Annotated in this window: 52 protein-coding genes and 1 pseudogene (2 of these 53 running past the window's edge); 30 read left to right on the top strand and 23 right to left on the bottom strand. The window is 74.1% G+C overall.

Annotation, left to right across the window (positions count from 1 at the left end; genetic code table 11):
* On the bottom strand, positions 1–1,579 hold the 5' portion of the coding sequence (locus tag ACFC0B_RS00945) for an AAA family ATPase (protein ID WP_376082320.1). 1,415 nt of this gene lie to the left of the window's left edge; the window shows 1,579 of its 2,994 coding nt (coding positions 1–1,579); the start codon lies at positions 1,577–1,579; the stop codon falls past the left edge of the window.
* 58 nt (positions 1,580–1,637) lie between these two features.
* Here ACFC0B_RS00945 and ACFC0B_RS00950 point away from each other — a divergent pair, with 58 nt between their 5' ends.
* The 9 genes from ACFC0B_RS00950 (at position 1,638) to ACFC0B_RS00990 (ending at position 9,643) form a co-directional block, all read left to right on the top strand.
* The gene (locus ACFC0B_RS00950; protein ID WP_376080301.1) at positions 1,638–1,907 is read left to right on the top strand and encodes a hypothetical protein; all 270 of its coding nucleotides are present in this window, start codon (positions 1,638–1,640) and stop codon (positions 1,905–1,907) included.
* Between the two features lie 414 nt (positions 1,908–2,321).
* A complete protein-coding gene (gene ccrA, locus ACFC0B_RS00955) occupies positions 2,322–3,674 on the top strand; it encodes a crotonyl-CoA carboxylase/reductase (RefSeq protein ID WP_376080303.1) in 1,353 nt (450 codons plus the stop codon).
* A gap of 108 nt (positions 3,675–3,782) precedes the next feature.
* Positions 3,783–4,475 (top strand): methyltransferase, encoded by a 693-nt coding sequence (locus ACFC0B_RS00960; RefSeq protein WP_376080306.1) that lies wholly within the window; start codon positions 3,783–3,785, stop codon positions 4,473–4,475.
* A 33-nt stretch (positions 4,476–4,508) separates the two neighbouring features.
* Positions 4,509–5,084, top strand: a complete 576-nt coding sequence (locus ACFC0B_RS00965; RefSeq protein WP_376080308.1) for a TetR/AcrR family transcriptional regulator — start codon at positions 4,509–4,511, stop codon at positions 5,082–5,084.
* An 85-nt stretch (positions 5,085–5,169) separates the two neighbouring features.
* The gene (locus tag ACFC0B_RS00970; protein WP_376082322.1) at positions 5,170–5,958 is read left to right on the top strand and encodes an SDR family oxidoreductase; all 789 of its coding nucleotides are present in this window, start codon (positions 5,170–5,172) and stop codon (positions 5,956–5,958) included.
* Between the two features lie 166 nt (positions 5,959–6,124).
* On the top strand, positions 6,125–6,592 hold the full coding sequence (locus ACFC0B_RS00975) for a hypothetical protein (RefSeq protein WP_376080311.1): 468 nt from the start codon (positions 6,125–6,127) through the stop codon (positions 6,590–6,592).
* A 112-nt stretch (positions 6,593–6,704) separates the two neighbouring features.
* The gene (locus ACFC0B_RS00980; protein ID WP_376080314.1) at positions 6,705–8,129 is read left to right on the top strand and encodes an aminotransferase class I/II-fold pyridoxal phosphate-dependent enzyme; all 1,425 of its coding nucleotides are present in this window, start codon (positions 6,705–6,707) and stop codon (positions 8,127–8,129) included.
* Between the two features lie 134 nt (positions 8,130–8,263).
* A complete protein-coding gene (locus tag ACFC0B_RS00985; RefSeq protein ID WP_376080317.1) occupies positions 8,264–8,854 on the top strand; it encodes a hypothetical protein in 591 nt (196 codons plus the stop codon).
* A gap of 9 nt (positions 8,855–8,863) precedes the next feature.
* Complete coding sequence (locus ACFC0B_RS00990) at positions 8,864–9,643, top strand: class I SAM-dependent methyltransferase (protein ID WP_376080320.1); 780 nt, start codon at positions 8,864–8,866, stop codon at positions 9,641–9,643.
* A 103-nt stretch (positions 9,644–9,746) separates the two neighbouring features.
* Here ACFC0B_RS00990 and ACFC0B_RS00995 read toward each other — a convergent pair whose 3' ends face one another.
* Positions 9,747–11,033 (bottom strand): hypothetical protein, encoded by a 1,287-nt coding sequence (locus ACFC0B_RS00995; RefSeq protein WP_376080322.1) that lies wholly within the window; start codon positions 11,031–11,033, stop codon positions 9,747–9,749.
* Complete coding sequence (locus tag ACFC0B_RS01000; RefSeq protein ID WP_376080325.1) at positions 11,030–11,422, bottom strand: winged helix-turn-helix transcriptional regulator; 393 nt, start codon at positions 11,420–11,422, stop codon at positions 11,030–11,032. Before ACFC0B_RS01000 ends, ACFC0B_RS00995 begins: the two co-directional genes overlap by 4 nt.
* 86 nt (positions 11,423–11,508) lie before the next feature.
* Between ACFC0B_RS01000 and ACFC0B_RS01005 the strand changes: the two genes are divergently transcribed.
* Positions 11,509–12,231, top strand: a complete 723-nt coding sequence (locus ACFC0B_RS01005; RefSeq protein ID WP_376082325.1) for an NADPH-dependent F420 reductase — start codon at positions 11,509–11,511, stop codon at positions 12,229–12,231.
* Here the strand turns inward: ACFC0B_RS01005 and ACFC0B_RS01010 are convergent.
* Positions 12,206–13,006 carry a thioesterase family protein gene (locus tag ACFC0B_RS01010; protein ID WP_376080328.1) on the bottom strand — a complete coding sequence of 267 codons (801 nt, stop codon included), beginning with the start codon at positions 13,004–13,006 and terminating at the stop codon, positions 12,206–12,208. The genes ACFC0B_RS01005 and ACFC0B_RS01010 overlap by 26 nt on opposite strands.
* A 312-nt stretch (positions 13,007–13,318) precedes the next feature.
* On the opposite strand from ACFC0B_RS01010, the gene ACFC0B_RS01015 reads away from it, so the two are divergent.
* On the top strand, positions 13,319–14,224 hold the full coding sequence (locus ACFC0B_RS01015) for a helix-turn-helix domain-containing protein (protein ID WP_376080331.1): 906 nt from the start codon (positions 13,319–13,321) through the stop codon (positions 14,222–14,224).
* 70 nt (positions 14,225–14,294) lie between these two features.
* Here ACFC0B_RS01015 and ACFC0B_RS01020 read toward each other — a convergent pair whose 3' ends face one another.
* Complete coding sequence (locus ACFC0B_RS01020; RefSeq protein WP_376080334.1) at positions 14,295–14,963, bottom strand: DUF4386 domain-containing protein; 669 nt, start codon at positions 14,961–14,963, stop codon at positions 14,295–14,297.
* Positions 14,964–15,071: 108 nt separating this feature from the next.
* Here ACFC0B_RS01020 and ACFC0B_RS01025 point away from each other — a divergent pair, with 108 nt between their 5' ends.
* From ACFC0B_RS01025 to ACFC0B_RS01040, 4 genes are all read left to right on the top strand, one after another.
* Positions 15,072–15,782 (top strand): TetR/AcrR family transcriptional regulator, encoded by a 711-nt coding sequence (locus tag ACFC0B_RS01025; RefSeq protein ID WP_376080336.1) that lies wholly within the window; start codon positions 15,072–15,074, stop codon positions 15,780–15,782.
* Positions 15,783–15,940: 158 nt separating this feature from the next.
* Entirely contained in the window at positions 15,941–16,879 is a 939-nt protein-coding gene (locus ACFC0B_RS01030; RefSeq protein ID WP_376080339.1) for a hypothetical protein, read from the top strand.
* Positions 16,876–17,073 carry a hypothetical protein gene (locus tag ACFC0B_RS01035; protein WP_376080342.1) on the top strand — a complete coding sequence of 66 codons (198 nt, stop codon included), beginning with the start codon at positions 16,876–16,878 and terminating at the stop codon, positions 17,071–17,073. Before ACFC0B_RS01030 ends, ACFC0B_RS01035 begins: the two co-directional genes overlap by 4 nt.
* Before the next feature lie 88 nt (positions 17,074–17,161).
* A complete protein-coding gene (locus ACFC0B_RS01040) occupies positions 17,162–18,100 on the top strand; it encodes an aldo/keto reductase (protein WP_376080345.1) in 939 nt (312 codons plus the stop codon).
* A 40-nt stretch (positions 18,101–18,140) separates the two neighbouring features.
* Here the strand turns inward: ACFC0B_RS01040 and ACFC0B_RS01045 are convergent, their stop codons facing one another.
* The 5 genes and pseudogenes from ACFC0B_RS01045 to ACFC0B_RS01065 all read right to left on the bottom strand — a co-directional run bounded on the left by ACFC0B_RS01045 (position 18,141) and on the right by ACFC0B_RS01065 (position 24,092).
* The gene (locus ACFC0B_RS01045; protein ID WP_376080348.1) at positions 18,141–18,764 is read right to left on the bottom strand and encodes a hypothetical protein; all 624 of its coding nucleotides are present in this window, start codon (positions 18,762–18,764) and stop codon (positions 18,141–18,143) included.
* A 33-nt stretch (positions 18,765–18,797) separates the two neighbouring features.
* Positions 18,798–19,508, bottom strand: a complete 711-nt coding sequence (locus ACFC0B_RS01050) for a WD40 repeat domain-containing protein (protein WP_376082326.1) — start codon at positions 19,506–19,508, stop codon at positions 18,798–18,800.
* Positions 19,495–22,536, bottom strand: a pseudogene (locus tag ACFC0B_RS01055) (hypothetical protein); the annotation flags it as partial. The pseudogene ACFC0B_RS01055 and the gene ACFC0B_RS01050, both read right to left, overlap by 14 nt.
* Position 22,537: 1 nt before the next feature.
* Positions 22,538–22,966, bottom strand: a complete 429-nt coding sequence (locus ACFC0B_RS01060; RefSeq protein ID WP_376080351.1) for a hypothetical protein — start codon at positions 22,964–22,966, stop codon at positions 22,538–22,540.
* A 43-nt stretch (positions 22,967–23,009) separates the two neighbouring features.
* Complete coding sequence (locus ACFC0B_RS01065) at positions 23,010–24,092, bottom strand: endonuclease/exonuclease/phosphatase family protein (RefSeq protein ID WP_376080354.1); 1,083 nt, start codon at positions 24,090–24,092, stop codon at positions 23,010–23,012.
* 112 nt (positions 24,093–24,204) lie between these two features.
* Here ACFC0B_RS01065 and ACFC0B_RS01070 point away from each other — a divergent pair, with 112 nt between their 5' ends.
* From ACFC0B_RS01070 to ACFC0B_RS01100, 7 genes are read left to right on the top strand one after another with little or no spacing between them, the layout of a single operon-like run.
* Positions 24,205–25,266, top strand: coding sequence for a glycosyltransferase family 2 protein (locus ACFC0B_RS01070; protein ID WP_376080357.1), 1,062 nt, complete (start codon positions 24,205–24,207; stop codon positions 25,264–25,266).
* Entirely contained in the window at positions 25,266–26,357 is a 1,092-nt protein-coding gene (locus ACFC0B_RS01075) for a lysylphosphatidylglycerol synthase domain-containing protein (RefSeq protein WP_376080360.1), read from the top strand. Before ACFC0B_RS01070 ends, ACFC0B_RS01075 begins: the two co-directional genes overlap by 1 nt.
* Positions 26,344–27,744 carry an aspartate aminotransferase family protein gene (locus tag ACFC0B_RS01080; RefSeq protein ID WP_376080362.1) on the top strand — a complete coding sequence of 467 codons (1,401 nt, stop codon included), beginning with the start codon at positions 26,344–26,346 and terminating at the stop codon, positions 27,742–27,744. The genes ACFC0B_RS01075 and ACFC0B_RS01080 overlap by 14 nt, the downstream gene beginning before the upstream one ends.
* On the top strand, positions 27,741–28,823 hold the full coding sequence (locus tag ACFC0B_RS01085; protein ID WP_376080364.1) for an NAD-dependent epimerase/dehydratase family protein: 1,083 nt from the start codon (positions 27,741–27,743) through the stop codon (positions 28,821–28,823). The genes ACFC0B_RS01080 and ACFC0B_RS01085 overlap by 4 nt, the downstream gene beginning before the upstream one ends.
* A 13-nt stretch (positions 28,824–28,836) precedes the next feature.
* Entirely contained in the window at positions 28,837–29,817 is a 981-nt protein-coding gene (locus ACFC0B_RS01090; RefSeq protein WP_376080367.1) for a UbiA prenyltransferase family protein, read from the top strand.
* Positions 29,818–29,858: 41 nt separating this feature from the next.
* Positions 29,859–32,042 (top strand): glycosyltransferase, encoded by a 2,184-nt coding sequence (locus tag ACFC0B_RS01095; protein ID WP_376080370.1) that lies wholly within the window; start codon positions 29,859–29,861, stop codon positions 32,040–32,042.
* A gap of 23 nt (positions 32,043–32,065) precedes the next feature.
* Positions 32,066–33,001: a class I SAM-dependent methyltransferase gene (locus ACFC0B_RS01100; RefSeq protein WP_376080372.1), complete on the top strand. Its 936-nt coding sequence runs from the start codon at positions 32,066–32,068 to the stop codon at positions 32,999–33,001.
* An 86-nt stretch (positions 33,002–33,087) separates the two neighbouring features.
* Here the strand turns inward: ACFC0B_RS01100 and ACFC0B_RS01105 are convergent, their stop codons facing one another.
* From ACFC0B_RS01105 to bioB, 5 genes are all read right to left on the bottom strand, one after another.
* Entirely contained in the window at positions 33,088–33,786 is a 699-nt protein-coding gene (locus tag ACFC0B_RS01105) for a BTAD domain-containing putative transcriptional regulator (protein ID WP_376080374.1), read from the bottom strand.
* A 272-nt stretch (positions 33,787–34,058) separates the two neighbouring features.
* Positions 34,059–34,505: a hypothetical protein gene (locus tag ACFC0B_RS01110; RefSeq protein WP_376080376.1), complete on the bottom strand. Its 447-nt coding sequence runs from the start codon at positions 34,503–34,505 to the stop codon at positions 34,059–34,061.
* Positions 34,506–34,643: 138 nt separating this feature from the next.
* Positions 34,644–35,432, bottom strand: a complete 789-nt coding sequence (bioD, locus tag ACFC0B_RS01115; RefSeq protein WP_376082328.1) for a dethiobiotin synthase — start codon at positions 35,430–35,432, stop codon at positions 34,644–34,646.
* A gap of 50 nt (positions 35,433–35,482) precedes the next feature.
* Positions 35,483–36,787, bottom strand: a complete 1,305-nt coding sequence (locus ACFC0B_RS01120) for an adenosylmethionine--8-amino-7-oxononanoate transaminase (RefSeq protein ID WP_376080378.1) — start codon at positions 36,785–36,787, stop codon at positions 35,483–35,485.
* A gap of 122 nt (positions 36,788–36,909) precedes the next feature.
* Positions 36,910–38,142 carry a biotin synthase BioB gene (gene bioB, locus ACFC0B_RS01125; protein WP_376080381.1) on the bottom strand — a complete coding sequence of 411 codons (1,233 nt, stop codon included), beginning with the start codon at positions 38,140–38,142 and terminating at the stop codon, positions 36,910–36,912.
* A 308-nt stretch (positions 38,143–38,450) separates the two neighbouring features.
* On the opposite strand from bioB, the gene ACFC0B_RS01130 reads away from it, so the two are divergent.
* Positions 38,451–39,200, top strand: a complete 750-nt coding sequence (locus tag ACFC0B_RS01130; RefSeq protein WP_376080384.1) for a hypothetical protein — start codon at positions 38,451–38,453, stop codon at positions 39,198–39,200.
* A 69-nt stretch (positions 39,201–39,269) separates the two neighbouring features.
* Here ACFC0B_RS01130 and ACFC0B_RS01135 read toward each other — a convergent pair whose 3' ends face one another.
* From ACFC0B_RS01135 to ACFC0B_RS01150, 4 genes are read right to left on the bottom strand one after another with little or no spacing between them, the layout of a single operon-like run.
* A complete protein-coding gene (locus ACFC0B_RS01135) occupies positions 39,270–41,762 on the bottom strand; it encodes a DEAD/DEAH box helicase (RefSeq protein WP_376082330.1) in 2,493 nt (830 codons plus the stop codon).
* Positions 41,763–41,818: 56 nt separating this feature from the next.
* Positions 41,819–42,454 carry a hypothetical protein gene (locus ACFC0B_RS01140; protein WP_376080386.1) on the bottom strand — a complete coding sequence of 212 codons (636 nt, stop codon included), beginning with the start codon at positions 42,452–42,454 and terminating at the stop codon, positions 41,819–41,821.
* 4 nt (positions 42,455–42,458) lie between these two features.
* Positions 42,459–44,729, bottom strand: a complete 2,271-nt coding sequence (locus tag ACFC0B_RS01145) for a hypothetical protein (protein WP_376080389.1) — start codon at positions 44,727–44,729, stop codon at positions 42,459–42,461.
* A 28-nt stretch (positions 44,730–44,757) separates the two neighbouring features.
* Positions 44,758–45,210: a WXG100 family type VII secretion target gene (locus ACFC0B_RS01150; RefSeq protein WP_376080392.1), complete on the bottom strand. Its 453-nt coding sequence runs from the start codon at positions 45,208–45,210 to the stop codon at positions 44,758–44,760.
* Positions 45,211–45,435: 225 nt separating this feature from the next.
* On the opposite strand from ACFC0B_RS01150, the gene ACFC0B_RS01155 reads away from it, so the two are divergent.
* Entirely contained in the window at positions 45,436–46,653 is a 1,218-nt protein-coding gene (locus ACFC0B_RS01155) for an 8-amino-7-oxononanoate synthase (protein ID WP_376080394.1), read from the top strand.
* Complete coding sequence (locus tag ACFC0B_RS01160) at positions 46,650–47,162, top strand: hypothetical protein (protein ID WP_376080396.1); 513 nt, start codon at positions 46,650–46,652, stop codon at positions 47,160–47,162. The genes ACFC0B_RS01155 and ACFC0B_RS01160 overlap by 4 nt, the downstream gene beginning before the upstream one ends.
* A gap of 22 nt (positions 47,163–47,184) precedes the next feature.
* Here the strand turns inward: ACFC0B_RS01160 and ACFC0B_RS01165 are convergent, their stop codons facing one another.
* From ACFC0B_RS01165 to ligD, 3 genes are all read right to left on the bottom strand, one after another.
* Complete coding sequence (locus ACFC0B_RS01165; RefSeq protein WP_376080399.1) at positions 47,185–48,051, bottom strand: aminoglycoside phosphotransferase family protein; 867 nt, start codon at positions 48,049–48,051, stop codon at positions 47,185–47,187.
* Entirely contained in the window at positions 48,048–48,695 is a 648-nt protein-coding gene (locus ACFC0B_RS01170; protein WP_376082333.1) for a GNAT family N-acetyltransferase, read from the bottom strand. Before ACFC0B_RS01170 ends, ACFC0B_RS01165 begins: the two co-directional genes overlap by 4 nt.
* 248 nt (positions 48,696–48,943) lie before the next feature.
* Positions 48,944–49,954: a non-homologous end-joining DNA ligase gene (gene ligD, locus ACFC0B_RS01175; RefSeq protein WP_376080401.1), complete on the bottom strand. Its 1,011-nt coding sequence runs from the start codon at positions 49,952–49,954 to the stop codon at positions 48,944–48,946.
* 258 nt (positions 49,955–50,212) lie between these two features.
* Here ligD and ACFC0B_RS01180 point away from each other — a divergent pair, with 258 nt between their 5' ends.
* Positions 50,213–51,274, top strand: a complete 1,062-nt coding sequence (locus ACFC0B_RS01180) for an ATP-dependent DNA ligase (RefSeq protein ID WP_376080404.1) — start codon at positions 50,213–50,215, stop codon at positions 51,272–51,274.
* A 6-nt stretch (positions 51,275–51,280) separates the two neighbouring features.
* Here ACFC0B_RS01180 and ACFC0B_RS01185 read toward each other — a convergent pair whose 3' ends face one another.
* Positions 51,281–52,723, bottom strand: coding sequence for a serine hydrolase domain-containing protein (locus tag ACFC0B_RS01185; protein ID WP_376080406.1), 1,443 nt, complete (start codon positions 52,721–52,723; stop codon positions 51,281–51,283).
* Positions 52,724–52,976: 253 nt separating this feature from the next.
* On the opposite strand from ACFC0B_RS01185, the gene ACFC0B_RS01190 reads away from it, so the two are divergent.
* From ACFC0B_RS01190 to ACFC0B_RS01205, 4 genes are all read left to right on the top strand, one after another.
* Positions 52,977–53,876, top strand: a complete 900-nt coding sequence (locus ACFC0B_RS01190; RefSeq protein ID WP_376082336.1) for an ATP-binding cassette domain-containing protein — start codon at positions 52,977–52,979, stop codon at positions 53,874–53,876.
* The gene (locus ACFC0B_RS01195; protein ID WP_376080408.1) at positions 53,873–54,529 is read left to right on the top strand and encodes a hypothetical protein; all 657 of its coding nucleotides are present in this window, start codon (positions 53,873–53,875) and stop codon (positions 54,527–54,529) included. The genes ACFC0B_RS01190 and ACFC0B_RS01195 overlap by 4 nt, the downstream gene beginning before the upstream one ends.
* A gap of 344 nt (positions 54,530–54,873) precedes the next feature.
* Entirely contained in the window at positions 54,874–55,902 is a 1,029-nt protein-coding gene (gene tdh, locus ACFC0B_RS01200) for an L-threonine 3-dehydrogenase (RefSeq protein WP_376080411.1), read from the top strand.
* A gap of 55 nt (positions 55,903–55,957) precedes the next feature.
* Positions 55,958–56,366, top strand: partial view of a glycine C-acetyltransferase gene (locus ACFC0B_RS01205; RefSeq protein ID WP_376080412.1) — the 5' end (the start) only. Its footprint extends 785 nt past the window's final position; 409 of the gene's 1,194 nt are visible here — the first part of the coding sequence; its start codon is at positions 55,958–55,960; its stop codon lies beyond the right edge, outside the window.

The following is a 56,366-nucleotide window of genomic DNA, read 5'->3' on the forward strand; positions in this document are numbered from 1 at the left end:
GCAGGGTCAGCGGCTCCACCAGGTGCGTCTCGACCGCCGAGGGGTCCAGGCGCAGTAGGACGGCCGCGAGTCTGAGCCGGATCTCGGTGCGCTGCGCCGGCCCGGTGCAGGCTTCGCAGGCGAGTTCCAGGTACCGCACCGCCAGCGGCACGTCGCCGGCCAGCACCTGCTCGGCCGCGGAGCGCAGCGCGTCGACGGCCCATGGCTGGAACGGGACGGTGGTGGCGGCGGCCAGCAGGTGTTCGGCCACCTTCGGGTTGCCGGCGCCGGCGCGGTGCAGCACCTCGGCCGCCCGCCGGTGCAGGGTGGCGCGGGACTGCGGCGCCATCTCGTCGAGCAGCGTCGTCTGCACCAGCGGGTGGCGCAGGGTGCAGCGGTCCATCAGCCCGACCGCGTTCAGTGCCTGGAGGCCGCGGGTCACGGTGCCGCGGCTGACGTCCAGCATGAGGCTGAGCAGGTCGGGCAGGGCCGCGCGGCCGAGCACCGACAGACCCGTCACCAGTTCCTCGGCGATCGGGCCGGAGCGCCGCAGGATGCTGCGCACCGTGGAGATGAAGGCCTCGCCGACCAGGGGCTCGCCGGTGGTGGGGGCGTGTCCCTGGGCGGCGGCGGTGTGGTGGTCCTCCAGCAGGGCCCGGAGCAGGAGCGGGTTGCCGCCGCTGACGGCGTGCCAGGACGGCGCTCGGCGGTGCGCCTCGGCCGCGCCGAAGGTCCTGCCGAGCGCCTCGGCCACGTCCTCCGGGCGCAACGGGGGCAGGATGAGCCGGAGCCGGTTCGGGTGCTGGAGGAGGAGGGTGCGCAAGGTCGGGTCGCCACAGCGTTCGTGGACGGCCGACTCGGCGAGGACCAGCAGCATCGGGGCGCCGTGCAGGGAGCGGGTGGCGGCCAGCAGGTGGCGCAGCGTCGGCGCGTCGACGTGCTGGACGTCGTCGACCAGGACCACCACCGGCGCGTGGGAGGCGAGGTTGTGCAGGGCCAGGCAGAAGCCCTGCTGGCCGGGCGGCGTTTCGGCCGCCGCGGCGGTGTCGGGGGCGGTGGAGGCCGCGCCGGCGGGGTTGCGTACGCCCAGGGCCGCCCGCAGCGGCGCCTGCGCCGGGGCCGGCAGGGCCGGGTCGTGGAGCAGCTGGCGCAGGGCGGCCAGCGGAACGTCGCGCTCCCCGGGGTTCCCGACGATACGGAGAACGGCGGCCCGAGTGTGCGCCAACTGTCGTGCGAATTCCGTTAAGATTGCTGTCTTTCCAAATCCAGCTGGCCCTTGGAGAACGACGACACCTGCATTGCGGGAGAGGCACCGGGAGAATTCATCCGCCAGCTTGGTGAGTTGCTCGCCTCTGCCCGTCAGCATCCCCAACACTCCGATCGTGGTCAGCTCGCCGCCAGCCGGTCCCCGTATCGCCGGCGACAGTTGGGGGGATGCTACCCGAGCGATAGGGGTGGCGATCAATAGATCGACCTCCTTGGCTTTCTTCGTACACGGGAACCGGGCGTTCGGGAGCTGACGGTGAGTCGCATCGCGCTCGCCGGCGCAGCGGCTTCGCGGGAGGTAGGGGGGCCGTGGGCTGGGGTTAGGGGTGTACATGATCACCTCTGCCGGGATAAACTACTGTCGGTGACATATTTTCAGCCAGTTTTGCGGGGTGATCGCCGGGGCGACTGCCGCCCCCGCGCTGTTCGCCGCGGCGGCCGATGAACGACCGTCGATGAACGGCCGCCGACGGCCGGGTATCGGCGATCTGCACGTCGGCTATCCGGAAAGCCGGGCGATTGTTGAAGATTTGCCTCCGGAATCCGGCCCCGACCGGTTGCCGGCGGTCCGCGGCGTCGGCGAGATCTTTGCGGACGCGGAGTGGGCGCCGGGCGTTCTGCGCTCGCGCTTCGCCGCCGTTCGCCGCGGTTCGCCGCCGTGATCCGGGCGTCGGGAAAGCGCGCGTTGTGGACCGTGCGGGACGACCCGGTCCGGGGCCGCGGCGAGCGGCGCCACCGTCGGCCGGTCGGGATGTGCCGCCCCCCGGACGCCCACGAGAGCCCGTACGCGGTCCGGCCGCCGGGCCCGGACGGCCCGGTCACCGTCCCGCGCCGGATCCTGCCGGCGCCCGCGGGCGCCGCGGCGAAGGTGCCCGCGACAGGAGTTAGGGGAGGTGAGGCGGCCTGGTAGGGGGGGCTTGCCTCCTACGATGGCCGCCGGTGCGCCCCCGCGATCCGGTCGGCGAATCGTTCAGCGAATCGTTCGGCGACCCCTTCGACGAATCGTTCAGCGCGGACCCGACCGCCCTCACCGCCTCCCATCTGTTGCAGTAGCCAGCCGCCTTGAGGTGAATGACGTGGAATCCATCCTGAGCGCCGTCGTGTCCGGCGAAGCCACCCGGCAGGACTTCGCCGCCCTGCCGCTTCCCGAGTCGTACCGGGCCGTGACGGTCCGCAAGCAGGACGCCGAGATGTTCGACGGCATGGCGAGCCGGGACAAGGACCCGCGCAAGTCCCTCCACGTCGAGCAGGTGCCGGTCCCCGAACTCGGCCCCGGCGAGGCCCTGGTCGCGGTCATGGCCAGCTCGGTGAACTACAACTCCGTCTGGAGCGCGATCTTCGAGCCGCTGCCCACCTTCGGCTTCCTGGAGCGCTACGGGAGGCACTCCCCCCTGGGCAAGCGCCACGACCTGCCCTACCACGTCATCGGCAGCGACCTGGCCGGCGTGGTGCTGCGCACCGGCGCCGGGGTCAACGCCTGGCACCCCGGGGACGAGGTGGTCGCGCACTGCCTGTCCGTCGAGCTGGAGTCCGCCGACGGCCACGACGACACCATGCTCGACCCCGCGCAGCGGATCTGGGGCTTCGAGACCAACTTCGGCGGCCTCGCCCAGCTGGCCCTGGTGAAGTCCAACCAGCTGATGCCCAAGCCCGCCCACCTGACCTGGGAGGAGGCCGCCGCCTCCGGCCTGGTCAACTCCACCGCCTACCGCCAGCTGGTCTCGCGCAACGGCGCGGGCATGAAGCAGGGCGACAACGTGCTGATCTGGGGCGCCAGCGGCGGCCTCGGCTCCTACGCCACCCAACTCGCCCTCGCCGGCGGCGCCAACCCCGTGTGCGTGGTGTCCAGCCCGCAGAAGGCCGAGATCTGCCGGGCGATGGGCGCCGAGGCGATCATCGACCGCTCCGCCGAGGGCTACCGGTTCTGGAAGGACGAGCAGACCCAGGACCCGCGCGAGTGGAAGCGGCTCGGCGGGCGGATCCGCGAGCTGACCGGCGGCGAGGACGTCGACATCGTCTTCGAGCACCCCGGCCGGGAGACCTTCGGCGCGAGCGTCTTCGTCACCCGCAAGGGCGGCACCATCGTCACCTGTGCCTCCACCTCCGGCTACACCCACCAGTACGACAATCGCTACCTGTGGATGTCGCTCAAGCGGATCGTCGGCTCGCACTTCGCCAACTACCGCGAGGCCTGGGAGGCCAACCGCCTGGTGGCCAAGGGAAAGATCCACCCGACCGTCTCCAAGGTGTACCCGCTGGAGCAGACCGGCCAGGCCGCCTTCGACGTCCACCGCAACCTCCACCAGGGCAAGGTCGGCGTGCTCTGCCTCGCCCCGGAGGAGGGCCTGGGCGTGCGCGACCACGAGCTGCGCGCCAAGCACGCCGACGCGATCAACCGGTTCCGCACGGCCGGGACGCCCGCCGGCTGACCGGCCCCGCCCCCGGGCTGATCGGGCGTCAGGGAGGAGGTGGCCGGCGACCGTGCCCGGGCGACGGCGTGTCCGGAGCGGCCGCCCGGGGGCCTTATGCTGCTGCGCATGCTGAGCGAGACACGCCCGGTCGGTTCGGGGGCGGCCATCTTGTCGGACCAGGAGTTCGTTCGGGCGCAGACCCGGATCGGCCCGGTGCCGTTCGTGCCCGAGGTGCGGCTGCACATGGCCGAGGACGCCATCGAGCTGTGGGAGACCACCGAGTCCGCGCGAGGCGAGGAGGGGATGCCGCCGCCGTTCTGGGCGTTCGCCTGGGCCGGCGGCGTCGGCGTCGCCCGGTACGTGCTGGACCACCCGGAGCTGGTCGCCGGACGGACCGTGCTGGACCTCGCGGCCGGCTCCGGCCTGGTCGGCATCGCGGCGGCCCTGCGCGGCGCCCGCTCGGTGCGGGCCGCCGAGATCGACGCGTACGCCGTCGCCGCCATCGAGGTCAACGCGGCCGCCAACGGCGTCGAGGTGGCCGCCGCCGTCGAGGACCTGCTGGACGGCGACGGCGCCCCGGCGGAGGTCGTGCTCGCCGGGGACGTCTTCTACGAGCGCACGATGGCCGCTCGCTTCCTGCCCTTCCTGCAACGCGCCCGGGCCCGCGGCGCGGTGGTGATCGTCGGCGACCCGGGCCGCGCCTACCTGCCGCGCGAGCGGTTCACGGCGCTGGCGGCGTACGACGTCCCGGTGATCGCGGACCTGGAGGACGCGGCGCTGAAGACGACGACGGTGTGGGAGCTGGCCGAGAGTATTTGACCCGAGGGTCAAATACTCTCTACGGTTGGCCGCATGGGCAGGCCGAAGAGCTTCGAACCGGACGTGGTCGTCGCGCGGGCGATGGAGGTGTTCTGGACCAAGGGCTACGCCGACACCTCGCCCGCCGACCTCGCCGAGGCGACCGGAGTGGCCAAGGGCAGCCTGTACCACTCCTTCGGCTCCAAGCGGGAGTTGTTCGGCAAGGCGCTGGACCTCTACGGCCGGACCGGCACGGCCTCGGCCGAGGAGTTCCTCGCCCGGCCGGGCACCGCCAAGGAGCGCATCCGCGCGCACGTCGTGCTGCTCGTGGACGCGGACCTGGACGGGCCGGTCCGGCGCGGATGCCTGGCCCAGAACACGGTCGAGGAGCTCGGCGGGCGGGACGAGGAGGCCGCCCGCGCGGTGCACCGCATCGAGGAGCGGATGATCGAGCTGTTCGCCGCCCGCATCGAGCAGGGGCAGCGGGCCGGCGACGTCGACCCGGGCGTCGACGCCCGGGCGCAGGCGCTGCTGCTCCAGGCGACCGTCTCGGGGCTCCGGGTGATGGCCAAGACCTTCGACCGCCCGGTCCTCCTCCGGATCATCGACACGGCCCTCGCGGGCCTCTGACGCGCGCCGCCCCGGGCGGCGGCCTTTTTGCGCCCTGATTTTTGACCTTCAGTTCAAAAACATGTCAGCCAAGAATGGGGAGACCATGGACCTCGGCATCAGTGGGAAGACCGCGCTGGTCACCGGAGCGAGTCGCGGCATCGGCCTCGCGATCGCCCGGGCCCTGGCCGCGGAGGGCGTCCGGGTGGTGGGCGCCGCCCGCACCGTCACGCCCGAGCTGGAGGAGGCCGCCGCGGCCGCGGTGCCGGTCGACCTGAGCACCCGCGAGGGCGCGCGCTCGGTCGTCGACCGGGCGTGCGCGGCGGTCGGCGGGATCGACTTCCTGGTCAACAACGTCGGCGCGGGCGACCCGGACGTGATGTCCGTCGGCGGGTTCCTGGACACCGACGACGAGCAGTGGCGGGGGATCTTCGACCTCAACCTGTTCAGCGCGATGTGGACCACCAAGGCGGCCCTGCCGGGCATCCTGGAACGCCGGGGCGCGATCGTGAACATCTCCTCGATCAACGCCCGGATGCCCGCCGGCGCGCCGGTCGGCTACGCGGAGGCCAAGGCCGCGCTGAACCTGTTCGGGAAGCGGCTCAGCGAGGAACTGGCGCCGCACGGCGTCCGGGTGAACACCGTCTCCCCGGGCCCCACGACCAGCCCGCAGTGGACCGACCCGCACCGCCTCGGCGGCAAGGTCGCCGCCGCCTTCGGCGTGGAGCACGCCGACCTGCTCGCCGGCCTGCCCGGGAAGTTCGGCATCGCCTCGGGCCGCCTCACCGACCCGGCGGAGGTGGCGGCGCTGGTCGCCTTCCTCCTGTCCGACCGCGCCGCCAACGTCCACGGCGCCGACTACGTCATCGACGGCGGCACCCTCAAAACCGCCTGACGGACGATGCCCCGGACCCCGACCGGCGTGTCCGGCGGGTGGGGGAGGGGGTGGGCGGGAGGCTGGGTGCTCCGGAGCGGGCGGGTGGTCGGGAGGTCGTGTGGGCGGTCGGGGTGGTGCGGCGGTCGGGGGCAGTGACGCCGGTGTCCTGAGTACGGCGCTGGGGGTGGTGCTCGCGTTCTCGCTGGCGTCGGGTTCGTGGGAGTGGTTCTCCACGTATCTCGGGGTGACGCTGCTGACCGTCGTACTGGCCTTCGGGCGCGTTCCGGTGCGGACGGCCGCCGGCTACGCGTGGAACCTGGCGGCGTACTCGCTGGTGGTCGGCCTGTGCGTGGCGCTGGCGCTGGCGCCCGCGATGCAGCGGTGGGACTGGCTGTTCCCGATGGAAGGGAGCAGGACGGGGTGTGTCCTGGCGGGGCGGTACGAGGGCCTGCACGCGCAGGCCGCGCTGGGGAACCTGGCGGGGCAGGACGCGGAGGCGCTGGCGTTCGCGCAGGAGCAGCAGAGCCGGGTGGCGGTGAACGACTGCCTGGCGGCGACGACCACGCGGTGGCTCCCGGCGTACGCGCTGGGCGTGGCGCTGGTGGTGAGCGGGGGCGCGTGGGCGTGGGGGAGGGCGCGGAGGTCGGAGTGAGCTCCTGGTGCGCCGCCGGATGGGCGTGAACGGCTGGCGGTGGTTGCGGGGTCGTGGTGCGCTGGAGCCCGTATGCGAACCGTTCGCAACCCCGGAAGTGAGCCACACCGCCATGACCGTTTCGACCGGCCCGATCGAGCCCGCCGAGCTGCTCGCCCGGATTCCCGACTTCGAGCAGGCCCTCGCGATCTACCGCCGCGACCTCGCTTCGGACAACCTCATCGACCTGTCCGTCGCGGAGAACGTCCTCGTCTACGAGGACTCGATGCAGAAGATGGTGTTCGACGACACCCGTCTGCTGCCGGAGAAGTACATCCACTACGTCAGTCCGTACGGTGACCTGAAGCTGCGCGAGAAGGTCGCGGTGCTGCTGACCAAGGCCTTCGAGGCACCGGTCGCGCCGGGCGACCTGTTCGGCACGGGCGGCGTCGGCTCGGCGCTGGAGTGTCTCGCGTTCGCGCTCCAGGGGCCGTTGCTGCCGGGGGAGGCCGGCCCGCCGCCGTTGAAGGAGGGGGACGCGGTCCTGCTGCCGGCGCCGTACTGGCAGGGGTTCAACTGGTCGTTCGAGCAGCGGCCGAAGCTGAAGTGCGTCCCGGTGCCGCTGTCCACCGAGGGGCCGGACCGGTTCAAGCTCACGCTGGACGCGATCAAGCAGGCGTACTTCAAGCACAACCGGCTGTTCGGCGAGTTCCCCCGGCTGCTGGCGCTGACCAATCCGCACAACCCGCTGGGCGTCAACTACGGTCAGCCCTTGCTGGACGAGATCTACGCGTGGGTGCTCGGCGAGACCGACATGCACATCATCTCCGATGAGATCTACTGCCATTCGCAGGTCGACGGTGCGCGGGTCCCGTTCACGAGCGCGCTGGCGCTCGACGCGTACGACCGGGCGCCGGAGCGGATCCACGTGGTGTGGGGGTTCGCGAAGGACTTCGGCCTCTCGGGGTTCCGGACGGGCTTCGTGGTGTCGAAGTCCGGGCCGGTGCAGCGGGCGATGCTGGGGACGAAGGGCATCGAGGAGAAGAAGCACCCGATGTCGTGGTTCACCCCGGTCGACTCGCTGAAGCACTTCGTGCTCCGCGCGATCCTGGACACGACGGTGAACGGGGGCGGCGCGGAGCTGTACACCGACTTCGCGATGCGGCGGTACCGGGAGTTGCTGAGCGAGAGCTTCGAGAAGGTCCGGGACCGGCTGGTCGCCCGGAACATCGAGTTCGTCCATACGGAGGGCGATAACCCGGCCCAGTTCTTCTGGGTGGACCTGACGGCGTACCTGGGCAAGCGCCCGCCCGAGGGCGCCGCCGCTGTGACGCCGCTGCCGTTCACCCTGGACACCGACGTGAACGACGACGAGCTGTGGCTCTTCAACTACCTGGCCGGCCCGGCCGCCGAGGTCGCCCTGCTGCCGGGCGAGACGATGCACAGCCCCGCCCCCGGATACTTCCGCCTGTGCTTCACCGCCTACCAGCCCGAGGTCGTCTGCACGGCGATCGACCGCGTGGCGGACGCGTTGAGCAAGCTGGTGATCCTCGGATAGAGGGTGGAGGAACGGCCGGCCCCGGGGGACTCGCCCTCCGGGGCCGATCGCCGCGTGGAACAGTGGTGCGCAGGAAGTCGGCCCGTCCGACTTCCTGCGCCATAACCGCTTGACCAGTGCCGGACGATGGGAGCGTGATCGACAAGGAACGCGCCATCGGGCTGGTCGAGTCCTACCTGGCGGGCGACCGGCCGGCGGAGCAGTGGCACGGGCCGGTACCGGAACTGGCCGTCCACGCGGTGGAGGAGTACGAGGTCGGGTGGCTCGTGTTCTGGGGCCCGGCGGCGGCCGCCCGTGCCGGGGACGGGAACGGGGACGGGAACGGGAACGGGGACGGGATCGGCAGGCCCGTCGGCGGGAACAGCCACGTGCTCGTGGACCGGCACGACGGGAGCCTGCACTACGTCCCGGACGCCTGGTGGCAGGCCGAGGAGTGGGAGGACCACTACCTGCTCCAGACCAAGGGCGCCCGACGCCCCGATCCGCTCGCCGCCGAGGTCCGCGAACTGCTGCGCTCCGCCGGGACCGTGGCCGCGATGCGCCACCTGCGCCGGAAGGCCCCGGGGCTGGGCCTTCCCGAGGCCAAGGCCTACCTCGCCTCCGTACGGGACGGCGCCGAACCGCCCGAGGAACTGGCCGCCCTCACCCGCAAGGAGCGGACCCGACCGCTCTGGCCCGTCGAGACGCTGGCCGGTCCCGTCGACGGGTGCGGACCGCCGAGGTAGCGTGCCCGTATGGATCATGACGAGCAGTTACCGCACGCCTCGTCCTTCGGGGCCGCCGCCGTCGCCTACGCAGAGCACCGGCCGGACTACGCGCGGGCCGCGGTGCGGTGGGCGCTCGAAGCGGCGCCGGGCCCGCGGGTGCTCGACCTGGGCGCCGGGACCGGCAAGCTGACCGCCACGCTGGTGGCGCTCGGCGCCGAGGTCGTCGCCGTCGAGCCCGACCCGGCGATGCTGGCCGAGTTGCAGCGTTCGCTGCCCGCCGTGCGCGCCCTGTCGGGCAGCGCGGAGCGGATCCCGTTGGAGGACGCCTCCGTCGACGCCGTGGTCGCGGGCAACGCGATGCACTGGTTCGACCTGGCCGTCGCGGGACCCGAGATCGCCCGCGTCCTCGCCCCCGGCGGCGTCCTGGCCGGCCTGTGGAACCTCCTGGACGACGAGGTCGACTGGGTCGCCGGACTCGCCCGGGTCGGCGGGACCGAGGCCGTCGGCGTGCGCGACACCCCCGCCGGCTGGGGCGCCGAGACGGCGGACATGCACCTCCCGAAGAACGGTGACGCCCCCCGGTTCGGCTCGCCGGAGCAGTCCGCCTTCCCGCACGGGCAGCGCCGCACCGCCGACTCCCTCGTCGAGACCCTCGCGACGCGCGCCGGGATGCTCCTGATGCCGGAACAGGAGCGCGCGACCAGACGCAGCGAGATCCGTGCCTTCCTCGCCGGCCGCCCCGAGCTCGCCGACGGCGAGTTCACCCTCCCCATGCTGACCGGCGTGCTGCGCACCCGGCGGCTCTGACCCCACCCTCGCCGACGGGGCGGAAGGCGGTCCGCCGGCTTCCAGCAGCAGCCCCCACCGGCGCAGGAAGTCGGCCGGGCCGACCTTCCACTCCCCGCAGGGCCTACTCGACCGCGCATTCCAGGACCCGGCCGTCGGACGTGCCGACGAGCAGGCGGCCGGGTGCGGTGAGGGTGAGCGCCGTCGGGACGGCGGGGACGCCGGCGACGGTGAGGCGGTGGCGGCGGCGGAGGGTGCCGTCGTGGAGGTCGAGGGTCACGAGGTCGCCGTTGCGGTAGGCGAGATACACGGTGTCGCCGTCGAGGTCGAGGTCGAGGTCGGTCGCGACGTGGTCGGTGCGGAAGACCCAGCGCGGCGCGCCGTCGGCCGCCGCGCGGCGTACGACGAAGGAGCCGCCCGGCTGCAGCCCGTGGCCGTGGTGGACGGTGCCGGCGTGCACCAGGTCGCCGTCGTCGGTCTCGGCCCCCGGGCCGGGGAAGTGGATCTCCCCGGGCTCCCAGGAGAGCGGGAACAGGGGCTGGACGCCGTCCCCCTCGGGGGAGCGCACCGAGAGCCGGGGCTGCTCCGGCCCCCGGTGCTTGCGCGGGACCTCGTTGACGTAGTCCCGGCTGCCGTACCGGATCTGCAGGCGGTCGTGCCGGTCGACGTCCCCCGTGGTCCGGTACCGGAGCAGCAGTCCGTCGGCGAGGGGGGTGCGGCCGGGCCGCTCCGGGTCGTCCTCGTCCTGGTCGAGGGTGGCCAGCACCGCGCCGTTCGGCAGCTCCTCCACGGCGAGGACGTGCCGCCGCGGCTCCCGGTCGGGGCTGAGCGCGCTGAGCACGCGGCGGGCCTCGTCCCGCCCGTCGGGGCGCGGGGCGGGCACCCGGGGGCCCGCCAGGTCGGCGCCGGTCACCGAACCGGGGGCGACGGAGCGCCAGTCGGCTCGGCGCACCACGGCGAGGTGGCCCTCGACGTGGGCCTTCCGGTCCTTCCAGTCGTCGGGCGGCGCCATCAGCACGCGCAGCGCCTGCTCGTCGAGCCAGGTCAGCCCGAGGACCTCGCGGCCGAAGGGGGGCTCGATGAGGGAGGTGGTGGCGCCGGTCTCCCAGTCGAGCAGGAGCAGCTCGCCCTCGAAGAGGTAGCCGCCGTCGTACGCCCCGGTGCCGACGGCGAGCAGCGGCGCCGTGGGGTGGAAGGCCAGCGCGTGGACCGGGAAGCGGGCACGGAGCACCGCCCGGCAGCGGAGGTCCCCGGCCCCGTACACGCCGACCGTCGCCGCCCCGGCGAACCCGGGCTCGCCGGCGACGGCCAGCAGGCCGCGCCCCCCGTCGGACTCGGTGAGGACGGGGTGGCCGGCTTCGGCGAACGGCCGGGTGCCGAGGACGCGGCGGACGGGGAACGGGGAGGTCACGCCCCGGATTCTCCCAGCCGGCCGCGCCGGGCCTCCGCCCGGGCCTCGCCGAACTCCTGGGCGGCCATGACCTCGTCGCCGTGCTCGAAGGCCCAGGCGCCGACGGCGTCGATGGGGGCGAGGAAGCTTCGGCCCAGCGCGGTGAGCCGGTACTCGACGCGGGGCGGGGCGCCGGGCAGGGCCCGGCGGTCGACCAGGCCGTTGAACTGGAGGCGGCGCAGGGTCTCGGTGAGGACCTTGGAGCTGATGCCGCCGATCCGTTCGCGCAGCTCGACCGGGCGCCGCGGACCGTCCCGCAGGGCCCAGAGGACCACGGCGTTCCAGGTGTTGGCGAGCAGGTCGAAGGCGAGGCGGGCGCGGCAGTCGGCGAGGAACGCGTCGGTGGTCACGTACCAGATGGTGCCCGACGGATTCCCTAGCGTCGGTGCGGACGGTTCCGAACGACGGTTCCGAACGGCGAACGGAGAGCTGCGTGATGAGGATCGGTGTGCTGGGCACGGGCAACATGGCGGACGCGCTCGCCACCCACTGGGCGCGGGCCGGGTACGAGGTGGTGGTCGGCGGGCGGGACGCCGCCCGGGCCGAGCGGCTCGCGCGGCGGATCGGGGGCGCCGCGGAGCCCGCCGGGCTGCGCGCGGCGGCGGCGTTCGGCGAGGTGGTGCTGGCCGCGCTGCCGTTCGGGGCGGGGGAGGAGGTGGTGCGGGACCTGCGGGCGGAGCTGGACGGCACGGTACTGGTCGACTGCTCCAACCCCGTCGGCCCCGGCTTCCGGCTGCTGACGGACGGCGGACCCTCGGCGGCGCGCCGGCTCGCCGCGGCCGCCCCCGGGGCCGAGGTGGTCAAGGCGTTCAACCTCTGCCACGAGGACGTGTGGCGGATGCGGCCGCCGGTGTTCGACGGCAGGCCGCTGGCCGTCCCGGTCTGCGGGGACGACCCGGCGGCCCTGGCCCGGGTGCGCGAACTGGTGCGGGACGCGGGCTGCCGGCCGGTCGCCGGCGGCGGACTGGACCGGGCGGGCCTGCTGGAGGCGACCGCGGCGCTGTTCATCGGTCTCTGGGTCGGCGAGGGCGCGGACGCGCAGGCGATCGCCCCGCCGCTGGCGTACGCGGCGGGGGAGCCGCCCGTACCCGGGGCTGTTCCCGGGGCCGTTCCCGGAGCTGTTCCCGGTGCCGCTACCGGGGCTGCGGACGGACCGTGAGGATCTGCTCGGCCTGGCCGACCGGGCCGTCCACGTCGTGCAGGACGGTGCTGGTGAGCCCCTGGCCGGTCGGGCCGAAGGTGGCGGTGGTGTCCAGGCCGGTCCAGGGGCCGCGCGGCGCGCGGTGGAGGTGGATCGTCAGGTCGACGTTGGGGAACATCCACTCGGTCGGGTCCTGCTGCGGGGCGATGCCGTTGGCGGTGTCCACCAGCGCGACGAAGGAGGCGAGCGGGCTGCTCGGCTCGCCCGCGACGAGGTCGACGTGCGAGGTCAGCCAGGCCGTCGTGCGGCCCCGGCGGACGGGCGGCACGCGACGCACCTCGATGGAGGAGATGTAACCGCCCTCCCACGCCTCGTCCATGGCCCAGACGGGGAGCGACGCGGGCGCGGGCAGCGGCTCGCGCGGGCTGTCGGCGACGGCCGAGGTGTCCAGGGTGGCCAGCAGCCAGGCGCGGGCCCGGACGACGGCGCGGCCGCCGATCGCCACGGTCGCTTCGAGGAGTTCGATGGTGCGGCCCGGGCGGACCGTCTCCACGGTGATCTCGCACTCGTCGAGCGCGATCCGGCCGAGGATGTCGTAGCTGATCCGCGCGAGCGCCAGGCCCCCGGGGCGCCCGGCGAGGTACTGGTCGACGGCGTGCACGACCAGGCCGGCCAGTGGGCTGAAGTGCTGCTCGTCGGCGCTCCACGCACCACCCGCGTGCGCGGTGGGCTTGAACGTGCGCTCACCCGTCCGCTGGTAGTAGCTCTCACGCGCGATGGTGCTGGTGGTCACGGGTGCCGTCTCCTCGCCCGGGGCAGGTGCATCGTTCCCGAATCGTAGGCGCGAAGCGCGGCGGCGGTCGCCGTGATCTGTCACACAGTGGGTCAAACCGGAGACGGGCGCGACACCGGGCGCGACACCGGCCGCGCCGTGGCCCTCCCGGTGGCGGCCCCGCCCCCCGCGCGGGGCCGACACCGAGTGAGGGGCACGCGTCCAGGATGCGCCGCGACGGCGGCGGGCGCTTGTACGAAAGCGAACCCCGCGGCGGCCGCGGTGGTGAATCATGGGTGTCGACGGGGAGGATCGCGGATGGCGGGAGGGCCCGTGGCTTCGAAGGCCGGCACGACGGTGGACGAGCAGCAGGACCAGGGTGAGAACGTCGAGCGGCGGCCGCCGGACTGGATGCGCGGGGACGTCGTCCGGTGCCGGGGATTCCGGACGGCCGGCGCCCAGCCTCCGAGAGTCACCCTGCCCAGCCTGGCGGTCACCCTGGTGGTGGGCTGGGGCGAACCGCTGTCCATCCGGCAGGGGCTGGGCAGCGCGGGGACCCGCCACGCGATGCTCGCGGGCCTGCAGACGGCCCCGGTGGTGGCGGGCTACCGGGGGTCGGGGCAGGCCGTGGAGGTCGAGTTCACGGCCATGGGGGCGTTCCGCCTGTTCGGCCTGCCGCTCCACCGGCTCGCCAACTCGGCCACGCACCCGGACGAGGCCCTGGGCCCGGGCTGGACGGCGCGGCTGACCGAGCAACTGGCGGAGGCCCGGGACTGGACCGACCGCTGGGCCGCCGTCGACGCCGCCCTGCGACCGCGGTTCGAGGCCGCCGCGCCGCTCTCCGGCCTCGCCGTCGAGGCCTGGCACCGGCTGCGCGAGACCTACGGCGGCATGACCGCCCGTGAACTCGCCGACGCGACGGGCCGCGGCGAGCGCCGTCTCCAGCACGTGTTCCGGGACCACGTCGGCCTGCCGCCGCAGACGCTCTCCAGGGTCCTCCGTTTCCAGCACGCGATGAACCTGGCCCGGCCCGGACACCTCTCCCTCGCGGAGGTGGCGGCGATGAGCGGCTACCACGACCAGGCCCACATGAACCGTGACTTCCGCGCCCTGTCCGGCCGTACGCCGGGCGAACTGCGCGGCATGGCCCGTCAGGTGACGGTCCGCGAGTCCCCGTCCGGGGCGCGCGAGGCGGGCTGCTTCAGCGACTTCTTCGAACGCGAGGCGGAGGACTGGTAGTCGTCGCACGGGGGGCCGGCCGGTCCGGCCCCCCCTGACGGCGGCCCGGCCCGGCCCGGTTCAGCCCGGTTCAGTCAGGGAGGGCGACGGCGGGGCGGGGCGGGGTGAAGCCCTTGGCGAGGAGGCGGACGGCGAGCGTGACCTCCCAGGCGAAGACGGGCAGGGCGGCCAGCGAGCCGGCCGTCGACACCTGCGGGTAGACGCCGAACAGCACCGCCACGCCCGAGGCCAGGATCAGCGTCCCGCCGACCAGTCCGAGGACGGCGACGGGGCGCGGCACCAGCCGGGAGCGGTGCATCAGGGACGCGAGCGCGAGCGAGTTCGCGCCGAGGACGAGATTCGGGCCGAGCAGGAACGTCCGGTCGTGGACGGCGACCAGGGCGCGGGCGGCGGTGGCGGCCTCGGCCCCGGCGTCCCGGCGCAGGGTGACGACGGCCAGCAGGCTGACGATGCCGACCGCGATCACCGCCGCCTCCAGCAGCCGCCCGCAGACGTAGCCGAGCGCGACCGCCTCCTGGTGCCGCCGCAGCACCGGGTACAGCGCCACCCCCGTGCCGACCACCGCCAGCACCAGCACCACCTCGCACAGCGCCCCCGCCGCCACCCGCCCGTCCGCGCCGCCACCGGCCGCGTACGCGGCGCCGTCGAGTACCGGCCGGTAGAGCAACATCCCGGCCACCGCCGCGACTTCGGTCAGCAGGAACAGTGCGCCCGTGACCACGGCCGTCCGTCTGTCCATCCGGATCATCCCCTCTCCACCCCCTGAAGGTGTACGGCGTACACCTCGGCTTACGGTAGGCGTACGCCGTACACTCGTCAAGCCGACGACCACCAGGGAGGGCCGACGATGACCGAGGGCGAGGGAACCCGCCGCACCCGCATCCCGCTGAACCGCGAGCGCGTGCTGCGCGCCGCCGTGGCGCTCGCCGACGGCGAGGGCGGGAGCGGGGCCGACGCGCTGAGCATGCGCAAACTCGCCCAGGAACTGGGCGTGGTGCCGATGGCCCTCTACAAGCACGTCGCCAACAAGGAGGAGCTGCTCACCGGCATGGTCGACGCCGTCGTCGGCGAGATCGACCCGCCCGCCCCCGGCGCGCGGTGGAAGGAGGCCGTGCGCGACCGCGTCCTCTCCGCCCGCCGGGCGCTGCGCCGCCACCCCTGGGCGCCGCGCGTGATCGAGACCCTGCCCGCCCCGACGCCCGCGATGCTCGCCCATCTGGACGCGGTGATCGGCCTGTTCCGCTCCGGCGGCCTCTCCGCCGACCTCACCCACCACGCGATGCACGCCCTCGGCGGCCGCGTCCTGGGCTTCACCCAGGAGCTGTTCACCACCTCCCCGTCCTCACCCCCGGACGCCGGTGCGGCCGCCCAACTCGCCGCCCGCTACCCGCACATCGCGGAGATCGCCGCCACCGCCGCCCACCCGGAGGACGGCCCGGCCCCCGGCGGCGGCTGCGACGACCGGTTCGAGTTCGAGTTCGCCCTCGACGTGCTGCTCGACGGCATCGAACGCCTCCACCGGGCCAGCTGGACATCGGCCGCGGGGAACCGTCTATAGTGCTGCCACGGCCGTGGCGACGGCCGCGGCTGTGCGTTGTGGCCCGTGCCCACGATGCCTGTGACGGCCGGAAGTTGAGTCATCGCGATCACCCCTCGGTCCACCGTGCTCGCGAGCATGCGCCGAGGCACGGGCGGCGCATGTCAGAGGGATGCACGATGCCGCGACGACACCCCCACGGCCACGCCATGCCGCCGCACCTGCGGGCGGCGGCCGTCGACTGCGTCCTGCTGGTCGTCGAACCGTTGCTGGACGTGTTGGAGGAGAGCGCCGCTACGCACGGCGCGTGGGCGACCGACGTCATGATCCGCATGAACGACGCGGCGCACGCGATCGGCGACCTGGTCAACGTCATAGCAGCCCACCTGGAGTGCGAGGGCGCGGACCGGAAGGTCGTCCGGCGGTTGCTGCACGCCGACGACGGCGGGCCCGAGGCGGCCACGCGCACTGATTGGTGGCCGGACTACTACGGGTTCTACCGGCTCCCGGACTGGATGTGCGACCAGGTGCGAGGTTCGCTGGCCTTCGTCACCTTGCGCCTGGCGGTGTTGCTGCGGTGCGTCGGGCGGGCCAGGGATGCGCGTTGGCCGGCGAGGTGCCTGCTGCCGATGGCCGAGGCGATGGATGAACTGGACCGGATCGTCGAAGTGCTCGGGATCATGCCGACGAAGTCGTCGGCCACGACCTGGAACCGGCCGCGGCTTCGGGCGGACATGCCGTCCCGGGAAGGCCGCGCGTACCTCGCCGAACTCCTCGAAGTCCCGCGCGGGCCCGGAGAGTCGGCGTGTCACCTCGCCGGGACCTTCAGCAGGGGGCGCTGGTCGACGGCGGAGGAGGTGGACCGGTTCCGGGACCTGGCCCTCGCGATGCTGGGCCTGCTCGACGAACGGCTGCACGGGCACCGCTGGGCGGATGACGAAGACCGGCCACTGCCGCTCGTGCGGGACGCTGCCGTGGCCTGCCTTGCCGGGTTGGACGCCGCGGCCAGGGGCAGCGACCTGGCCTGGCTGGAGGAGGACGAGCGGCGCCGCGCCCTGGCCGCGGCCGACGCGTTGACCGCGAGGACGGCGCAGGGCCTCTCCGGGGGCCACCGGTGAGCGGCCCCGCCGTCGGGGTGCGGCTGGTGTGGCTGTTGGTGGCCGTGCTGGTCTCCACCGTCGTCGGGTTGGTGACGTTCATCCTCCGCACCCGGCTCGGGGCGCGGGCGGGTGAGGCGGCGTTGTGGGCCGGGTCGGCGTTCGGGGGGAGCATGCTGGTGGCGCTCGGGGCGCTGGCGTTCGTGGCCGGGTGATGTCGTGGCCGATGATCCGGGACGCTGTTGCGGGTGATCGCGAATGGGTCTTGAATGGTCCAGACCACAACGGGAGGGATGCACACCCATGACTGTTCCTCAGCGCACCGTCGTCCTGGGGACGTTGGGCTTCGGCACGATCGTCGACGAGGAGACCTCGTTCCGGATCCTGGACCACTTCATCGAGAACGGCGGAACGGTCCTCGACACCGCGAACAACTACGCGTTCTGGCTCGACGGCGCGACCGGGGACGAGAGCGAGGCCGTCATCGGACGCTGGCTCGCCAGCCGCAAGGCGCGGGACAAGGTCGTCATCAGCACCAAGGTCGGCGCCCGGCCCACGGTGCCCGGGGCCGGTCTGGAGGCGGCGGAGGGCCTGTCGGAGAAGGCGGTCCGGGCCGGCGTCGAGGCCAGCCTGCGGCGCCTCGGCACGGACCACGTCGACGTCTACTGGACGCACATCGAGGACCGCTCGGTGCCGCTCGCCGAGACGGTGGAGACCCTGGCCGACCTGGTGACGTCCGGGAAGGCCGGCGAGGTCGGCGCCAGCAACCACGCCGTGTGGCGGGTCGAGCGGGCCCGCGCGCTCGCCGGGGACGGCCCGCGCTACGCGCACCTGCAGTACCGGTACTCGTACCTGCAACCGCGCTTCGACGTGCCGCTGCTGTCCTCGGCCCATGTGCACGTGACGTCCGAACTCCTGGACTACGTCCGCTCCGAGGGCGACCTGCGGCTGTGGGTCTACAGCCCGATCCTCTCCGGCGGCCTGACCCGCGACGACGTCGAGATCGGCGCAGCCTACGACCACCCGGGTACCCCGAAGCGCCTCGCCGCCCTGCGTGCGGTGGCCGAGGAGACCGGCGCGACCGTCAACCAGGTGGCGCTGAGCTGGCTGCTCGACCACGAGGCGCGGATCCTGCCGCTGGTCGGCGTGAGCAAGGTCGCCCAGCTAGACGAGGCGCTCGGCGCGCTCGACGTGACGCTGACGGCCGAGCAGCGCCGGACGCTGGACGAGGCCGCGCTGTAGGCGCTGTCCTGAGGGGCCGGGCCGTGACCGGGCCGGCCCCTCAGGACGCCGGGTAGCCGATCTCGGCGACGTCGTCGGCGACTATGGCGAGGGTGAGGTCCGGGTTGAGGGCGGACACGACGGCGTCGGTGAGCGGGCGCAGCGCGAGGACGTGGGCGATCGCCGAGGGGTCGAGGCCGTCCTCCAGCTCGTAGTACTCCTCGGCCCACTCCCGGTACGCCTCCGCCGGATCCTCGGCGGCGAGCAGCCCGAAGAGTCCCACCCCGCCCGTGGGTCCGGCGGACGGCGCCCGCCACGCGGCGTCGCCGGGCTCGCGCCAGAAGCAGACGGTGGCGAGCGGCACACCGTCCTCCTCCCCGAATGCCGGCTCCGTCACGCAGGAGCGGAACGCCGGAGGCACCTCCGCGAGCAGCCGCGCCCCCGCGTTCGGCGCCGCGTGGTCGAACCCGCGCGCGTACACCCCGGCGGCGGAGAAGACCATGAACCAGTCGTCGCCCTGCCCGTCCCGCATGGACGCCATCTCCTCGCCCTCGCTCCAGCGCGCGTTGAAGGAGTAGTAGCGGTCCACCCAGTCGGGGCCGAGGATTGCTTCGAGCATGGCGATGCCCCGGCAGCGGTCGCGCAGGGCGGCGGGGCCGGGCAGGCGGGCGAGGAGTTCACGCATGCCGGCAGTCAAGCAGGGGCCGCCGACAGCCGGTCAGGCCGGCCCGTCGGCCCGGTCCGCGCAGGGGTCCCGGAACGGGGCCTCCGGGACGAGCTTCTTCCAGATCTCGGCGGTGAGAGCGCCGCGGCCGGTCGCGCAGATGGTGTCGATGGCCGCCGTGGGGTCGAGGTCCCAGAGCCGGACGCTCCCGTCGGCGCTCGCCACGGCGACGGTACGGCCGTTCGGCGTGAGGGCGATCGAGTCGACTGCGCCGGTCGGCCCGGTGAGGAACGCTCCCGGTGCCGTCTCGATCCACCGGCCCTGCTGCTGGAGGGACACGATCCGGACGGCGCCGGTTCCGCCGCCGACGGCCAGGGTGCGGCCGTCGGGGCTGAAGGCGGCGGCGCTGGGGAAGCTGCCGGGCACGAGCCATTGGCCCCCCCCTCTCGGCAGGGAACACCCGGGTGTCGAAGCTCCGGACGTAGAAGTCGTCCCTCTCACTGTCCACCAGCAGGACCCCACCGTCGGGACGGACCCAGAGCGCGGGAACCCCGGAGAACAGGACGTCCCACGTTCCCCGAGGGGCCGAGGGCTCACGGGCGAGGTCGTGCAATCCCATCCGGGACGGAGTGCCGACCCAGAGGGATCCTCCGTCCGGGGTGAACCCCAAGGAGAGGACCGGTCCCGGCCCGTTGGGCGGCGCCCCGCGCAGGAAGCGGGGCCGGGCCGGATCGGTGATGTCCCAGACCCTGGTGCTGCCCTCACGGTGCCCGGTTGCGAGCCTTCGCCCGTCGGGGCTGAACGCCAGCGTGCTGACGACGGGGACGGGGTCGTCGGCGGGGAGCCGGGGGCCGAGCAGGACGGGCCGCTGCGGGTCGGTGACGTCGACCAGGGAGACCGTTCCGGAGGCGCCCCTGAGGTCTCCGGTGCCGACGGCGAGGGTTCGTCCGTCGGGGCTGAACGCCAGTGCACGGACCGGTTGCACGGCTTCCGGCGCCACCGATCCCAGCAGGACCGGACGGTGGGGGTCGGAGACGTCCCACAGCACCGTCGCCGTGTTCCCCCGGGTGGCGGCGAGCAGGTGCCCGTCCGGGCTGAACGCCACGGGGCCGGCGGTGGCGAGGAGTGTGGGCGGCAGGGTCCAGACGATGGCGTGGCCGGCCGCGCCGGTCGTCGCCACGGTCCGGCCGTCCGCGCTGATCACGAGAGACGCGGTGGCGTCCGGCTTGGCGGCCGGGAGGTCGGCGACCCTGGACACGGCGGAGAGGTCGGCGACGTTCCAGAGGCCGGCCGCGCCGTTGCGGTCGACGGCGGCCAGCCACTGCCCGGGGCTGTCCAGCGCCGCCGATGCGAGGGGGACACCCCGACCGGAGAGCTGGCGGCTGGTCAGCCCGAGCGCGGGGACGCGCGGGTCGTGGACGTCCCAGAACTGGAGCGTGTCGTCGATGCCGCCGGTGACGAGCAGCCCGCGGGAGGGAGCGGCCGCGAGGAGCCTCCCGTTGGGGCTGAAGGCCGAGAGGCGTGGTGCGGAGTCGGTGGTCCGGTCGGTGAGGTCCCACAGTTCGACCGCGCCGTTCGAGCCCTCGGTGACCAGGACGGCGCCCTCCTGAAGGAATGTCGCCGAGGCCACCGGGCCGCTCGGGAGAATCTGGGGCCGGGACGGGCCGGGACGCGGATTCGGGCCGGTGAGGTCCCAGCGCGAGATCAGGGCGCCCGCGCCGTCCGGAGTGCTTCCGACGGCGGTGAGAACGCGCCCGTCCGGTGTGAACAGCACCGCGGTGTCGCCCCTCGCGCTCTGCGCTCCGGGCAACGCGAGAACTGTCGGGTCGGCTCGATCCGCGAGATCCCAGAGGTGAGCGGTGCCGGAGTCGGTGCCGGCCGCGAGCAGGCGGCCGTCCGGACTGATCGCGAGTGAGGTGATGCTGTGATCCTTCTCCGCCTGGAAGTCGCCGAGCCTGGCTGGCCGGGATGCCCCGGGGCGGGGCATCAGCCGGATGGTGCCGTCGTCGAATCCCAGCGCGAGGACATCTCCCGCCGGGGAGAGGGCGGCGGATCGGACGGCCCCCTCGGAGCCGGAGGCCGTGGTGCCGGCCGTTTCGGTGACCACCCCGTTCTGGTACTCCACGAGCCTCGCGGCCAGCGCCTCCTTCGGGGCGCGCCGGTAGGCGGCCAGGGCGAACTGCGCGCTGAGGCGCGGGTCCGTGGCCTTCAGGCCCTCTGCCACCGCCGAGATGTGCTCGACGAGGCGACGCTCCGCGTCCTCGCGCTGTTGTGCCGCTTGGATCCTGGTGACGACCAGGGCGCCGGACGCGACCATGGCGAGCACGAGGCTGAAGGCGACCAGGGCGCGCCGAACCCGGCGCCGGCGCCTCCGCAGGCGCCTGGCCGCGGCCAGGAAGGCCCGGCCGGTGTCGCTGAGGTCGCCGTCGTGGTCGGCGACCCACTCCTCGGCCGTCTCCAGACGGGCGCCGCGGTAGACCAGGGACGGGTCGCCGGTGCGGTCCCACGCGTCGGCGGCGTGCTCCAGATCCTGGCGGACCAGGTGGCCGGCGCGGTCGCGGTCGAGCCACTCGTGCAGGCGCGGCCAGGCCTGGAGCAGGGCCTCGTGGGCGATGGTGACGGTGTCCTGCCCGGCGGTGAGCAGGCGCTGGCGGGTGAAGGCGGCGACGGCGTCGGCCGCTGCCCGTTCGTCGGGTAGGCCGCTCACCAGCTCGGCGTGGGTGACGTGGCGGCGGGTGTCCTCGGTGTCGCGGCCGATGACGACCAGGCGCAGGAACAGGGTGCGCGCCGCCGCCCGGCCCTCGGGCGTGAGCGCCGTGTACGCCGCGTCGGCGGTGCGGGCGACGGCGCCGTGGATGCCGCCGGTGAGCCGGTAGCCCGCGACGGTCAGGACGCCCGCCTCGCGTTGCTGCCAGGTGGCCCGCAGGGCGTGGGCGAGCAGGGGGAGGCCGCCGGGGCCGGCGCCGCCGAGGTCGGCGAGCAGCAGTTCGACCAGGCCGTCCTGCACCTCCAGGCCGACCGCCTCGGCCGGGCGGCGGATCGCCTCCTCCAGCTCGGTTTCCGTCAGCGGGTCCAGCAGGACGGGGGCGGCCCGCAGGGCCTCGCGCAGGCGCGGGTCGGCCGCGCAGTGGGCGTAGAAGTCGGCGCGCACGCCGAGCACGACCAGGGCGTTCGCGTCCGCCGTGCGGGCGAGGCGGTCCAGTACCTCGACGAACCAGGCGCGTTCGGCCTCGTCGGCGCCGAGGGTGAAGACCTCCTCGAACTGGTCGACGACGAGGACCAGGCCGGAGCCGCGCACCGCGTCCAGGACGGCGGCCGCGTACGCGGCCGGGTCGTCGTCCCGGGATGCCCGGGACACGTCCGCGAAGGCCGCCGCCAGCGCGGCCGTCGGTGAGGCCGTCGGCGTGAGCAGCACCTGCCGCCAGTCGGCGGAGCCGGGCGACGGCAGGGCGCCGTCGGCGACGGCCGGGAGCACGCCGGCCGCGAGCAGCGAGGACTTGCCCGCGCCGGACGGGCCGAGCACGATCAGCGGGCCGCCCCGGCGCAGCTGCTCGTCGAGCCGCCGGCACACCTCGGCGACGGCCCGGTCGCGGCCGTGGAACCAGGTGGCCGAGGAGGCGCCGAAGGGCTCAAGACCGGGGTACGGGCAGGCGTCGCCGCCACCGCGTGCCGCGCGCGGGGCCGGGCCGCCGTGGACGGTGGTGATGTGGAGGTCCCGGCCGGCCACGTACGCGTCGCCGCCGCCGGAGACGGTGACGTCCTGGCGCCGGGCGGGCTCCTGCGGCTCGGTCACGTCAGTCGGCGGTCCGGCGGTGGACGGTGAGGTCGCGGCCGGCCTGGTAGACGCTGCCGCCGCCGCTGACGTGCGCGGTCATCGTCACCGGTCCCGAGGGCCGGTCACCGCCTTCGGCCAGCAGGCCGTCGACCAGGGCGCGCAGCTCGCCGGCGGATTCGGGGTGGGTGACGAGCAGCCGGGCCAGCCTCGCCTGCCACTCGTTCACCAGCAGGACCCGCAGGCCGGCGGGGTCGGCGCCGGACTCCTCGGCAGCGATCAACTGCTCGCGGGCGTCCTCCAGGTCCTCCGCGACCCGTTCCGGGCGGGCGCGCCGCCACAGGGCCAGGACGCCCGACTTCACGGCCGGCCAGGTGTCGGACGCGACGGCGCCCACCAGGTGGGTGGCGCCGGTGGTGGCCAGGGTCGTCAGTTCCGAACTGAGGTCCATGGCACCACGATAGGGGACGGCGATCTGGCGCGACGTCAGAACATCACGGCCGCAGAGAGATCCGCAGGTCCTGCCCCCGGTGGTCGGACATCCCCCGGTCGTCGACGAAGGCGTACCGCCGCACCGCCACCGCACGCGAGGTGAACGCCCAGTCCAGGCGCCACCAGTCGGCGCCGAGGGCGGAGCCCCAGCTGCCGGGGTAGAGCTCGCCGCTCGCCGAGCGGGCGTCGTCGAAGCGGGCCCGCAGCGGGTCGAGGTCGCCCATGGCGGGGCTGGTGTTGAAGTCCCCGGCGATCAGCAGGGGGTGCGGGTTGGCGGCGGCGTCGCGCTCCAGGGCGGTGAACTGCTCGCGGCGGGCGGCGTCGGCCTCGCGGACCACCCGGTAGAAGGCGCCGCCGAACACCGACTCCCGGGTGTCGACCTGGACCGGGATGTGCACGTTGTAGAAGGACACCGTGCGGCCGTTCACGTCGAGGTCGGTGCGCAGCACCTTGCGCCGGGTGAAGGTCTCCGCCCAGGGCGCGTCCGGGGCCGGCGCCGGGCCGACCGGCGGGGTGGCGAGCACCGGGTAGCGGGAGAGGGTGACCAGTTCGCCGGCCACCACCACCTGGTAGCCGGGGAACTCCCGGTGGATGCGGTCGAGTTCGTCGATCTCGGTGTGGGTCTCGCGCACCCAGGCCAGGTACTCCTGCAACAGGTAGACGTCGGCGTCGCGGGAGCGCAGGAAGCGGTAGAAGGCGTCCGGGTCGTCGGTGGTGTCCCAGTACTCGGTGTTCCAGGAGAACACCGAGAGCGCCGGGCCGGCCGCCGAAGGGCCCGAACCCGGCAGCAGGGCGGACCAGTTGAGTCCGGTCCGGGGAAGTCCGGCGACCAGCAGCGCCAGCACCGTCGGCACCAGCCACCGGCGCAGCGGCGGGCCCGGGACCGTCCACACCAGCGCGAGCAGCGTCACCGGGACGGCGAGGAACAGCAGCGGCGGTGCCAGCCCGGGTATCAGCCAGAACCACCACCGGCCGCTCGCCAGGAAGTCCGCCAGCAGGAACACCGCCCACAGCCCGGTGGCACCGGCCAGCAGCCGCGGACCGACGGAGGGCCGGGGGCGCGGGGAAACGGAATCCGGATCCATGCGGCGGAGCGTAGCAGGCGAACGGAACGCCGGAATTCCGGTATCCGCCACCCGGACACCCCCAATACGGGGACGATACCCGCCCGATACGGGGCCCGCCTGAACTGGGCCCATGACGTTTTCCGTATCGGTCGTCATTCCGGCCCACAACGCGGCCCGCACCCTCGCGGCCTGCCTCGACTCGGTGTACGCCCAGACCCATCCGCCGCACCAGGTGATCGTGGTGGACGACGGCTCCGCCGACGCCACCGCCCGCATCGCCGAGGGCTACCGGCACCCCGCCGGCGGCCCGCCGTGCACGCTGGTCCGGCAGTGGCCCAATCGCGGTGTTTCCGCCGCGCGGAACGCCGGAATTGCCGGGGCCACCGGTGACGTCGTCTTCTTCCTGGATTCCGACGAGGCGCTGACGCCCGATTCGGTGGCGAACGCGCTGGAAATCCTGGAAAAGGACCCGGAATGCGGTTGCGTGCACGGAGTGATCGCCCCCGCGCCGCTGTTCGACGACGGGCCGGTGGAGCGCTACCGCGTCCTGCACGCCTACTGGTGGCGGGCGCGCGGCGCCGGGGTCGTGGAGACCGCGTTCTTCGCCCAGGCGGCCGTGCGGCGCGAGGTGTTCGAGCGGATCGGCGGCTTCGACGAGAGCCTGCGCGACTCCGAGGACCTCGAACTCAGCGACCGGCTCGCCCCGCACTACCGCATCGTGCTGACCGAGCGGGTGATGGCGTACCACGACGAGGTCGACCGGCTCGGGCCGCTGCTCGCCGAGACGTACCGGCGCGCGCTGGTGCTCGTCCCGGCGCTCGCCTCGGCGCGGCGCGGCGGGCGGCGCAACCTCACCGCCAACAGCCCCGCCTCGGTGGCCGCCGCCGCGTTCACCCTGGCCGCGCTGCCGCTGGCCCGCCGCCGACCGCTGCTGCCCGCCGCGGGAGTGGCCGCCTTCTGCGCCGCCAACGCCGGACTGCTGCGCTTCGCCGCCCGGCAGCACGGGGCCGCCTTCGTGCCGTACGCCGCCGGCGTGCACTTCCTGGTGATCGGCTCGCTGTTGACCGGTGCGGGCGCCGGCGCGCTGCGGATGCTGCTGCCCGGGGGCGGAGCGGCCCGGCGGCGCACGGCGGAGCAGCGCGCGGCAGGCGCGCGCACGGCGGAGCGGCGCACGGCGGGGGAGCGGCCCTGATGGCGGAGCGGCTGCGCAGGCTCCTCACCCCCGCCATCGTCCTCGCCGCCCTGGTCGGCGTCGGCCTGCTGCTGCGCCACGAGGGCCCCGTCGCCGCCCGCGCGCTCGGCCGCGCCGACGCCGTCCCGCTGCTGCTCGCCGCGCTCGCCGCGAACGTCGGCGGCCTCGTCCTCGCCGTGCACGCCTGGCGGGTGCTCGTCCCCGCGCCGCCCGGCAGCGCCCCCGGCACCCCGGGACCGATCCGCGGCCTGACCGCCGCCCGGATCTACTTCCTCGGCCAGCTGTCCAAGTACCTGCCCGGCCGGGTCTGGGGCGTGGTCACCCATGTCACCCACGGCCGCGCGGCCGGCGTGCCCGCCGCCACGATGACCTCCGCCTACCTGCTCAGCCTCGCCCTCACCCTGCTCACCGGCGCCGGCGTCAGCCTGCTCGCCGCACCCGCCGCCCTGCCCGGGCAGTGGTTCTGGCTCTGGCTGCCCGCCGCCGGCCTGCTCGCCTGCGTCGCCCGCCCCGCCCTGGCCACCCGCCCGGTCGTGGCCCTGGCCAGGCTCGCCCGCCGCAGCGTCGAACCGCCGCCGGACGCCGCCGTGCGCCGGGCGATCGCGCTGGCCGTCGCCTCCTGGCTGGTCTCCGGACTGCACCTGTGGTTCCTCGCGATCGCCCTCGGCGCGCCCGCCGCCGACTCCGCCGGGGCCGGCATCGGCGCGTTCGCGCTCGCGACCGTGGTCAGCAGCCTCGCCGTGGTCGTCCCCGACGGCTGGGGCGTGCGCGAACTCACCATCACCGCCGCCCTGGCCACCGTGCTGCCCGGCGGCACCGCCGCGACGGCCGCCGTCGCCAGCCGGGTGGTGTGCGTCGTCGCCGAACTCGGCAGCTCGGCCGCCGTCCTCGCCTGGGCCCGGCTGCGCGGCACCCCGCTCGCCCCCGGCACGCCCCTCGCCCCCGGCACGCCCGCACCGTCCGGTACGCCCGCCCCGTCCGGCGAGCCTTCCCCGTCCGGCACGCCCGACCCGCCCCCCGCCCCCGGCCGCCCCGACCCGCCACTGGCCCCGCCACCCGCCCCGATGGGAGACACCCGTGTACACCCTTGACGACGCCGAACGGTTCGAGGTCGGCGAGGTGCACGACCTGTACCGCCGCTACGTGAACAAGAGCCAGGTCTCGCTGATGACCTCCTTCGGCTTCGGCCGCGAGCTCGTCGCCCACGCCGAGGGCGCCCACCTCACCCTCACCGACGGCCGGCGGATCCTCGACGTCACCGGCGGCGTCGGCGTGCTCAACCACGGCCACAACCACCCGCGCATCCTCGCCGCCCGCGAACGCTTCGCCCGCCAGAACCGGATGGAGGTCCACAAGACCTACTTCTCGCCCTACCTCGCCGCCCTCTCCCACAACCTCGCCGAGGTGCTGCCCGGCGACCTGTCGATGTCCTTCCTCCCCAACTCCGGCGCCGAGGCGGTGGAAGGCGCCGTCAAACTCGCGTACAAGTACCACAACGGCAAGCGGGGCACCGTGCTGCGCGCCGACCGCGCCTTCCACGGCAAGCTCCTCGGCTCCGGCGGCCTCACCGGGCAGGCCCAGTTCGCCTTCCCGACCATCCCGGGCATCGACACCTTCGCCTACAACGACCTCGCCTCGGTGCGCCGCGCCGTCGCCGCCCACCCCGGCGACGTCTACGCGATCCTCATCGAGCCGTTCAGCGCCTCCACCATCGAGGCCTGCTCCGAGGGGTTCCTGCGCGGACTGCGCGAGCTGTGCGACCGCGAGAAGATCGTGCTGATCTTCGACGAGATCTACACCGGCTGGGGCAAGACCGGCACCCTCTTCCACTTCATGCGCTACCCGGGCCTGCTGCCCGACGTGCTCACCACCTCCAAGTCCTTCGGCGGCGGAAAGTCCTCCATCTCCGCGTTCATCGCCCGCGAGCCCGTCTTCCGCAAGGCCTACGACAACCTCGGCGACGCCCTGCTGCAGTCCACCTCCACCACCTACTACGGCTTCGGCGAGGAGTGCGCCACCGCCCTGGAGGCCGTCAACATCGCGGTCGAGGACGACTACCCGGCCCGGGCCCGCGCCATCGGCGCCGTCCTCGAACCCGGCCTGCGCCGGATCGCCAAGGAGCACCCCGACACCGTCGCCCGGGTCGACGGGGCCGGCGCGCTGTGGGGCGTGTTCATCGACGGCGGGCCCCGCATCCTCGACCTGGTCGCCAAGCTCGCCCCCGGCGGCATGGCCCGCGACCCCCGGTTCAAGACCAAGCTGGTCACCTGCGCGGTCATCAACGCCCTCTACCAGGACCACGGCATCTTCGCCTACTACACCCTCAACGGCCGCAACCCGCTCATCATCGGGCCCTCCCTGGTCACCGACCCGGCCGACGTCGAACGCACCGTCGACGCCCTCGGCACCGTCCTCGACCAGGGCCTCGGCCGGCTGGTCACCCGCTTCGTCAAGCAGAAGGTGGGCTCCCAGTGGTGACCTCCGGCCCCGCCCCCGAGCGCACCCCCGAGCGCACCCCCGCGCTGACCGTCGCCGTCACCGGCGCCGCCGGCATGCTCGGCTCCCGCCTCGCCGAACGCCTCACCGCCGACGGCCACCGGGTGCGCGGCATCGACCTGCGCCCCGGACCGGGCGTCGAGGTCGTCGGCGACATCCGGGACCGCGCCGCCCTCGACCGCGCCCTGCACGGCGCCGACGTCCTGGTGCACGCCGCCGCCGCCCTCCCCAGCTACCCCGACGAGCAGATCCGCTCGATCATCGTCGACGGCACCCGCGCCGTCCTCGCCGCCGCCCGCGCCGCCGGCACCCCCCGCGTCGTGCACATCTCCTCCACCGCCGTCTACGGCCTGCCCCGGCTCGTCCCCACCCCCGAGACCCACCCCCGCGAACCGGTCGACACCTACAGCCGCGCCAAGGCCGCCGCCGAGGAGATCGCCGAACGCCACCGCGCCGACGGCCTGTGCGTGCCGATCCTGCGCCCCAAGACGTTCGTCGGCCCCGGCCGGATGGGCCTGTTCGCCATGCTCTTCGAATGGGCCGAGGAGGGCCGCCACTTCCCCGTCCTCGGCCGCGGCGACGTGAAGACCCAGATGTTCGCCATCGACGACCTGGTCGACGCCGTCGTCACCGTGCTGCACGCCCCCGACGAGGTCGCCAACGACACCTACAACCTCGCCGCCGCCGAATTCGGCACCCTGCGCGAGGACTTCCAGGCCGTGCTGGACGCCGCCGGCCACGGCAGGCGCGTGGTGGGCCTGCCCGCGCGGCCCGCCCTCGCCGTCCTCAACACCCTGCAGCGCGCCCGCCTGTCACCCGTCTACGGCCGCCTGCTCCACAAGCTCACCGCCGACTCCTACGTCTCCATCGACAAGGCCCGCGACCGGCTCGGCTTCGCCCCCCGGCTCTCCAACCAGGACGCCATCCTGCGCACCTACCAGTGGTGGCGCACCGCCCGCCACGAACCCCCGGCCGGCCGCGCCGCCGGCCCCAACGCCGGGCGCACCAGCCGCGACCCGTGGAGCCAGGGACTGCTGTCCGCCGTGAAGATCTTCTTCTGAGGAGCGCTCCGCCATGACCTCCCTGAGCGAACAGAGCTCACAGCACGGCCAGAGCCCGCAGCACGGCCGGAGCCCACAGCACGAGCCGGGCACACCGGGCGGCGGACCGCCCGAACCCGCCCGACGCACCGCCGCCGCCGGGCCCTCCCGGCTGCCCGCGCCACTGGCCCTGCTCCGCCCCGGGCAGTGGCCCAAGAACGTCCTCGTCGTCCCGCTGCCCCTGCTCGGCGCCGACCTCGCCTGGGACATGGCCGCCCGGATCGCCGTCGCCATGGCCGCCTTCGTCCTCGCCTCCTCCCTCGTCTACGTCGTCAACGACCTCGCCGACGTCGAACGCGACCGCCGCCACCCCGTCAAACGCCACCGCCCGCTCGCCGCCGGCCGCATCACCCCGCGCGCCGCCGTCGCCCTGGCCGCCCTCCTCGCCGCCCTGCTCGTCCCGCTGCTCGCCGCCTCCGGGCCCGGCGTCGCCGCACCCGTCCTGCTCTACCTCGCCGTCAACGCCGCCTACAGCTGGAAGCTCAAACACCTGCCGCTGCTCGACGTCTTCGTCGTCGCCACCGGCTTCGTGCTGCGCCTGCTCGGCGGCTACGGCGCCAGCGGCCGCCCGCTCTCCGCCTGGCTGGTGCTCACCGTCCTCACCCTCTGCCTGGTCCTCATCGTCGGCAAGCGCCGCCACGAACTCGGCGTCGCCGGCAGCGGCCACCGGCCCGCCCTGGTCGGCTACTCCGCGCACTTCCTCGACCTCGTACTCGTCCTCTGCTCCGGACTCACCGTCGTCGGCTACCTGCTCTACCTGCGCACCGAGTCCGGCTTCGAGACCGGCGCCCTGCTGACCGCCCCGCTGGCCCTGTTCGCGCTCTTCCGCTACCTGCAGATCGTCGTGGTCCACGCCGAGGGCGGCAACCCCGTGCGCACCCTGCTGCGCGACCGCGCCATGCTCGCCACCGCCGCGCTCTGGGCCGCCCTCCTGCTCACCTTCCAACTCACCTGACACCCACCGACCTCGACCCCCAGCGGTCCGAACGAGGAGCCATGCCCGCCACACCGCTCGTCTCGGTGGTCGTGCCGATGTACAACGACAGCCGCACCGTCGACCTCTGCCTCGCCTCCGTCCTCGCCCAGAGCCACCCCGCGATCGAGGTGATCGTGGTCGACGACGCCAGCACCGACGACTCCGCCGACCGCGCCGCCGCCCACCCCGTCACCCTGGTGCGCGCCGAACGCAACGGGGGACCCGGCGCCAGCCGCAACCTCGGCGTCCGGCACGCCACCGGCGACATCGTCTTCTTCCTCGACGCCGACGTCGCCATGCACCCCGACGCCGTCGCCGAAGCCGTCGCCCTCTTCGCCGAACACCCCGAGTACGGCGCCGTGTTCGGCGTCCCCGACAAGGAACCCCTGTTCCCCGAGGGCCCCGTCGGCCAGTACCGCATCCTCCAGTACCACTACTGGCGCAAGAGCGCCGAAGGCCTGGTCAGCGGCGGCTTCTACGCCCTCGGCGCGGTGCGCCGCGACGCCTTCCTGGAAGCCGGCTGGTTCAACCCGGCGCTGCGCCAGACCGAGGAGATCGACCACGCCGAACGCCTCGCCGCCCGCCACCCGATGCTGCTCACCTCGCGCGTGCGCGGCCGGCTCGCCGACGAGAACCGGATGCGGCCGCTGCTGCGCAAGGCCTTCGTCCGCAGCCGGCTGCGGGTGCCGTTCTACCTCGACCGCGGCCGGGCCATGCAGGGCATGGAGACCCCCGGCCGGGCCGTCGCCTCGGTGCTCGCCGCGCTCACCCTGCTCAGCCTGCCGCTGATCGCCTGGCAGCCGCTCGCCGCCGCCGTCGCCGTCGCGCTGCTGCTGGCCGCCTTCGTGCTGACCGACCTCGGCCAGTACCGCTTCGTCCGCCAGGAGCGCGGCTACCCCTTCCTCGCCCTGTTCACCGTCTGCCACCTGCTGCTCAACGCCGTCGTCACGGCCGGACTCGCCGCCGGGCTGGGCCAGTTCGCGGTCAGCCGGCGCTTCCGCCGGATGTACCGGCGGGACGCCGCCGCCGAAGCCGTGGGTCTTCCGGAACCGGCGCCGGAGCCCGGTCCCGAGCCCACCCGGGCCCGGCGCGCCGCCCGCCGGCTGCGCACCTGGTACGGCCGCTCCCTGGTCGGCCTCACCGGCCTGTGGCTGATCTACGCCTTCTTCCGCTGGTCCGTCAGCGGCCGCTGGCACTGGGCGATCCTGCTGGACGCCGTCCCGCCGGTGTTCCTGGTCGGCATCCCGCTGTTCCTGCTGCTCGCCGCCACCGCCGCCTGCGGCCCGCGCCGCGGCTGGGCCCTCGGACTCGCCCTGCCACCGCTGCTGCTCGGCCTCACCACCGGCTCGGGCCTCAACTGGCCCGCCCTGTGGCACGGCGAGCGCCCGGTGCCGGCCGGTGCCCTGCACGTGGTCTCCTTCAACACCCAGTACTGGGCCGCCTCCACCGGCGTGGACCGGCTCTACGAGCTGATCCACCGTCAGAACGCCGACGTCTACCTGTTCCAGGAGCACGTCGTCTGGCAGCCCGGGCTCGGCGAGGACGGCTACCGGCGGCTCGACGACGACGCCCGGCTCGCCGCCGAGTTCCCCGGCTATCACATCGCCCGCACCGGCGAACTGCTCACCGTCTCCCGCTACCCGGTCGTCTCCCAGCGCTCCGTCGGCACCGGCGCCGCCCTCGGACCCGACCCCTCCTTCAGCCGGGTCTTCGCCCGCGACAAGGTCATGCGCACCGACCTCCAGGTCGGCGACACCCTGCTCAGCGTCTACAACGTGCACGTCACCGTGCCGCTCGCGCCCGACCTCGACCCCTTCTCCGGCTTCGACTTCGACTCCTACTTCAAGCGCAAGTTCGCCTGGCGCCAGGAGGAGATCCGCGGCCTGGAGGCCGACCTCAAGGGCAACCCCAACCGGACGCTGATCGCCGGCGACTTCAACGCGAGCCCCGCGATGCGCGACCTGGACGGGCTGAAGTCCTTGGCGGACGATGCGATTCGCGCCAACAACGACTTCCTGCCGCTGAGTTGGAAGTACTCCGCACCCGCCGGATTCGACTGGGACAGCGCCGTCAACCGCCCCTACCCGCTCTGGCGGCTGGACTGGAGCTTCACCCGCGGCCCGGTCAAGGTCCACCGCTACGACTTCCGCTCCGCCGAGGGCATCTCCGAACACCGGCTGCAGGACCTCTGGCTCTCGCTCTGAACACCCCCCGAAAGGAACACCGCATGCTGCTCAAGGACCTGCGCACCGCCGTCCGCACCGCCTCCGGCGTCGAACTGCTGGAGCGCCTGCCGGCGCTGCGCCGCCCGATGGACTGGCTCGGCGAGCGGCCCGTGCTGCACGGCCTCACCCTGTGGGCCTTCGGCCTGCGCAAGCCGCTGTTCTGGGACCACGTGGTCACCCCCGAGCCGCGCGCCGAACTCACCGAGGTGCGCGCCCTGCTGGAGCAGAACCGCGAGCGCTACGCCGAACGCCTCACCGGCTTCCTGGAGTACGAGGAGCTGCTGCGCGGCATCCCGCTGAGCGGCACCGCGGCCGGCTCCACCCCGTACTGGAACAACGGCTGGCTGCCGCCGCTGGACGCGCTCTCGCTCTACGGCTTCCTCGCCGCCGAGCGGCCGGCCCGCTACCTGGAGATCGGCTCCGGCAACTCCACCAAGTTCGCCCGCCGGGCCGTCGAGGACCTCGGGCTGAGCACCCGGATCACCTCGATCGACCCGGCCCCGCGCGCCACCGTCGACCGGCTCTGCGACGAGGTCGTCCGCACCCCGCTGCAGCACGCCGACCTGAAGGTCTTCCGCGAGCTGGAGCCGGGCGACATCGTCTTCTTCGACGGGTCGCACCGGCTCCACATGGGCTCGGACGTCGCGGTGTTCTTCTTCGAGGTGCTGCCGGTGCTCAAGCCGGGGGTGCTGGTGCACGTGCACGACATCATGCTCCCGGCGGACTACCCGCTGTCCTGGCGCTGGCGGCACTACTCCGAGCAGTACCTGCTGGCCGCGCTGCTGACGGCCGCGCCCGGGCGGTTCGACGTCGAGCTGCCGGACGCCTTCGTGCACGCCGACCCGCAGCTGCGGCGGATCGCCGAACCGCTGTGGCGCCGGCTCGGGGTCACCGCGCACTACGAGCCGGGGTCGTTCTGGTGGCGGCACGCGGGCTGAGGCCCGGCCCCCGGCCGGGTCGGGCGGCCGGGCGGCCCGGACGGCCGGACAGCTCCTACAGCCCGGACGGCCGGGTGGCGCGGCGGTCAGGCGGTGGGGCAGGCGCCGTTGAGGATCCCCTGCTCCAGCGCCCGCAGCTCCTGCCCCGGTTCGAGGCCCAGCTCCTCCACCAGGTGGGTGCGCAGCGTCCGGTAGACGCCGAGCGCCTCCACCGTCCGGCCGGAGCGGTGCAGGGCGTGCATCAGCAGCCCGTGCAGGTGCTCGCGGAACGGGTGCGCGGAGACCAGCTCGACGAGTTCGCCGACCAGGTCCTCGTGCAGGCCGAGCGCCAGCTCCAGCCGGACCCGCTCCTCGACGGCGCGCAGCCGGTTCTCCTCCAGGCGGCGGGCCCAGGACTCCAGGGCGGGGCAGTCCAGGCCCGCCATGGCCGGCCCGGTCCACCGGGCGAGGGCCTGCCGCAGGGTGGCGACGGCCTCCGGCAGGCCGCCGGAGGCGGCCCGCAGCCGGGCGCGGGCGACCTCCTCGTTGAACAGCGTGGCGTCCAGCTCGCCGTGGCCGACCCGCAGCCGGTAGCCGTTGGGATGGGTCTCGATGACCGGCGGCGCGCCCGCGTCGGCCAGCGCGCGGCGCAGCTGCGAGACGCAGATCCGGATCTGCGTCCGGGAGCTGGCGGGCGGCGCCGCGCCCCACAGGTTGTCCACCAACCGATCCAGCGGGACCACCCAGTTGGGAGTCAGGGCGAGCGTCGCCAGGACGAGCTGCGGCCTGCGGCCGCCGAGTGGCACAACGCTTCCCCCGACATCGACTTGGAGTGGTCCCAGGACATGCACCAGCACAACACAGCCCCCGTTCGTCGCTCTCACCTGCGCCGAAGTGGCGCCAACGGAAGCGGAGCAGAGTCCGCCGCCGGGCGCCGCCTGGCAGCATGGTATAGACCTATGGGGGTGTCAAGGGCATCTCAAGTGCGCCGAATGGCCGGATCCCTCGCCTGGATCCGGGCCGCCGGAATCCGCTCCGAGCTGACGGCCCGTCAAAATCCGTCGGTGGTCGGAGTACCTCAGGGGCCCGCGCTCAGCGCGTAGGTGCGGAAGGTGGCCAGCAGCGGCAGCACATCGGTCTTGCTCGGCTCCTCGGTGACGGCCCGCATGGCGTCGATCACCGCGTGCGCGATCACCTTCACCACCGCGAGGTCGTCCCCGGCGGTCTCGCCCCAGGCGCACAGCGTCCGGGTGAGCAGGGCGCTCATCCGGGCGCCGATGTTGGAGCTCACCGCGTCGGTGAGCTCGGCGAGTTCCTCGTCCGTCATGCTGGAGCGCAGCCCGAAGGCCAGCGCCATCAGCGTGTCCACGGCGTGCTCGCCGTACCGGGCGACCAGGGCGGCGAGCGGCTGCTCGGCCGGTCCCCGCGCGGCCAGGGCGGCCAGGGCCTCGTCGTCGTCCTTCCACGCCGCTTCGAGCGCGGCGAGGGCCCGCAGGGCCTCGTCCACCATCAGGCCATCCGTCATGCGGAGAACCGTAGTGACCCCTCCCGCGCGGTGGGCCCCGTCGGGCCGGGATCTCACCCGTTCGAGCGATAACCGCCGTGTTTCGTCGTACCGGTGGCGGGCAGCTTCGCGGGATCCCGGCCGGCGCCGGCCGGGACCTCAGCCGGCCCCGTGCGCCGCCGTGAACGCGGTGGCGTCCCAGTGGCCGTACAGCGCGGGCCCGAGCGCGCCGGCGGCGAGCACGGGGAAGCCGGCCGCCCGGCCGGCGCGCTCGGGCAGCGCGCCGAGCAGCGGGGCGCCCGCCGCGCGCGGCAGGTCGGCCAGGTTGCAGCGGTCCGCGAGGCCGGGGGAGTCCGGCCAGGCGCCCACCACCACGCCGAGCAGCGGCAGCCGGCGCGCGGTCAGCGCCTCCGCGGTCAGCGCGGTGGTGTTCAGCGTGCCCAGGCCGGCCGAGGCCACCAGCAACACCTCGGCGGGCAGCCCGAGTTCGCACACCGCGCGGGCCTGGTCGGCGAGCGTGCGGCCCTGCTCGTCGTAGCGCACCAGCAGCCCGCCCGCACCCTCGACCAGCACCAGGTCGTGCCGCTCGGCGAGGCCGGCCACCTCCTTCGCCACGTCCTCCGCCGCCAGGCACGGCAGCCCCGACCGGCGGGCCGCCGTGTCGGGCGCCAATGGCTCGGGGTAGCGGGCGAGTTCGCGCAGGGTCAGCCGGTCCGGCGCCGGGGCGGCGGGCCCGGCCAGCCGGGCCACCTCCTGGACGTCCCCCGGCTCCTCGGGCGCGACGCCGGTCTGCCCGGGCTTGAGCACCGCGACCCGCAGCCCTGCGCGCAGCGCGCTCGCGGCGACGGCCGCCGTGGCGACCGTCTTGCCGACCTCGGTGCCCGTCCCCGTCACGAAGACGACCCGGCCGTCCGCTCCCGTCGCCGTCGTCGTCGCCGTCTCCGCCATCCGCTCGTTCCCCGTCAGGTCGCCGCTCGTCCGCTCGTCCGCCGCCCCGCTCATCCGGCCACCGCCGCCGCCGTCACGGCCGCGGCGATCCGCGCCACGTCCTCGTCGCCGGTCACGTACGGCGGCATGGTGTAGACGAGGTCCCGGAACGGGCGCAGCCAGACGCCCTCCCGTGCGGCGGCCTCGGTCGCCGCCGCCATGTCCACCGGGTGGTCCAGCTGGACGACGCCGATCGCGCCGAGCACCCGGACGTCCTTGACGCCGGGCAGCGCGGCCGCGTCCGCCAGGCCGGCGCGCAGCCCGGTCTCGATCCGCTTCACCTCGGTCCGCCAGTCCTGCGCGAGCAGCAGGCCGATCGAGGCGTTGGCGACCGCCGCCGCCAGCGGGTTGCCCATGAAGGTCGGCCCGTGGGCGAGGACGGGCATCTCGCCGCGGCTGATGCCCTCGGCGACCTCCGCCGTGCACAGCGTCGCCGCCATCGTCAGGTAGCCGCCGGTCAGCGCCTTGCCCAGGCACATCACGTCCGGCGCGACGCCCGCGTGGTCGGCGGCGAACAGCGCGCCGCTGCGGCCGAAGCCGGTGGCGATCTCGTCGAAGACGAGCAGCACCCCGTGCCGGTCGCACAGTTCGCGCAGCATCCGCAGGTACGCGGGGGAGTGGAAGCGCATCCCGCCCGCGCCCTGCACCACCGGCTCGACGATCACGGCCGCCAGCTCATCGGCATGACGGTCCATCAACTCCTCGAAGGCGCGGGCGTACTCCGCGTCGAGCGGGGCGTCGAAACCGGCCGGGGGCTCGGGCGCGAACAGCTGCTCGGGCAGCACCCCGCCCCACAGGTGGTGCATGCCGCCCTGCGGGTCGCACACCGACATCGGGTGGAAGGTGTCCCCGTGGTAGCCGCCGCGCCAGGTCAGCAGCCGCCGCTTGCACGGCCGGCCGACCGACTGCCAGTACTGCAGGCACATCTTCATCGCGACCTCGACGGACACCGAGCCCGAGTCGGCGAGGAAGACGTGCCGCAGCGGCTCCGGGGTGATCTCCACCAGGGTGGCGGCGAGCCGCACGGCGGGCTCGTGGGTGAGCCCGCCGAACATCACGTGGCTCATCCGGCCCAGCTGCCCGCGGACCGCCTCGTCGAGCACCGGGTGCCCGTACCCGTGGATCGCCGCCCACCAGGACGACATGCCGTCGACCAGCTCGCGGTGCCCGCCCGGGGCCGGCGCGGCGAGCCCGAGCCGCACCCCGGAGGCGGACTCCACCACGTACGGGGTGGCGGTGCCGGGCATCGGCCCGTACGGGTGCCAGACGTGCGCCCGGTCGAGCGCGAGCAGGGTGTCGGTGGACAGCTGGGTCATGGGGAGAGGGCTTTCCGGGGTGTTCGTCAGTGGCACGGGCACGGGCACGGGCACGGGCACGGGCGCGGGTGGCGCGGGTGGCCCGGGCGGCGCGGGTGTGGGTGGCTCGGGGCGCCGGTGGTTCAGGCGTTGGGCGCCAGCTCGGTGCCGGCGCCGCGGCGGCGCACCCGCACCAGGTCGGTGCGCGCCTCGTCACCGGCCTCCGCGCCGCCCGCCTCCGCGCCGGTGGCGGCCTCGCCGTGGGCGTGCCCGCCGCACGGGCCGCAGCCGCCGCCCGTCCCGCACGCACCGGCCGCCGGGGCCGTGCCGCAGCCGCCGACGGCGCCCGCCGCCGCGTCGGCCGCGACGTCCGCGCGGTGCCGCGGCAGGGTGGCCTCGCCCATGCCCTCGACCTCGAACCCGGCGTCCCGGATCATGTCGAGGTCGGCCTGCCCGGCCTGGCCCTCGCTGGTCAGGTAGTCGCCCAGGAAGATGGAGTTGGCGGCGTGCAGGCCCAGCGGCTGCAGGCTGCGCAGGTGCACCTCGCGCCCGCCGGCGATCCGCACCTCGGTGTCCGGGTTGACGAAGCGCACCATCGCCAGGATCCGCAGGCAGCGCTGCGGGGTGAGGTTCCACTCCTTGGCCAGCGGGGTGCCCTCGAACGGGATGAGGAAGTTCACCGGCACCGAGTCCGAGCCCAGCTCGCGCAGCGCGAACACCACGTCCACCAGGTCCTCGTCGCTCTCGCCCATGCCCGCGATCAGGCCCGAGCAGGCCGACAGGCCCGCGCCGTGCGCCTTCTGCACGGTGTCCACCCGGTCCGCGTAGGTGTGGGTGGTGGCGATGTCGCCGTAGGTGCCCTCGGAGGTGTTCAGGTTGTGGTTGTAGGCGTCGACGCCGGCCGCCTTCAGCCGCTCGGCCTGGTTGTCGGAGAGCAGGCCCAGGCAGGCGCAGACCTCCACCGCCGGGTCGGCCTCCTTGATGGCCGCCACGGTGTCGGTCACCCGGTCGATGTCACGGTCCGTCGGGCCGCGGCCGCTCGCCACCAGGCAGACCCGCTTGGCGCCGCCCGACACGCCCGCCTTCGCCGCCTCGGCGGCCTGGCCCGGCTTCAGCCAGGTGTACTTCAGGATCTCGGCCTTGGAGCCCAGGCGCTGCGAACAGTACGAGCAGTCCTCCGGGCACAGTCCGCTCTTCAGGTTCACCAGGTAGTTGAGCTTCACCCGGCGGCCGAACCACCGCCGGCGCACCCGCCCGGCGGCCGCGACCACGTCGAGCAGCTCGTCGTCGGTGGTGGCGAGGACGGCGAGCGCCTCCTCGCGGGTGGGGGTCTCCCCACGCAGGCCCTTGGCGGTGAGGGTATCGAGCAGATCCATGGGGCTGATCCTGCCTGCTGCCCGGCGACGGACGCCAGAGGAAACCCACCAGAAGATCCCGGGGGAAGCTGTGCGAGTTGTCACAGTGTCGCAGCTCACGGTAGTGGCGCAGGTCACGTCGGTCGCCGGGCCCGGCCGGCGGCCCGTTCCGGGCCCGCCACCCAGTGATCTCCACCACCCGTGACCTGCATACAATCTGCCGCATGACCACGCAGGGGGAGCGCGCCCCGTCATCGGCACAGCGACCGGCCGGGCCACCGGCAGAGCACACCGCCCAGCGACCGGCCGGGGGATACCGGGCCAGACGCGTGAGCGCCCGACGGGCCGTCGGCTGGGTCGCCGTCGTCGGCGTGGTGGTGGCCGGCGGCTGGATCGTCACCCGGCCCACGCCCGGCGACTACATACCCGGGCTCGGCCCCTCCAGCAAGGAGGCGTCCAAGACCCCGCCGATCGTCGGTGACCCGCAGCCGCGCACCGTCGCCGACCCCGAGGCCCTCGACGTCGACACCTACTTCCCGGCCCAGAAGGTCGTGGAGTCCGGAGGCTACAAGGGCAAGCGTTCCGGGGTGCGGCGCGGCGAGAACTGCACCGAGGTGCTCCAGGACCGCACCCTGGAGCTGCTGCGCGAGGCCGGCTGCAAGGGCTACCTGGCCGTCAGCTTCACCGCCCAGGAGAAGCCGGTGCTCAGCAGCATCACCCTGCTGCGCTTCGCCGACGCCCCGTCCGCCGCCAAGGCCGCCGAGTCGCTGCGGGCCAAGCCGGGCTCGGTCGCCTTCATCCTCCCGGACGCCTCCACCGCCCCCGGGCTGCCGGCCTCCCTGGCCCGGCCCGCGACCGAGCCGCGGGTCGAACTCGTCGGCCACTACGTGACGGTGACCAGCTCGCGGCCCACCGACACCGCGCGCGGCGGCACCGCCTCCGGCGCGCCGGGCCCGTCCGGTTCGCCGGCCGGCCCGCTGCCGGTGCCCTCGGTGAGCGCCGCCAACCTCGACCAACTGCTCGACGAGGCGACCCGCGCGGTCTCCTTCACGGGCGGCGCGCCGTTCGTCTGGATGTAGCGGTCCCGGACCCGGCGCGGCCCCCGCCCTGCCCGGGCGGGGGCCCACTGCCGTCCGGCCGACGGACCGTCAGCCGCCCAGCCGGTCCACGGCCGTGACCCGCACCACCGCGCGGCCCTCCTCGTCCGAGCCGTACAGGTCGACCTCGGCGCTGATGCCCCAGTCGTGGTCGCCCGCCGGGTCGTCGAAGATCTGCCGGACCCGCCAGGCCGAGTCCTCCTGCTCGATGATCAGCATCTTCGGGCCGCGCGCGTCCGGACCGGTGCCCAGGTCGTCGTACTCCTCCCAGTACCCGTCCATGGCGTCCGCCCAGCGGTCCGCGTCCCAGCCGTACTCGCCGTCCAGCGCGCCGAGCTCCTCGTAGTGCTCCAGCGCGCACAGCTCCACCCGGCGGAACATCTCGTTGCGCACCAGCACCCGGAACGCCCGCGCGTTCGCCGTCACCGGCGCCGGCTTGTCGTCCAGCGCCACTTCGGCGGTCTGCGGATCGGTCGGGTTGGCCAGCTGCTCCCACTCGTCCAGCAGGCTGGAGTCGACCTGGCGGACCAGCTCGCCGAGCCAGGCGATGACGTCCTTCAGGTCGTCGGTCTTCACGTCCTCGGGGACGGTCTGCTCCAGCGCCTTGTACGCGCCCGCCAGGTAGCGCAGCACGATGCCCTCGGTGCGGGCCAGCTCGTAGTGGCCGACGTAGTCCGAGAAGGTCATGGCCCGCTCGTACAGGTCCCGCACCACCGACTTCGGCTGCAGCTGGTGGTCGCCGATCCACGGGTGCGCCCGCCGGTACACCTCGTAGGCGTGGGTGAGCAGCTCCTCCAGCGGCTTCGGGTAGGTGATCTCCTGGAGCCGCTCCATGCGCTCCTCGTACTCGATGCCGTCGCGCTTCATCTCGCCGACGGCCTCGCCGCGCGCCTTGTTCTGCTGCGAGGCGAGGATCTGGCGCGGGTCGTCCAGGGTCGCCTCGACCACCGACACCACGTCCATCGCGTACGACGGCGAGGTCGGGTCCAGCAGCTCGAAGGCGGCCAGCGCGAAGGTGGACAGCGGCTGGTTGAGCGCGAAGTTCTCCTGGAGGTCCAGGGTCAGGCGCACGACCCGGCCCTCGGCGTCCGGCTCCGGGAGGCGCTCCACCACGCCGCCCTCCAGCAGCGAGCGGTAGATCGCGATCGCGGTGCGGATGTGCCGGCGCTGCGCGGCCCGGTCCTCGTGGTTGTCGGTGAGCAGCTTGCGCATCGCCTCGAAGGCGTTGCCGGGACGGCCGATCACCGACAGCAGCATCGCGTGGCTCACCTTGAACCGGGAGACCAGCGGCTCCGGGTCGGCGGCGATCAGCTTCTCGAAGGTCTCCTCGGACCAGCCGACGAAGCCCTCCGGCGCCTTCTTGCGGACGATCTTGCGCCGCTTCTTCGGGTCGTCGCCCGCCTTGGCGACGGCCTTGTCGTTCTCGATGACGTGCTCGGGCGCCTGCGCCACCACCTGGCCGACCGTGTCGAACCCGGCCCGCCCGGCCCGCCCGGCGATCTGGTGGAACTCGCGCGCCCGCAGGATCCGCACCCGCTGCCCGTCGTACTTCGACAGCGCCGTGAACAGCACCGTGCGGATCGGCACGTTGACGCCCACGCCCAGCGTGTCCGTCCCGCAGATCACCTTCAACAGGCCCGCCTGGGCGAGGCGTTCGACCAGCCGCCGGTACTTCGGCAGCATGCCCGCGTGGTGCACGCCGATCCCGTGCCGCACGAAGCGCGACAGGTTGCGGCCGAACTTGGTGGTGAAGCGGAAGTTGCCGATCAGCTCGGCGATGGCGTCCTTCTCCGCCTTCGAGCACATGTTGATGCTCATCAGCGACTGCGCCCGCTCCACCGCCTCCTTCTGCGTGAAGTGCACCACGTACACCGGCGCCTGGCCGGTCTGCAGCAGCTCCTCCAGCGTGTCGTGCATGGTGGTGCGCCGGTACTCGTAGAACAGCGGCACCGGACGGGTCGCGTTGCGCACCACCGTCGTCGGCCGCCCGGTGCGCCGGGTCAGGTCCTCCTCGAACCGCCGCACGTCGCCCAGCGTCGCCGACATCAGCAGGAACTGCGCCTGCGGCAGCTCCAGCAGCGGGATCTGCCACGCCCAGCCGCGGTCCGGCTCCGCGTAGAAGTGGAACTCGTCCATGACCACCTGGCCGATGTCGGCCCGGGTCCCGTCGCGCAGCGCGATCTGCGCCAGCACCTCCGCCGTGCAGCAGATGATCGGCGCGGTCGGGTTCACCGACGCGTCGCCGGTCATCATGCCGACCTGCTCGGTCCCGAAGATCTTCACCAGGTCGAAGAACTTCTCCGACACCAGTGCCTTGATCGGCGCCGTGTAGAACGTCCGCTGCCCCTCCGCCAGCGCCGCGAAGTGCGCGCCGGCGGCCACCAGGCTCTTGCCCGAGCCGGTCGGCGTCGCCAGGATCACGTTGTTGCCCGACACCAGCTCGATCAGCGCCTCCTCCTGCGCCGGGTACAGCGAGATCCCGCGCTCCTCCGTCCAGGCGGCGAACGTCTCGTACAGCGCGTCGGGCGTGGCGGGCTTCGGCATCAGATCAAGGAGGGTCACCCGGCTATCTTGCCTGCTCGCCGCCACCCCCGGCAAAGCTACCCCGCCACCGCGGGCGCCCGCTCGGCGATCCGCACGTCGGGGCACCCCTCCTGCCGGACGATCTCAGCAGCGGTGCGGCGGGCGATGTCGGCGAAGAGCTGCGCACGCTCCTGTTGGGGCAGGCCGGTGTCGCCGCCGCCCGCCACGTAGATCTGCCGGTAGACGGCCCCCGGCTGCGCTGGCCGGCCGTTGTCGCACCGCAGGAGGAGCAACAGGGAACCGAAGGGCTGGAGCCAGCCCTCGACCCCTGCCCCGTAGCCGAGCACCGTGTTCTGCCCGGTGCCGGCCAGCTCGGTCTCGTGATTCCGCGTGGCGCGGTAGTAGTCCTCCTTGATCTGGGCCACGGAGATCTCCACCGCGTGGACCCCTTCCCCCGGCTGCCACTCGACCTCGCATTCGGCCTGGACGCTCCGGCCCGACAGGTCGGCGGAGCCGAAGGGTGCCTTGACGGCCTTCCCGCCGTCGTGCATGAGCGTCCGCAGGTCGTCCGACGTGACCAGCCCCCAGCACGCACTGGCCGGTACCACCGCCCGCTTCGAGGGCTGCGGCCACCACCACCACAACCCGCCCCCGATGAGCACCAGCACCGTGGCCATGGCGGTGATCGCGAGCCGCCCGCTGTAGCGCCGCACCGTTTCAGCTCTCCTTTTCCGGACGGGTGACATGCCAAGTGATTCCTGCGCCGTTGGCGAACGCGCTCCTGATCTGGCCTTCCACAGCCGGGGCCAGGTCGTCGAGGTATTTCTGTTCAAGGCCGGTCCGGGTCGCCGCCTCACCGATCGCGGCCTTGACGGACTCCTGGGCGCCCGCCGCCGCGTGGTTCTGTGCTGATTGCGCCTTGTTGGTGGTCTGTGCGTCGGTGTTCACCTGGTAGCTCTCGGCGACACCGTCCATGATCTTGTCGACCACAGTGTTGGCGAGAGGGCCGACGATCGGTGCCCGGGTCTCCAGAACCGATCCGAGCGTCGATTCCCAGATCGTGCCCGCCCATTCGCGGGTGGTCGTGATGGCTGAGTTGAACTCCTCGTCGTTGTTCTTCCCGATGGTGTAGACCTCGTCGACCATGCCATTGCTGAGGAGCCCGGCGACCGTACCGCCGGGCTGTGCGGAGGCGAGGGCGGCGGCGGTCAGATCGCCGTGGTCGGAGGCGTGCAGCAGGACGTCGTTGATCGCCGCGGTGGTGTATGCCTGCTGCGCCGCGGCCACCGTGGCGTAGGCCTCCGGGTTGTGGCCGAGGGTGATCAGCAGCCGCTGCGCGTCGATCTCGCGGAGGTGGGCGATCTCCCCGTTGATCGGCAGCACGGTGGACGGGCCGGCCAGAGCCTTCTGCACGTCGCCCATGTAGGCGCCGGCCATCTTGCCGAGGGATCCCTGCAACTCGCCGAAGAGCGCCTTGTCCTTGTCGTAGAGCAGCGCGGACGCGTTGTCTCCGCCGAACAGGCCCACCGTCGTCTGCATCACCTGCGCCATCGCCTTGCTGTGCGGCGGCAGTGGCCCCGTCTCGTCGTCGTACGCCCGGCCGGTCGCCGCCGCCTCCAGGGCGTGGCCGAGCGCCTCCACCTGGAGCGGGCCCGCCTTGCCGTTGTTCGGCCCGAGCGGGTAGGAGACGTCGCGCAGCAGCGAGCGGTCGCCCGTGTCGGTGAGCAGTTTGAAGTAGAGGTTCGTCCCGCCCGTGCTCTTCACCGAGCCGTCCGGCCAGTACGTCGTCGGCGGGTCGGTGAAGAACCTGGTGGCCGCGTCCGGGCTGTGCCCCAGCGCGTTCAGCACCGAGCCCATCGGGTTGAACCCGTGGTAGTCGCCCTTCTCGTCCGGCGTGCCGGTGAACCAGAAGTCCTGGAACGGCGCGCCGCCCTTCATCGCCACCGCGTCCCAGCGGGCCGGGTTCTCCTGGGTGAGCTGGGTGACGTGCTCGGCGATCGGCTTCAGGAACGCGGCGTCGTAGTTCCCGTGCTTCAGGATGTTGCCGAGGATCTGGTAGCCGTACGGGCTGGAGTCGTAGTCGGCGCCGGGCCCGAGCTGGATGTGCCGGCTGCCGGCCCGGCGCAGTCGGTCGCCCCAGTCCGGGGGCAGGTGCGGCTGCTGACCGGTGCTGGTGGCGGTGGCCAGGGTGAGGCCGAGCCCTTCCTGGATGCCCTTGACGGCGTCCTTGCGGAGGGGGCTGCCGGCGAAGTCGCCGCTCTGCGCCAGCGCGCCGTAGGAGGCGAGGAAGGTGCCCGGGTCCTGGCCGCCGTAGAAGGCGGTGGCGAACCGGGGGTCGCCGGAGTGGTGCTGGAGCAGGGCCTGCAACTGCGCGAGCTGGGTGTCGCCGGCGGCGCTGCCGAGGCTGAGGATCTGGGCGGCCTGCTTGGCCTCCGCGTCGGCCACGCTGCCCAGCGGGGTGCTGTTGAAGCTCTTGGTGTCGTTGCCGGTGTCCATCGCGAGGGCCAGGGCGGCGGCGGAATCGGCCTCGCCGGCCCGGTCCAGCGCCTTGCCGATCTCCTGGGCGGCGGCCTGGGCGCTCGCCTGTTGGGTCTTGGCGTAGTCGACGTCGTGCTTGTCGGCCGGGTCGGTGGCCGGCGGCCAGTGGACGCTGCCGTCGGCGGCGACGGTCAGGCCCTGCTCGGTGGCGTGCTGGACGGCCACCTGGAGGTCCTTCTTCGCGGCGGCGAACTCGTCGTGGGCGTCGCGCAGGGTGCGCGCGATCGCCGAGGCCTCCTCGAAGGCGGCGCGGATCTGGTCGCGCGCCCGGGTGAGGGCGGTGGCGGCGGACTCGGAACTCGGCCCGGTCCAGCCGGACTGCTGGACCGGGCCGATCACCTCGTTCTGCATCCTGGTGGAGAGGTCCCAGTTGCGGACCATCTTCTCGAAGTCGCCCGCCGCCGCGTTGAGGGCGGTGAGGTCGGCCTTCTGGAGCTGGGTGTACGTCACCATGGCGGTGTGCCGCCCCGTCCTTTCCTCAGTACTGCTGCGCGAACTGGCTGTGGATCGCGCTCTCGGCGTTGTCATAGTTCTGCGCGGTGGTGTGCAGGTTCTTGCCGATCGTCCCGACGGCCTCCCCGAGCGTGTGGGCCTGGCCCGACCAGACGCTCCAGGCGGTGTTGAGGGCGGTGGACAGGTTCCAGCCCGCCATCGCCGAGACCGCACTCGTGACGTGGGCCGAGGGCTGGGCGCACTCGGTGCGGACGGACTCGCGCAGGGCCGCCGCGTTGGTACCGGCTTGGCGGATCATGCCGGGGTTGGCCTTGATGGCCGGCCCCCCGCCGCCCGGCTGGAGGGTGACCGGAGGCGGTGCCTGGCCCGCCGCGGCCGCCGCCAGGTCGGGGAACTGCTTCTTCGCCTCTTCGGTGAGGTTTCCGGAACTGTCGAAGAGCCACGGGTTCATCCGCCGCTCGAATTCGAGGTCTGCCACCTCGTCCCCCCAGAAATGTTCGAGTGATGGGGACATTACCGGGGGAGCGCGAACGATCGGCCGCCTTTTCGGCAACCCGAAGATCCGGATCGTGACATCGGGACGATGGGTAAACGGAAGGTGTTATTGAGGGGTTGGAAGAGTGTCGCCGGTGCGCCTCTCCGCCCGGGCGTGTGCCACGGCGCACATTGCCCGGGCCGTCGGGGGCGTGCCAGAGTGCCGGGCATGGTCAACCGCAGCGTCTTCGAGGCGCCCGAGGCCGGCGGGGACCGCACCGCCGCCGATCCCGCCGCCGTGTTCGACTGGCTCGACGAGAGCGCCGGGCAGCGGGCCCGTGCGGGGCTCACCCGCACCCTGCGCAGCCGGCCCGCCGAGGACCCCGTGCTCGACCTCGCGGGCAACGACTACCTCGGGCTCACCCGCCACCCCGCCGTGACCCGGGCCGCCGCCGACGCCGCGCTGCGCTGGGGCGCCGGCGCCACCGGCTCCCGGCTGGTCACCGGCACCACGGCGCTGCACACCGAACTGGAGGAGGAGCTCGCCGCCTTCTGCGGGGCCGAGGCCGCGCTGGTCTTCTCTTCCGGCTACACCGCCAACCTGGCCGCGCTCACCGCGCTCACCGACCCCGACACCCTGATCGTCTCCGACGCCTACAACCACGCCTCGCTGATCGACGGCTGCCGCCTCGCCCGCGCCGACGTCCACCGCGCCCCGCACAGCGACCCGGCCGCCGTCGCCGGCATCCTCGCCGGGCGCGACCACCGCCGCGCCCTGGTGGTCACCGACTCCGTCTTCTCCGTCGACGGCAACGCCGCCCCGCTCGCCGAACTCGCCGCCGCCGCCCGCCGGTACGGCGCCGCGCTGCTCGTCGACGACGCCCACGGCCTCGGCGTCCTCGGTCCCGGCGGCACCGGCGCCACCGCCGCCGCCGGACTCGCCGGGGCGCCCGACGTCGTCACCACCGTCACCCTCTCCAAGTCCCTCGGCTCCCAGGGCGGCGCCGTCCTCGGCCCGCGCCGGGTCGTCCGGCACCTCACCGAGACCGCCCGCACCTTCATCTTCGACACCGGCCTCGCCCCCGCCGCCGCCGGTGCGGCCCTCGGCGCCCTGCGCCTGCTGCGCGCCGAACCCCACCGCGCCGACCGTGCCCGCGAGGTCGCCCGCGCCCTCGCCGCCCGTCTCAGCGCCGCCGGCCTGCCCGCCTCCACTCCCGACGCCGCCGTCGTCTCCGTGCGCGCGCCCGGCCCCGAGGCCGCCGTCGCCTGGGCCGCCGACTGCCGCCGGGCCGGCCTCGCCGTCGGCTGCTTCCGCCCCCCGTCCGTCCCCGACGGCGTCTCGCGCCTGCGGCTGACCGCCCGCGGCGACCTGACGGACGATCAGATCGCCCGGGCGGTAAGGATCATCGCCGCCACCGCCCCGGTGGACGGGACCGCCGGGGCGTGAGCGGGCCCACCCGGTCCCGGTTACGGCGGGGCGCCGCACGGCTCGCCGCGGGCCTCTGCGCGCTCGTCCTGGTGGTGTTCGCCGCCGTCGACGTCACCCTCGCCGCTCCGCGGCTCGCCGAGTCGACCGGCGGCGCGGGCGTGCACGGCCGGTTCCTGCGCGAGGACTGCCCGCCGCCCGACGAACGGCCGGCGGGCCGCTGCGGCCGCTTCACCCCGGACGGCGGCGAGCCCGTCCGCTGCTGCACCATCGAAGCGGACCCGACCGGCCGGCTCGGCGAGATCGAGGTGCGCTGCGCCGACGGGCGCTGCCACGAGATCGGGGCGCGGGCGACGGCCCGGGTGCTCGGCCTCCTGCTGACGGGCGTCGCGGCGCTCCCGGTGGGCGCGCTGCTGTCCGCCACGGCCCTCGGACGCCCGCCCGGCGGCCCGTTCAAGCTGACCGCCGGCACGGTCCTCGTCCTCCTGCTCATGGCCGTCTGCGCCTGCTTCGCCTTCGCAGTCTCCTAGGTCGGCCGTCGGCCGTCGCCCGTCACAGCCCCGCCAGCTCCCGCAGGAACAGCGTCCCCGCGTCCCGGCGGCCGGCGGCCAGCCGCGGGGCGGCGACCACCACCGCCGTCGCCCGGCACCAGGCCAGCACCCGGTCGGCGTCCGCGCCCGGGACCAGCGCCGCCAACTCGCCGATCCGGGCCGCCAGCGCCGCCCGGTCGGCGACGCCGTCCAGCGCCCAGTCGACCAGGTCGAAGTCCGGGTCGCCCAGACAGGCGCGCGGGTCGATCGCCACCGGGCCGTCCGGGCCGAGCAGCACGTTCGCCGGGTGCAGATCGCCGTGCACCAGCGCCACCGGGGAGCCGTCCCCGGTCAGCTCCCGGGCCAGCGCCCGCGCACCGGCCGTCGGCACCCCCGGGGCCCGGCGGCCGGTCAGCTCGAACAGGAAGTCCAGCCGCTCCGCCAGCGGCGGCAGCGCCACCCCGTCCACCGGCGCCGAGCGCAGCGCGCCCAGCAGGCCCGCCACCTCCGCCGGCCGCCAGCCGCGCTCGCGCAGCGCCGTCCCCGGCGCGACGTCCGCGAGCAGCAGTGCGCCGGACCCGGCGTCGGCCTCCAGCAGTCGCACCACCGACGGCACGCCCCGCCAGGCCCGCAGCGCCGCCGCCTCCTGCCCGGCCACCGCCGGGTCCGGCGTCAGCTTCAGCCACACCGCCGCGCCGTCCGCGAGCCGCTCGCAGCGGAACACCCGCGACGTGCCACCCCCGCCGGCCGCCCGCACCACTAGGCCCCAGCGGTCGGCCAGCGCGGCCACCTGCCCCGGCAACCGCGCGCACCACGCCCGCGCCCCGGGCCCGAACCGGACCACCAGCCGCTCCTCCACCTCCGCGGGCACGGCCGCCGAGGCGTTCACGCGACCACCAGCAGCGTCTCGGCCCCCACCGGCCGGTAGCCCGCCGCCTGGAAGGCCCGCACGCTCGTCGCGTTCCCCGGAGCCTGCTGCGACCACACCCGCCCGCCCTCCGGAACCAGGTGCCGGGCCGCCAGCGCCAGCGCCCGCCCCAGGCCGCGCCCGCGCGCCGCCTCGTCCACCTCGATCGCGCACTCCCAGCGCCCCGCCACCCCGCGCCCCAGCACCAGCACCCCGCGCCCGCCGTCCGCCTCGAACACCCGGACGTCCTCGCGGTAGCACAGCGCCCGCACCACCCGCGGGTGCTCTCGGTCCCGGACCTCCGCCACCGCCGGCGCGGGCGCGCCCGGCAGCCGGTCCGCCACCGTCAGCAGGTCGATGGTGCCGTTCACCCGCCCGGTCCGCTCGGCGAACGCGCTCAGGAACGGCGGACACAGCGGCGCCGCCAGCGGATCGCCCGGCACCGCGGCCAGTGCGGCCCGCACCCACGCCGGATCCTCGTCCGTGAACACCACCGCGTGCGCGGAGAACGCCACCACCCCCGCCTCCCGCGGCGACGGCTGCGCCACCACCGTCACCGACCCGTCCGCCGGCGGGAACACCCCGCCCGCCGCGTCCGCCAGAATCTCCCGCAGCCCCCGTGCCACCACCGTGCGCCCACCCCTCCGTCGTGCTTCGTGGGCGTCCAGCCTAGGGCGTGTCTGACAATTCCCGCCGGGCGCACGACGCCAGGGCACGCACCTCGCCGCGTTGTCGTCGGTCGCCGATGGCCCCCAGCCTTCGGCCGGGAGGTGCCCCCACCGCATGGACTCCCTCCTCCGCCTTGCGATGCACGCACCCTGACACCGCGCGCTGATCCGACGCGAATTGTCAGACACGCCCTGGTGTTGCCCCGTCAGGCCTTCTTCCGCGCCCGGCTCGGCTGCACCCGGGTCGGCTCGCCCGCCGCCTTCGGGTGGTCCGGTGGATACGGCAGCTCGCCGTGCGCGCCCTCCGCGACCTGCCGCCCGTACAGCTCCATCAGCCCCTCCAGCCGGAACCGCTCCTCCTCCATCGCCGCGTGCACGTCCCCCAGCTCCGCGAACCGGGCCGGCAGGGTCCGCAGGTCGAAGTCCTCCGGCCGCGCGTCGTCCAGCTCCTCCCAGCGCAGCGGCGCCGAGGCCGTCGCCCGCGGCCGCGCCCGCAGCGAGTACGCCGAGGCGATCGTGCGGTCCCGCGCCATCTGGTTGTAGTCCACGAAGATCCGCTCCCCGCGCTCCTCCTTCCACCACGCCGTCGTCACCCGCCCCGGCAGCCGCCGCTCCAGCTCCCGGCCCAGCGCGATCACCGCGTGCCGCCCGTCCGTGAACGACCACTCCGCGACCAGCGGCACGTACACGTGCAGCCCGCGCCCGCCCGACGTCTTCGGCCACCCCCGCAGCCCCTGCTCCTCCAGCACCGCCCGCAGCTCGTGCGCCACCCGCACCGCGTCCCCGAAGTCCGTGCCCGGCTGCGGATCGAGGTCGATCCGCAGCTCGTCCACGTGATCGGTGTCCGAGCGCCGCACCGGCCACGGGTGGAAGGTCAGACACCCCAGGTTCGCCGCCCACAGCACCGCCGCCGGCTCCGTCGGGCAGATCTCGTCCGCCGACCGGCCGCTCGGAAAGGCGATCCGCGCCGTCGGCAGCCACTCCGGCAGGCCCTTCGGCGCCCGCTTCTGGTAGAAGAACTCGCCCTCCACCCCGTCCGGGAACCGCTGCAGCGTCGTCGGCCGGTCCCGTAGCCCGCGCAGCACCCCCTCCGCCACCGCCAGGTAGTACTCCGCGACGTCCAGCTTCGTGAACCCGCGCTCCGGGAAGTACACCTTGTCCGGGTTCGACAGCCGGACGGTGCGCCCGGCGACATCCAGTTCCACGGCAGAGCCCATGCCTCTCACGTTAGGGCCTGTCTCTTGGATTTGGTCGGATCAGGCTGCGGCGTCTGGGTGCGTGCATCGCAAGGCGGAGGAGAGAGCCACTGCGGTGGGGGCACCTCCCGGCCGAAGGCTGGGGGCCAATGGCGACCGACGACAACGCGGCGAGGCGCGTGCCCAGGCGTCGCAGCCCCGGCAAGGATCCAAGTGACAGGCCCTGAGCGCGCCCCGTCCGCCGCGCGCCCCGGAGCGTTCGGCGCGAGGATCGGCACCATGGACCTGCCCGTCATGCCGCCCGTCGCCCCGATGCTCGCCAAGTCCGTCGCGAAGATCCCGCCCGGCATGCAGTACGAGGCCAAATGGGACGGCTTCCGCACCATCGTCTTCCGCGACGGCGACGAGGTCGAACTCGGCAGCCGCACCGGCAAGCCCCTCACCCGCTACTTCCCCGAACTCGTCGAGGCCCTGCGCCGCGAGACCCCCGGGCGCTGCGTCCTCGACGGCGAGATCGTCATCGCCCGCGACGGCCGGCTGCGCTTCGAGGAACTCCTCGAACGCATCCACCCCGCCGCCAGCCGCGTCAAGCTCCTCGCCGAACGCACCCCCGCCTCCTTCGTCGCCTTCGACCTGCTCGCCCTCGGCGACGAAGCCCTCCTCGACCGGCCCCTCGACGCCCGCCGCCGCGTCCTGGAGACCGCTCTCGCCGACGCCGCCGACCCCGTCTTCACCGCCCCCACCACCACCGACCGCGACCTCGCGCGGACCTGGTTCTCCCAGTACGAGGGCGCCGGCCTCGACGGCATCGTCGCCAAACCCCTCGACCAGCCCTACCGGCCCGGCGAACGCGCCATGTACAAGATCAAGCACGAGCGCACCGCCGACTGCGTCGTCGCCGGCTACCGCGAACACAAGAGCGGCCCCGTCATCGGCTCCCTGCTCCTCGGCCTCCACGACGCCGACGGCCGCCTCCAGCACGTCGGCGTCTGCGCCGCCTTCTCGATGGCCCGCCGCCGCGAACTCGCCGAGGAACTCGCCCCGCTGCGCACCACCGACCTCGCCGCCCACCCCTGGGGCGCCTGGGCCGACGAAGCCGCGCACGCCGACGCCCGGCTGCCCGGGGCGACCAGCCGCTGGACCGGCGGCAAGGACCTCTCCTGGGTCCCGCTGCGCCCCGAACGCGTCCTGGAGGTCGCCTACGACCACATGGAGGGCACCCGCTTCCGGCACACCGCCCAGTTCCGCCGCTGGCGCCCCGACCGCACGCCCGCCGACTGCACCTACGCCCAGCTGGAGGAACCGGTCTCCTACGACCTGTCCCAGGTGCTCGGCACCTGAGCGCCGTCAGGCCGACGGCCCGGGCGGCGTCACCGAGGAGGACACCTTCGTCGACGGCGAGCCCGACGGAGCCCCGGACGGCGACGCCTCCAGCTCGTCCGGGTCCGTCGGAGCGGCCGGCAGGTCATAGACGTTCGCCGGCGAGACGACCTCCGTGATCGCCTTCGCGAACAGCGTCGACGGCGCCGAACCCCGGTACTCCACATCCGTGTTCAGCAGCACCACCAGCGAGGCCTGCGCCGACGGCAGGTACACCACCACCGCCTGGTAGCCCGGCAGCGAACCGTTGTGCCCGATCCACCCGTGGTTGTCGAACACCCCCAGCCCGTACCAGGTCCCCGGCACCGTCGACGGCTGCGGTTCCAGCCGCTGCGCCTGCGTCTGCGGCTTCAGCAGCGACCCGGTGGCCAGCGCCTTCGCCCACTTCTTCATGTCCGCCTGGTCCGAGATCGCCGCCCCCGCCGCCCAGCCCCAGGACGGGTTCCAGTCCGTGGCGTCCTGGATCGTGCCGTCCGCCGTCTGCTCGGTGTAGCCGCGCGCGTGCGGCTGGGGGAACGCGTTGTCCGTCGGGAACACCGTGCGGCCCAGGTCCGCCGGCTCGAAGACCTCCTTCTGCAGGAACTCCCCGAGCGGCCGCCCGTCCACCTTCTCGATCACCAGGCCCAGCAGCACGGTGTTGGTGTTGGAGTACTCGAACTCCGCGCCCGGAGCGAAGCCCACCGGGTGCCGGAACGCGTACGCGAGCAACTGGTCCGGCGTGAACGACCGCTGGGGGTTGGCCTGGAAGTCGTGCACGAAGTCCTCGTCCCGGGTGTACGAGAACAGGCCGCTGCGCATGTTCGCCAACTGCCGCAGGGTGATCTGCCCGCCGTTCGGCACGCCCGTCACGTACTTGTCGATCGGGTCGTCCAGCCCCACCTTGCCCTGGTCCACCAGGCGCAGCACACCCGTGACCGTGAACGTCTTCGTCTCGCTGCCGATCCGCATGTTGAGCCCGGTCACCATCGCCGTGCCCGGCACCCGCTCGGACACCCCGAAGGCCTTCAGGTAGTCGCCCTGCGGCGTCGACAGGTTGACGATCACCCCCGGCACCGACGCCTCCGTCAGCACCCGCCCGATCGCCGCGTCCAGCCGCGACGTCACCTCCGAGGTCAGCGGCAGCGTGGTGCCGCTCGCGGCGGTGCCCGGGGGAGAGGCCGTCGTCGGGCTCGCCGGAACCGGTGTGGGGCTCGGTGTGGCGGTCGGCGTGGGGCTCGGCGTGGCGGTCGGGCTCACCGCCGCCGGTACGGCCGTCACCGGCCCGGCCGCCGGCTGCTCCGCCGGCGAGCCGCCCGAACACCCGGCGGCGGCCAGCAGCCCGGCCAGGACCAGCACCAGCACCGGCGGAGCCGGCCGGGCCGCGGGCCGCCGCCGGGCAGTGGTGGCTCGGGCCGTCACACGGTTCGTCATCTTCGGGGCGCCTCTCTGGGCCGGACGGGTCCGGAGCAGCGCTCCACGGGCCCGCAAAGGGGAAGCGATCGCCACCGTATGCGCGCCCGCCGCGCCCCGCGCGCCCACCGGCCGCCCGCTGGACCGAACGGACCCACCCGTCAGCCGCCCGCCCCAACCCCGCTCGCGCCACCGCCGTTACCCGCTCCCTACCCGCGCCCGGATAGGGTGCGCACCGCCGGGACCGGACCGGACGGAGGGGACCACCGAGGTGCTGCACTGCGAAGCCGTCGGCAAACGCTACGGACGCGGGCCCTGGATCCTGCGCGACGTCGACCTGAGCCTCGCCCCCGGCGACGTGCTCGCCGTCCTCGGCGCCAACGGCTCGGGCAAGTCCACCCTGCTGCGGATCCTGGCGGGCCTCACCCGCCCCACCACCGGCCGCCTGACCGGCCCCGCCGCCACCGCCCGCCGGGCAGTCGTCGGCTACGTCCCCGACCGGTTCACCGCCCACGAACGCCTCACCGCCACCGCCTACCTCACCCACCTCGGCCGCATCCGGGGCCTGCCCACCGCCGCCGCCCGCCGCCGGGCCGGGCAGCTCCTCGACCGGCTCGCCCTGGTCGGCGGCCCCGACGCCGCGCTGAGCACCCTCTCCAAGGGCAACGCCCAGAAGGTCGCGCTCGCCCAGGCCCTGCTCGTGCCGCCCGACCTGCTGGTGCTCGACGAACCCTGGTCCGGCCTCGACGCCTCCGCGCACACCGTCCTCGCCGAACTGATCGCCGAGACGGCCGCCGCGGGCGGGACGGTGGTCTTCACCGACCACCGCGAAGCCGTCGCCGAGGCCCACGCCACCGCCGTCCGCGAGATCGCCGACGGCCGGGTGACCGCGCGCGCACACCCCGACCCGAGCGCCTCCGCACCGCCCGCCGAACTCGTCCTCACCGGACCCGCGCCGGACGCCCCCGACTGGCGGCGGCTGCCCGGCGTCCTCGCCCTCACCCGCCGCGGCCCCGAACTCCACCTGCGGGTCGACCAGGCGCACGCCGACGCCGTCCTGCTCACCGCGCTGCGCCACCGGTGGTCCGTCCGCGCCGTCACCCGCCCCGCGGCGCTGCCCGCACCCGCACCCGCCTCCGCCGCCGACACCGCCCGGAGGACCGCCGGCCGATGACCGCCCTCGTCCGCTACCAGCTCACCACGCTCCTGCTCTCCCAGCGCTACCTCGCCCCGCTGCTCCTGTTCACCGCCCTCGTCGCCGTCCTCACCAGCGACGACACCGGCCCGCTCACCGCCGCCCACGGCGCCGCCGCGGCCGCGATGCTGCTCGCCGCCACCTGGCTCACCATGGTGCTCACCGGCCTGGAGGACCGGTCGCACCGCGCGCTGCTCACCGCCGCCGCCGGCGGGCGGCCGAGGCTGCTCACCGGAACCGTCCTCACCGCCCTCCTCGGCTGCCTGCCTCTCACCGCTCTCGGTCTGGCCCTGCCGCTGCTGGTCGGCTCCCACACCCCCACCGCCGCGGACCTGCTGCTCGGCACCGAGGCCCAGCTCACCTGCGCCCTCACCGGGACCGCCGTCGGCCTGCTCGCCTCGCGGCCGCTGGTCCGCCACCGCGGGCACGGCCTGCTGCTCGCCCTCGCCCTCCTCCTCGCCCTCACCGTGAGCAAGGGCCTGCCCCCGGTCAACCTCCTGCTCACCCGGCTCTCCGCCCACCACCGCTCGGCGGATCTGCTGGCCTCCACCGCGCTGCTGCTGGCGCTCGCCGCCGCCCTCCTCATCGCCGCGGCCGCCCTCGCGCACACCGTCGCCGCCCGCCGCGACTGACCGCCACGGCATGGGGCGTACGGCCGTCCGGGCAGCGCCCGGGCGCCCCGAACGCGCCCCCGGACGCTGCGCCGTCGGAGTGCCCACCGGCACGCCGCGACCGCCCCCGACCCCAGCTCGGGCACGATCGTTTAGCCGAGCTGTCGCGGCCCTTAAGAATTCCTCGATGGACCGCACCCCCTCCCACCAGGCAGATTTCTGCCTGCCCGGAATGCGGACGCCGGAACCGGCCCCGCCGGGCCCTGGCCCGCCAGGACCCGTCGGCCCTCCCGGGCCGCCGCCCACCGGGCCCCGTCGGCCTGCCCACACCAGGCCGCCCCCACCGTGCGTCAGGAGCCACCGCCGTGAAGGCACTCGTCAAGCAGAACGCCGAGCCCGGACTCTGGCTGATGGACGTCCCCACCCCGGTGATCGGCCCCGGCGAGGTCCTCATCAAGGTGCTCCGCACCGGCATCTGCGGCACGGACCTGCACATCCGCAAGTGGGACGGCTGGGCGCAGCAGACGATCAGGACCCCGCTCGTCCTCGGCCACGAGTTCGTCGGCGAGGTCGCCGAGATCGGCGCCGGGGTCGCGGACATCGCGGTCGGCGACCTGGTCAGCGGCGAGGGCCACCTGGTCTGCGGCAAGTGCCGCAACTGCCTGGCCGGCCGCCGCCACCTGTGCCGCAACACGGTCGGCCTCGGCGTCAACCGCGACGGCGCCTTCGCCGAGTACGTCGCCCTGCCCGCCTCCAACGTCTGGGTCCACCGCGTGCCCGTCGACCTCGATGTCGCCGCGATCTTCGACCCCTTCGGCAACGCCGTGCACACCGCGCTGTCCTTCCCGCTGGTCGGCGAGGACGTGCTGGTCACCGGCGCCGGGCCGATCGGCATCATGGCCGCGGCCGTCGCCAAGCACGCCGGCGCCCGCCACGTGATGATCACCGACGTCTCGCCCTACCGCCTCGACCTCGCCCGCAAGGTCGGCGTCTCGCTGGCCCTCGACGTCTCCGAGCACACCATCGAGGAGGGCCAGCAGAAGCTCGGCCTGCGCGAGGGTTTCGACGTCGGCCTGGAGATGTCCGGCCGCCCCGAGGCGCTCCAGTCGATGATCGCCAACATGACCCACGGCGGCAAGATCGCCATGCTCGGCCTGCCCGCCGAGCAGTTCCCGATCGACTGGGCCTCCGTCGTCACCTCCATGCTCACCATCAAGGGCATCTACGGCCGCGAGATGTTCGAGACCTGGTACGCGATGTCCGTCCTGCTGGAGGGCGGCCTCGACCTCAGCCCTGTGATCACCGGCCGGTACCCCGCCGCCGACTTCGAGGCCGCCTTCGACGAGGCGGCGAGCGGCCGCTGCGGCAAGGTCATCCTCGACTGGACCGCCTGATCCCCCCGCGCCACCACCCTCGCCACCCCCGTTGCCACCCCGCTTAGGAGCAGCTGTGTTCGACACCGTGCGCGACGACGTCGCCGCCACCCTCGACGAGATCCGCGAGGCCGGCCTCTTCAAGCCGGAGCGGGTCATCGGCAGCCCGCAGAGCGCCGCCGTCACCGTCACCGCCGGCGGCACCCCCGGCGAGGTGCTCAACTTCTGCGCCAACAACTACCTGGGCCTCGCCGACCACCCCGACGTGATCTCCGCGGCCAAGGACGCCCTCGACCGCTGGGGCTACGGCATGGCGTCCGTCCGCTTCATCTGCGGCACCCAGGACGTGCACAAGGAGCTGGAGGACCGCCTCTCCGCGTTCCTCGGCCAGGAGGACACCATCCTCTACTCCTCCTGCTTCGACGCCAACGGCGGTGTCTTCGAGACCCTGCTCGACGAGCGCGACGCCGTCATCTCCGACGCCC

Source organism: Kitasatospora sp. NPDC056184 (assembly GCF_042268405.1).
In the GTDB taxonomy this organism is placed as follows: domain Bacteria; phylum Actinomycetota; class Actinomycetes; order Streptomycetales; family Streptomycetaceae; genus Kitasatospora.

What these genes read in the sequence shown, in the direction of transcription:
- ACFC0B_RS00960 (WP_376080306.1), top strand. Translation starts at nt 3,783, where the DNA reads ATGCTGAGCGAGACACGCCCGGTCGGTTCGGGGGCGGCCATCTTGTCG.
- ACFC0B_RS00965 (WP_376080308.1), top strand. Translation starts at nt 4,509, where the DNA reads ATGGGCAGGCCGAAGAGCTTCGAACCGGACGTGGTCGTCGCGCGGGCG.
- ACFC0B_RS00970 (WP_376082322.1), top strand. Translation starts at nt 5,170, where the DNA reads ATGGACCTCGGCATCAGTGGGAAGACCGCGCTGGTCACCGGAGCGAGT.
- ACFC0B_RS00980 (WP_376080314.1), top strand. Translation starts at nt 6,705, where the DNA reads ATGACCGTTTCGACCGGCCCGATCGAGCCCGCCGAGCTGCTCGCCCGG.
- ACFC0B_RS00990 (WP_376080320.1), top strand. Translation starts at nt 8,864, where the DNA reads ATGGATCATGACGAGCAGTTACCGCACGCCTCGTCCTTCGGGGCCGCC.
- ACFC0B_RS01005 (WP_376082325.1), top strand. Translation starts at nt 11,509, where the DNA reads ATGAGGATCGGTGTGCTGGGCACGGGCAACATGGCGGACGCGCTCGCC.
- ACFC0B_RS01020 (WP_376080334.1), bottom strand. Translation starts at nt 14,963, where the DNA reads ATGGACAGACGGACGGCCGTGGTCACGGGCGCACTGTTCCTGCTGACC.
- ACFC0B_RS01025 (WP_376080336.1), top strand. Translation starts at nt 15,072, where the DNA reads ATGACCGAGGGCGAGGGAACCCGCCGCACCCGCATCCCGCTGAACCGC.
- ACFC0B_RS01030 (WP_376080339.1), top strand. Translation starts at nt 15,941, where the DNA reads ATGCCGCGACGACACCCCCACGGCCACGCCATGCCGCCGCACCTGCGG.
- ACFC0B_RS01040 (WP_376080345.1), top strand. Translation starts at nt 17,162, where the DNA reads ATGACTGTTCCTCAGCGCACCGTCGTCCTGGGGACGTTGGGCTTCGGC.
- ACFC0B_RS01045 (WP_376080348.1), bottom strand. Translation starts at nt 18,764, where the DNA reads ATGCGTGAACTCCTCGCCCGCCTGCCCGGCCCCGCCGCCCTGCGCGAC.
- ACFC0B_RS01060 (WP_376080351.1), bottom strand. Translation starts at nt 22,966, where the DNA reads ATGGACCTCAGTTCGGAACTGACGACCCTGGCCACCACCGGCGCCACC.
- ACFC0B_RS01065 (WP_376080354.1), bottom strand. Translation starts at nt 24,092, where the DNA reads ATGGATCCGGATTCCGTTTCCCCGCGCCCCCGGCCCTCCGTCGGTCCG.
- ACFC0B_RS01070 (WP_376080357.1), top strand. Translation starts at nt 24,205, where the DNA reads ATGACGTTTTCCGTATCGGTCGTCATTCCGGCCCACAACGCGGCCCGC.
- ACFC0B_RS01075 (WP_376080360.1), top strand. Translation starts at nt 25,266, where the DNA reads ATGGCGGAGCGGCTGCGCAGGCTCCTCACCCCCGCCATCGTCCTCGCC.
- ACFC0B_RS01090 (WP_376080367.1), top strand. Translation starts at nt 28,837, where the DNA reads ATGACCTCCCTGAGCGAACAGAGCTCACAGCACGGCCAGAGCCCGCAG.
- ACFC0B_RS01095 (WP_376080370.1), top strand. Translation starts at nt 29,859, where the DNA reads ATGCCCGCCACACCGCTCGTCTCGGTGGTCGTGCCGATGTACAACGAC.
- ACFC0B_RS01100 (WP_376080372.1), top strand. Translation starts at nt 32,066, where the DNA reads ATGCTGCTCAAGGACCTGCGCACCGCCGTCCGCACCGCCTCCGGCGTC.
- ACFC0B_RS01110 (WP_376080376.1), bottom strand. Translation starts at nt 34,505, where the DNA reads ATGACGGATGGCCTGATGGTGGACGAGGCCCTGCGGGCCCTCGCCGCG.
- bioD (WP_376082328.1), bottom strand. Translation starts at nt 35,432, where the DNA reads ATGGCGGAGACGGCGACGACGACGGCGACGGGAGCGGACGGCCGGGTC.
- ACFC0B_RS01120 (WP_376080378.1), bottom strand. Translation starts at nt 36,787, where the DNA reads ATGACCCAGCTGTCCACCGACACCCTGCTCGCGCTCGACCGGGCGCAC.
- bioB (WP_376080381.1), bottom strand. Translation starts at nt 38,142, where the DNA reads ATGGATCTGCTCGATACCCTCACCGCCAAGGGCCTGCGTGGGGAGACC.
- ACFC0B_RS01135 (WP_376082330.1), bottom strand. Translation starts at nt 41,762, where the DNA reads ATGCCGAAGCCCGCCACGCCCGACGCGCTGTACGAGACGTTCGCCGCC.
- ACFC0B_RS01155 (WP_376080394.1), top strand. Translation starts at nt 45,436, where the DNA reads ATGGTCAACCGCAGCGTCTTCGAGGCGCCCGAGGCCGGCGGGGACCGC.
- ligD (WP_376080401.1), bottom strand. Translation starts at nt 49,954, where the DNA reads ATGGGCTCTGCCGTGGAACTGGATGTCGCCGGGCGCACCGTCCGGCTG.
- ACFC0B_RS01180 (WP_376080404.1), top strand. Translation starts at nt 50,213, where the DNA reads ATGGACCTGCCCGTCATGCCGCCCGTCGCCCCGATGCTCGCCAAGTCC.
- ACFC0B_RS01185 (WP_376080406.1), bottom strand. Translation starts at nt 52,723, where the DNA reads ATGACGAACCGTGTGACGGCCCGAGCCACCACTGCCCGGCGGCGGCCC.
- ACFC0B_RS01195 (WP_376080408.1), top strand. Translation starts at nt 53,873, where the DNA reads ATGACCGCCCTCGTCCGCTACCAGCTCACCACGCTCCTGCTCTCCCAG.